The organism is Duganella qianjiadongensis (assembly GCF_009857915.1).
Classification (GTDB): Bacteria; Pseudomonadota; Gammaproteobacteria; order Burkholderiales; family Burkholderiaceae_D; genus Rugamonas; species Rugamonas qianjiadongensis.
Window position 1 is genome coordinate 55,881 of the sequence record NZ_WWCM01000013.1, and the last position, 57,088, is coordinate 112,968.

The 57,088-nt window shown below is 61.0% G+C and carries 51 protein-coding genes, 1 tRNA gene and 1 other RNA gene (2 of these 53 only partly in view); 37 read left to right on the forward strand and 16 right to left on the reverse strand.

Annotated features, from left to right (window positions below; all coding sequences use genetic code 11):
- The 10 genes from GTP27_RS17345 to GTP27_RS17390 all read left to right on the forward strand — a co-directional run.
- Positions 1-99, forward strand: the end of a protein-coding gene (locus tag GTP27_RS17345; RefSeq protein ID WP_161040423.1) for a pilus assembly protein. The gene continues 399 nt to the left of window position 1, outside the view; 99 of the gene's 498 nt are visible here — the last part of the coding sequence; the start codon falls outside the window, past its left edge; the stop codon is at positions 97-99.
- Between the two features lie 9 nt (positions 100-108).
- Positions 109-2,310 (forward strand): pilus assembly protein, encoded by a 2,202-nt coding sequence (locus GTP27_RS17350; RefSeq protein ID WP_161040424.1) that lies wholly within the window; start codon positions 109-111, stop codon positions 2,308-2,310.
- A gap of 2 nt (positions 2,311-2,312) precedes the next feature.
- Complete coding sequence (locus GTP27_RS17355; protein WP_161040484.1) at positions 2,313-2,780, forward strand: type IV pilin protein; 468 nt, start codon at positions 2,313-2,315, stop codon at positions 2,778-2,780.
- A 65-nt stretch (positions 2,781-2,845) separates the two neighbouring features.
- Positions 2,846-3,427 (forward strand): GspH/FimT family pseudopilin, encoded by a 582-nt coding sequence (locus GTP27_RS17360; protein ID WP_161040425.1) that lies wholly within the window; start codon positions 2,846-2,848, stop codon positions 3,425-3,427.
- Positions 3,428-3,433: 6 nt separating this feature from the next.
- A complete protein-coding gene (gene ribD / locus GTP27_RS17365; protein WP_161040426.1) occupies positions 3,434-4,525 on the forward strand; it encodes a bifunctional diaminohydroxyphosphoribosylaminopyrimidine deaminase/5-amino-6-(5-phosphoribosylamino)uracil reductase RibD in 1,092 nt (363 codons plus the stop codon).
- A 28-nt stretch (positions 4,526-4,553) separates the two neighbouring features.
- Positions 4,554-5,189 carry a riboflavin synthase gene (locus GTP27_RS17370; RefSeq protein ID WP_161040427.1) on the forward strand — a complete coding sequence of 212 codons (636 nt, stop codon included), beginning with the start codon at positions 4,554-4,556 and terminating at the stop codon, positions 5,187-5,189.
- A gap of 159 nt (positions 5,190-5,348) precedes the next feature.
- Entirely contained in the window at positions 5,349-6,458 is a 1,110-nt protein-coding gene (ribBA, locus tag GTP27_RS17375) for a bifunctional 3,4-dihydroxy-2-butanone-4-phosphate synthase/GTP cyclohydrolase II (RefSeq protein WP_161040428.1), read from the forward strand.
- A gap of 35 nt (positions 6,459-6,493) precedes the next feature.
- The gene (gene ribH, locus GTP27_RS17380) at positions 6,494-6,982 is read left to right on the forward strand and encodes a 6,7-dimethyl-8-ribityllumazine synthase (protein ID WP_155436514.1); all 489 of its coding nucleotides are present in this window, start codon (positions 6,494-6,496) and stop codon (positions 6,980-6,982) included.
- Between the two features lie 94 nt (positions 6,983-7,076).
- On the forward strand, positions 7,077-7,547 hold the full coding sequence (gene nusB, locus GTP27_RS17385) for a transcription antitermination factor NusB (protein ID WP_161040429.1): 471 nt from the start codon (positions 7,077-7,079) through the stop codon (positions 7,545-7,547).
- 263 nt (positions 7,548-7,810) lie between these two features.
- Positions 7,811-8,422 carry a hypothetical protein gene (locus tag GTP27_RS17390; RefSeq protein ID WP_371865944.1) on the forward strand — a complete coding sequence of 204 codons (612 nt, stop codon included), beginning with the start codon at positions 7,811-7,813 and terminating at the stop codon, positions 8,420-8,422.
- A 67-nt stretch (positions 8,423-8,489) separates the two neighbouring features.
- Here the strand turns inward: GTP27_RS17390 and GTP27_RS17395 are convergent, their stop codons facing one another.
- On the reverse strand, positions 8,490-9,380 hold the full coding sequence (locus GTP27_RS17395; protein WP_161040430.1) for a transglycosylase SLT domain-containing protein: 891 nt from the start codon (positions 9,378-9,380) through the stop codon (positions 8,490-8,492).
- Positions 9,381-9,880: 500 nt separating this feature from the next.
- Here GTP27_RS17395 and ubiD point away from each other — a divergent pair, with 500 nt between their 5' ends.
- A complete protein-coding gene (ubiD, locus tag GTP27_RS17400; RefSeq protein ID WP_161040431.1) occupies positions 9,881-11,365 on the forward strand; it encodes a 4-hydroxy-3-polyprenylbenzoate decarboxylase in 1,485 nt (494 codons plus the stop codon).
- Between the two features lie 15 nt (positions 11,366-11,380).
- An RNA gene (gene ffs / locus GTP27_RS17405) (signal recognition particle sRNA small type) lies at positions 11,381-11,479 on the forward strand.
- Positions 11,480-11,557: 78 nt separating this feature from the next.
- Here ffs and GTP27_RS17410 read toward each other — a convergent pair.
- The gene (locus tag GTP27_RS17410) at positions 11,558-12,211 is read right to left on the reverse strand and encodes a hypothetical protein (RefSeq protein ID WP_161040432.1); all 654 of its coding nucleotides are present in this window, start codon (positions 12,209-12,211) and stop codon (positions 11,558-11,560) included.
- A 155-nt stretch (positions 12,212-12,366) separates the two neighbouring features.
- Between GTP27_RS17410 and dnaX the strand changes: the two genes are divergently transcribed.
- Genes dnaX through GTP27_RS17430 form a run of 4 tightly spaced genes read left to right on the forward strand, consistent with a single transcriptional unit; the run spans position 12,367 to position 17,034 of the window.
- Positions 12,367-14,847 (forward strand): DNA polymerase III subunit gamma/tau, encoded by a 2,481-nt coding sequence (gene dnaX, locus GTP27_RS17415; protein ID WP_161040433.1) that lies wholly within the window; start codon positions 12,367-12,369, stop codon positions 14,845-14,847.
- 37 nt (positions 14,848-14,884) lie between these two features.
- Positions 14,885-15,211 carry a YbaB/EbfC family nucleoid-associated protein gene (locus GTP27_RS17420; protein WP_161040434.1) on the forward strand — a complete coding sequence of 109 codons (327 nt, stop codon included), beginning with the start codon at positions 14,885-14,887 and terminating at the stop codon, positions 15,209-15,211.
- Positions 15,212-15,229: 18 nt separating this feature from the next.
- Entirely contained in the window at positions 15,230-15,820 is a 591-nt protein-coding gene (recR, locus tag GTP27_RS17425; RefSeq protein ID WP_161040435.1) for a recombination mediator RecR, read from the forward strand.
- Positions 15,820-17,034, forward strand: a complete 1,215-nt coding sequence (locus GTP27_RS17430; protein ID WP_161040486.1) for a CaiB/BaiF CoA transferase family protein — start codon at positions 15,820-15,822, stop codon at positions 17,032-17,034. Before recR ends, GTP27_RS17430 begins: the two co-directional genes overlap by 1 nt.
- Here the strand turns inward: GTP27_RS17430 and GTP27_RS17435 are convergent.
- From GTP27_RS17435 to GTP27_RS17460, 6 genes are all read right to left on the reverse strand, one after another.
- On the reverse strand, positions 17,031-17,696 hold the full coding sequence (locus GTP27_RS17435; protein ID WP_161040436.1) for an FkbM family methyltransferase: 666 nt from the start codon (positions 17,694-17,696) through the stop codon (positions 17,031-17,033). The two genes, GTP27_RS17430 and GTP27_RS17435, sit on opposite strands and share 4 nt — an antisense overlap.
- 2 nt (positions 17,697-17,698) lie before the next feature.
- Positions 17,699-18,691: a hypothetical protein gene (locus GTP27_RS17440; protein ID WP_161040437.1), complete on the reverse strand. Its 993-nt coding sequence runs from the start codon at positions 18,689-18,691 to the stop codon at positions 17,699-17,701.
- A 7-nt stretch (positions 18,692-18,698) separates the two neighbouring features.
- A complete protein-coding gene (locus tag GTP27_RS17445) occupies positions 18,699-19,787 on the reverse strand; it encodes a radical SAM protein (protein WP_161040438.1) in 1,089 nt (362 codons plus the stop codon).
- Complete coding sequence (locus tag GTP27_RS23650) at positions 19,771-20,694, reverse strand: hypothetical protein (RefSeq protein WP_202416896.1); 924 nt, start codon at positions 20,692-20,694, stop codon at positions 19,771-19,773. Before GTP27_RS23650 ends, GTP27_RS17445 begins: the two co-directional genes overlap by 17 nt.
- 72 nt (positions 20,695-20,766) lie before the next feature.
- Positions 20,767-22,947 carry a putative bifunctional diguanylate cyclase/phosphodiesterase gene (locus GTP27_RS17455; protein ID WP_161040439.1) on the reverse strand — a complete coding sequence of 727 codons (2,181 nt, stop codon included), beginning with the start codon at positions 22,945-22,947 and terminating at the stop codon, positions 20,767-20,769.
- A 1-nt stretch (position 22,948) separates the two neighbouring features.
- The gene (locus GTP27_RS17460) at positions 22,949-25,732 is read right to left on the reverse strand and encodes a hybrid sensor histidine kinase/response regulator (RefSeq protein ID WP_308495298.1); all 2,784 of its coding nucleotides are present in this window, start codon (positions 25,730-25,732) and stop codon (positions 22,949-22,951) included.
- A gap of 291 nt (positions 25,733-26,023) precedes the next feature.
- Between GTP27_RS17460 and GTP27_RS17465 the strand changes: the two genes are divergently transcribed.
- On the forward strand, positions 26,024-27,208 hold the full coding sequence (locus GTP27_RS17465) for a glycosyltransferase (RefSeq protein ID WP_371865945.1): 1,185 nt from the start codon (positions 26,024-26,026) through the stop codon (positions 27,206-27,208).
- 117 nt (positions 27,209-27,325) lie between these two features.
- Here GTP27_RS17465 and GTP27_RS17470 read toward each other — a convergent pair whose 3' ends face one another.
- From GTP27_RS17470 to GTP27_RS17495, 6 genes are all read right to left on the reverse strand, one after another.
- Complete coding sequence (locus GTP27_RS17470; protein ID WP_161040442.1) at positions 27,326-28,264, reverse strand: PEP-CTERM sorting domain-containing protein; 939 nt, start codon at positions 28,262-28,264, stop codon at positions 27,326-27,328.
- A 152-nt stretch (positions 28,265-28,416) separates the two neighbouring features.
- A complete protein-coding gene (locus tag GTP27_RS17475; RefSeq protein WP_161040443.1) occupies positions 28,417-29,082 on the reverse strand; it encodes an acyltransferase in 666 nt (221 codons plus the stop codon).
- Positions 29,082-30,182, reverse strand: coding sequence for a nitroreductase family protein (locus tag GTP27_RS17480; protein ID WP_161040444.1), 1,101 nt, complete (start codon positions 30,180-30,182; stop codon positions 29,082-29,084). The genes GTP27_RS17475 and GTP27_RS17480 overlap by 1 nt, the downstream gene beginning before the upstream one ends.
- On the reverse strand, positions 30,179-31,045 hold the full coding sequence (locus GTP27_RS17485) for a ThiF family adenylyltransferase (protein WP_161040445.1): 867 nt from the start codon (positions 31,043-31,045) through the stop codon (positions 30,179-30,181). Before GTP27_RS17485 ends, GTP27_RS17480 begins: the two co-directional genes overlap by 4 nt.
- A 171-nt stretch (positions 31,046-31,216) precedes the next feature.
- Positions 31,217-31,417 carry a YbdD/YjiX family protein gene (locus tag GTP27_RS17490; protein ID WP_155436495.1) on the reverse strand — a complete coding sequence of 67 codons (201 nt, stop codon included), beginning with the start codon at positions 31,415-31,417 and terminating at the stop codon, positions 31,217-31,219.
- Complete coding sequence (locus GTP27_RS17495) at positions 31,417-33,501, reverse strand: carbon starvation CstA family protein (RefSeq protein ID WP_161040446.1); 2,085 nt, start codon at positions 33,499-33,501, stop codon at positions 31,417-31,419. Before GTP27_RS17495 ends, GTP27_RS17490 begins: the two co-directional genes overlap by 1 nt.
- Positions 33,502-33,684: 183 nt before the next feature.
- On the opposite strand from GTP27_RS17495, the gene GTP27_RS17500 reads away from it, so the two are divergent.
- From GTP27_RS17500 to GTP27_RS17520, 5 genes are all read left to right on the forward strand, one after another.
- Positions 33,685-35,046: a cache domain-containing protein gene (locus GTP27_RS17500; protein WP_161040447.1), complete on the forward strand. Its 1,362-nt coding sequence runs from the start codon at positions 33,685-33,687 to the stop codon at positions 35,044-35,046.
- Between the two features lie 22 nt (positions 35,047-35,068).
- Complete coding sequence (locus GTP27_RS17505; protein ID WP_161040448.1) at positions 35,069-35,683, forward strand: response regulator; 615 nt, start codon at positions 35,069-35,071, stop codon at positions 35,681-35,683.
- A 242-nt stretch (positions 35,684-35,925) separates the two neighbouring features.
- Positions 35,926-37,092: an EAL and HDOD domain-containing protein gene (locus GTP27_RS17510; protein ID WP_161040449.1), complete on the forward strand. Its 1,167-nt coding sequence runs from the start codon at positions 35,926-35,928 to the stop codon at positions 37,090-37,092.
- Between the two features lie 3 nt (positions 37,093-37,095).
- Entirely contained in the window at positions 37,096-39,180 is a 2,085-nt protein-coding gene (locus GTP27_RS17515; RefSeq protein WP_161040450.1) for a putative bifunctional diguanylate cyclase/phosphodiesterase, read from the forward strand.
- A 60-nt stretch (positions 39,181-39,240) separates the two neighbouring features.
- Positions 39,241-39,330 (forward strand) — tRNA-Ser (locus GTP27_RS17520).
- Between the two features lie 242 nt (positions 39,331-39,572).
- Here GTP27_RS17520 and GTP27_RS17525 read toward each other — a convergent pair.
- Together GTP27_RS17525 and GTP27_RS17530 are read right to left on the reverse strand one after the other, a co-directional pair.
- Positions 39,573-40,166: a coiled-coil domain-containing protein gene (locus tag GTP27_RS17525; RefSeq protein ID WP_161040451.1), complete on the reverse strand. Its 594-nt coding sequence runs from the start codon at positions 40,164-40,166 to the stop codon at positions 39,573-39,575.
- A gap of 173 nt (positions 40,167-40,339) precedes the next feature.
- Positions 40,340-41,020 (reverse strand): Bax inhibitor-1/YccA family protein, encoded by a 681-nt coding sequence (locus tag GTP27_RS17530; RefSeq protein WP_161040452.1) that lies wholly within the window; start codon positions 41,018-41,020, stop codon positions 40,340-40,342.
- Positions 41,021-41,271: 251 nt separating this feature from the next.
- Between GTP27_RS17530 and ndk the strand changes: the two genes are divergently transcribed.
- The 15 genes from ndk to GTP27_RS17605 all read left to right on the forward strand — a co-directional run.
- A complete protein-coding gene (gene ndk / locus GTP27_RS17535; protein WP_155434869.1) occupies positions 41,272-41,679 on the forward strand; it encodes a nucleoside-diphosphate kinase in 408 nt (135 codons plus the stop codon).
- Between the two features lie 101 nt (positions 41,680-41,780).
- Entirely contained in the window at positions 41,781-42,953 is a 1,173-nt protein-coding gene (rlmN, locus tag GTP27_RS17540; RefSeq protein ID WP_503826531.1) for a dual-specificity RNA methyltransferase RlmN, read from the forward strand.
- Entirely contained in the window at positions 42,953-43,774 is an 822-nt protein-coding gene (gene pilW, locus GTP27_RS17545; protein ID WP_161040454.1) for a type IV pilus biogenesis/stability protein PilW, read from the forward strand. The genes rlmN and pilW overlap by 1 nt, the downstream gene beginning before the upstream one ends.
- A gap of 13 nt (positions 43,775-43,787) precedes the next feature.
- Positions 43,788-44,855 (forward strand): helix-turn-helix domain-containing protein, encoded by a 1,068-nt coding sequence (locus GTP27_RS17550; RefSeq protein WP_161040455.1) that lies wholly within the window; start codon positions 43,788-43,790, stop codon positions 44,853-44,855.
- A gap of 30 nt (positions 44,856-44,885) precedes the next feature.
- Positions 44,886-46,154 carry a flavodoxin-dependent (E)-4-hydroxy-3-methylbut-2-enyl-diphosphate synthase gene (gene ispG / locus GTP27_RS17555; protein WP_161040456.1) on the forward strand — a complete coding sequence of 423 codons (1,269 nt, stop codon included), beginning with the start codon at positions 44,886-44,888 and terminating at the stop codon, positions 46,152-46,154.
- A 17-nt stretch (positions 46,155-46,171) separates the two neighbouring features.
- A complete protein-coding gene (gene hisS / locus GTP27_RS17560; protein WP_161040457.1) occupies positions 46,172-47,524 on the forward strand; it encodes a histidine--tRNA ligase in 1,353 nt (450 codons plus the stop codon).
- A 55-nt stretch (positions 47,525-47,579) separates the two neighbouring features.
- Positions 47,580-48,233: a YfgM family protein gene (locus GTP27_RS17565; protein WP_161040458.1), complete on the forward strand. Its 654-nt coding sequence runs from the start codon at positions 47,580-47,582 to the stop codon at positions 48,231-48,233.
- 46 nt (positions 48,234-48,279) lie between these two features.
- Complete coding sequence (gene bamB / locus GTP27_RS17570; RefSeq protein WP_161040459.1) at positions 48,280-49,416, forward strand: outer membrane protein assembly factor BamB; 1,137 nt, start codon at positions 48,280-48,282, stop codon at positions 49,414-49,416.
- Between the two features lie 3 nt (positions 49,417-49,419).
- Complete coding sequence (gene der / locus GTP27_RS17575) at positions 49,420-50,766, forward strand: ribosome biogenesis GTPase Der (RefSeq protein ID WP_161040460.1); 1,347 nt, start codon at positions 49,420-49,422, stop codon at positions 50,764-50,766.
- 194 nt (positions 50,767-50,960) lie between these two features.
- Positions 50,961-51,197: an RNA chaperone Hfq gene (hfq, locus tag GTP27_RS17580; protein ID WP_155434878.1), complete on the forward strand. Its 237-nt coding sequence runs from the start codon at positions 50,961-50,963 to the stop codon at positions 51,195-51,197.
- Positions 51,198-51,236: 39 nt separating this feature from the next.
- Positions 51,237-52,415, forward strand: a complete 1,179-nt coding sequence (gene hflX, locus GTP27_RS17585; RefSeq protein WP_161040461.1) for a GTPase HflX — start codon at positions 51,237-51,239, stop codon at positions 52,413-52,415.
- On the forward strand, positions 52,415-53,710 hold the full coding sequence (gene hflK, locus GTP27_RS17590; protein ID WP_161040462.1) for an FtsH protease activity modulator HflK: 1,296 nt from the start codon (positions 52,415-52,417) through the stop codon (positions 53,708-53,710). The genes hflX and hflK overlap by 1 nt, the downstream gene beginning before the upstream one ends.
- Positions 53,710-54,624, forward strand: coding sequence for a protease modulator HflC (gene hflC / locus GTP27_RS17595; RefSeq protein WP_161040463.1), 915 nt, complete (start codon positions 53,710-53,712; stop codon positions 54,622-54,624). The genes hflK and hflC overlap by 1 nt, the downstream gene beginning before the upstream one ends.
- Positions 54,625-54,806: 182 nt before the next feature.
- Positions 54,807-55,967, forward strand: coding sequence for an ATP phosphoribosyltransferase regulatory subunit (locus tag GTP27_RS17600; RefSeq protein ID WP_161040464.1), 1,161 nt, complete (start codon positions 54,807-54,809; stop codon positions 55,965-55,967).
- A 4-nt stretch (positions 55,968-55,971) separates the two neighbouring features.
- A protein-coding gene (locus GTP27_RS17605; protein WP_161040465.1) for an adenylosuccinate synthase crosses the window boundary here: on the forward strand, positions 55,972-57,088 show its 5' portion. 194 nt of this gene lie beyond the right edge of the window; only the first 1,117 of its 1,311 coding nucleotides appear in the window; it begins with the start codon at positions 55,972-55,974; its stop codon lies off the right edge, out of view.

Sequence of the window (57,088 nt, forward strand, 5' to 3'; positions counted from 1 at the left end):
GCCGCGGCACATTACTGCTACCGTGTCACGGCTATCGGTTTCGGACCGCAACCAGATACCGAGGTGGTGCTGCAGACCATCTACAGCCGCGGTGAATGAGGTGGCGCGATGAATAAGGGCGAAAACCGTTATCGCGCATTCTGGCAGCGCACGCTGGAAGCACGGGCTACCTTGCTCATTGCTGGCCTATTGATCTGCGCTTTGAAATCCGGCGCTGCCTATGCTGCGCCGCCGGTGGTACCGCTGGCTTCCGAGCCGCTGACTACAGCCTGCCGTGCGCGTGGAGACTCGGGCAATTCCGCTGCAGCGGATTCCGCCAGCCGAGTGACTGGCGCAGCGGGGTATTTTCCCTTGCACGAGCGGGCAACATCCGCTGGCACATGGCTGGCGGCCAGTGTCGACCTGCGCGACTGGAGCGGTTACTTCTCCCGATACGTGTTGCCGCCTGAAGCCGCAAATGCCGGCGCGACGATCACCAGCGTGGCCCCTCTGTGGGAGGCTGGACAGGTGTTGACAGGAGAGCGCAACCGTCCGCCCGTGCCGCTACCGGAAGCGCGGCGTATCTACACGGCGCAGACGGAGCCTGATGGCGTATTGCGGGGCATACCGCTGGTCTGGTCAGCTTTGTCCGCCACCCAGCAGCGCATGCTGGATAAGCCCAGCCCTTCGGCTGCAGCACCCGATGGGCTGGGAGCGCGGCGGCTGGCGTATCTGCGAGGTGTGCGTAGCGATGAAGGAGGCCCCTTTCGTCGCCGCCAGAGCTTGCTGGGCGACGCGCTACGTAGCACGCCGGTGCTGGTGGCCGCACCAGCGTCTGACCTGCAGGATGCGGCGTATGCAGCGTTCCGTCAGCGCTATGCGCAGCGTCGTGCTCTGGTTTATCTGGGGGCAAATGACGGTATGCTGCATGCGTTTGATATGGCCGACGGGGTGGAGCGCTATGCTTACGTGCCGAACGCGCTGATGCCCTACCTGAACCTGCTGACGGACCCTGAATATGTGCATCGCGCCTATGTCGATGGCCCCCTGGTGAGCGCGGATGTGCGTCTGTCGCGCGGCTGGCGTAGTGTGCTGCTGGGGGCGTTCGGGGCAGGGGCGCAGGGCCTGTTCGCGCTGGACGTAACGGACCCCGATGCGCTCGATGCCGATTCGGTGCTGTGGGAATTTACTGATGCCGACGACCCCATGGTGGGGAATGTGCTGACTGTGGCGCAACTGGCGCGCATACGCTTGCGCACCGGTGGCGAGTCTGCAGTGGCAGTATTCGCCAGCGGCATGAACAACTATAACGCAGACGGTCATGCCAGCAGCGCCGGCAAGGGCGCCTTATTTCTGCTGATGGTGGAAAAGCAGCGCACGGAAGGCTGGCGTCTTAACACGAATTATTTTCGCCTTATCACGCCGGTTTCGGACGCGCTGCTCGCCAATGGACTGAGCGCTCCCGCCTTGCTGACGGATCGCGACGGCATGCTGCGCTTTGCCTATGCCGGCGACTTGCAGGGTAATCTGTGGCGCTTCGATCTGCATGGTGGCGCGCCGTGGAGCGGCGGCGTTGAAAGATTGTTCACCGCCCGCGATGCACAGGGGCGCCGCCAGCCTATCACCCAGCAGCCCACCATCGTCTACGGAAGCGATGGTGACTACCTGATACTGTTCGGCACGGGGCGCCTGCTGAATCGCGATGACCTTGCTGCAGCGGGATTTGTGACGCAATCGTTGTATGCACTGCGCGATGATCTGGCGCGGCCTGTTTCCGTCATCAGCGGGCGACAGCAATTGACGCAACGGCAGTTGTGGCCGAATCACGCTGGTCTGTTTGATGTCACCGGCGCTGTCATGGAGACGGGTAGCCGCGGCTGGTTTATCGACTTCTGGCAGTCGGAGCGAACCGGTGAACGCAGCATAGCCAGCACGAGTGTGATAGATGGAACGCTGGTGTTCAATACAATGGTGCCCGGTGCTGAAATATGCAGTCCAGCACAAAGCCGTAGCTATACTTTGAATGCCTTGACGGGCTTGCCTGCAAGTAGTGCCCTTCTGGCCATGCCTGCCACTGCGATGGTCGGACTGCTGCAGGCCGAATACGAAGAAAGGTCCATGCTGCTGGCCTCTGCGCGTACTGCTGATAGGCCTATGCCTACTGGTGCGGTAAAGGTGCGGCAAGGGTTAAGCAAGGTTGTGATACGGCGCGATACGCAGGGCGCCATCAAGGTTGAAACGATAGCGCGCATATCTACCGTGCGCCGTGCTGGCCGCCTGAGTTGGCGCGAAGTGAGCAACTGGCGAGAGCTGCATGAGGCGAACCGATGATGATGCTTGGCGCTTTGAAGACGCAATCCACACAGGGATTCAGTTTGCTCGAACTGCTGGTGGTGCTCGCCATCAGTTCTATCCTGATGGCGCTGGCTCTGCCCGCGTACCAGCATGCCGTTATCCGCGCCCGGCGCACGGAAGGGCAGGTGGCCCTTTGGCAGTTGCTGCAGCAGCAGGAGCGTTTCTACACGCAAGCCAATTCCTATCAGGCGTTTTCGGCCAGCGCGACTGAGCCGGAAGCACGCCAGTTCAAATGGTGGAGCGGTAGCGGCGCTAGCAATAGCGCTTATGAAATCGAAGGCAAGGCCTGTGACGGCGAAGCGATCAATCAGTGTGTGCAGCTCATTGCCACACCCGGCACCAGCCGCGTTGACGGGCGTTTTCGCGATAAGGACTGCCAGCAGCTAATCCTGACCAGCCGTGGCAAGCAGTCGGCGACAGGGCGGGAGGAGCGTTGCTGGCCTTAGACGTCCGCCGGTTCAGCAGCCTCAGTGTAACCATATGTAACCATAGCGGCGCAGGAGAAAGTGCCATGGCTAAGTCTAAGTGCATCAACGCGGCAAGCAGGTGTCTGTATCCTGGCGGGCGGACGCTAGTGGAGACCATGGTGGTGCTGGCACTGCTGGCTATTCTCATGTGGCAGGCAGTGCCTGCATTCCACGGCATACTCCAGCGGCAGCAGATGCTGGTGGCGGTCAATGATATGCTGGCGGCGCTGCGGCTGGCACGCAGCCATGCCATGGCGAGGGGCGGGCCTGTCTTGCTGGTTCCGTTCGATGATGGGGGCGCGTGGCAGCATGGCTGGGTGGTGTTTGTCGACCGCAATGGCAACCGCAGCCCCGACGCAGGCGAACCGTTGCTGCTGCGGCACGCAGCCGTCGGCGCGGGCCTGAGCATACGTGGGGCTTTTTCGAGCGCAGCGGTGCCCGTTTATCTTGCTTATAATGCTGCTGGGCGTCCCTGCAACGCCAGCAACAGCCTGATTGCCCGCTGGGGTACGCTGACGCTGCGGCAGGGTGAAAATGTGCGCAATATCAAAATTAATATGCTGGGCCGGGTACGTGTCTGCGATCCGGCGCAGGAAGGGGCTAGTTGCACTAGCGCGAGTGAATAGGGATTTATGAAAATCAGCAACGATCTGCAAGGTATGACGCTGGCGCTGGAATGGGCGGCGCGGGGGCTGTACACCACCTCGCCCAATCCCCATATCGGCTGCGTGATCGTGCGCGACGGCGAGGTGCTGGGCGCTGGCGTTACCCAGCAGGCAGGCAGTGACCATGCCGAGATCCAGGCGCTCAAGGATGCGCAGGCGCGCGGCCACGATGTGCGCGGCGCTACGGCCTACGTTACGCTGGAGCCCTGCAATCACTATGGCCGCACGCCGCCGTGCTCCGATGCGCTGGTGCGCGCCGGTCTGGGCCGGGTGGTGGCAGCGATGGAAGACCCCAATCCGCTGGTCGCCGGGCAGGGTATGGCCAAGCTGGCTGCAGCGGGTATCGCCACCAGCGTTGGTCTGCTGGCTGAGCAGGCCTATGAACTGAATATCGGCTTCTTCTCGCGTATGACGCGCGGGCTGCCGTGGGTACGCATGAAGAGTGCCGCCAGTCTCGATGGGATGACCGCGCTGCACAATGGCCAGAGCCAGTGGATTACCGGGCCGGAAGCGCGCGCCGACGGCCACGCGTGGCGCGCCCGCGCCTGCGCGATTCTGACCGGCATAGGCACGGTCAAGGCCGACGATCCCCGGCTCAATGTGCGGGCTGTCGAAACGCCGCGCCAGCCGCGCCGCATTGTGGTCGATAGCCGGCTGGAGATTTCCCTGTCGGCCCAAGTTCTGCAGGGGGGCGGCACGTGGATCGCTGCGGCACAGCCGAATGCCGAAAAACAGGCGGCACTGGCCGATCTGGGAGCGGAAGTGATACTGCTGCCGAATGCGTCGGGCAAGGTCGATCTGGCTGAACTGATGCGCGAACTGGGGCGGCGCCAGATCAACGAGCTGCATGTGGAAGCGGGTGGCAAGCTCAATGGCTCGCTGATCCGTGCTGGCTGCGTCGATGAATTGCTGGTGTATCTGGCGCCCACCTTGCTCGGCGATGCGCAGGGCATGTTTGCCCTGCCAGCGCTGGAGCAGCTGGGCGAGCAGCGCCGCCTGAAGTTCCATGAGGTGCAGCAGATCGGCGCAGATCTGCGTATCCTTGCACGGTTTATTTAATCTCTCTCAACTTTAAGACTACAACGCTATGTTCACTGGAATTGTCGCCGCTATCGGCAAAATCGAATCCGTTACCCCGCTCGAAGGCGGCTCGTTTGCAGGCGTGCGCCTGAATGTCCACGCGGGCGGACTGCCGCTGGCCGATGTGGCACTGGGCGATTCGATCGCCATCAACGGCGCCTGCATGACCGTGGTGGAAAAGGATGACACCAGCTTCCGCGTCGACGTATCGCGCGAAAGCCTGAACTGCACCGTGGGCCTCGATACGCTGACGGAAGTGAATCTGGAAAAGGCGCTGACCCTGAACGAACGCCTGGGCGGCCATCTGGTATCCGGCCACGTCGATGGTCTGGGCGTGGTGCGCAAGTTCGAGCCTATCGGCGAATCGTGGGAGCTGGTCATCGAAGCGCCGCGCGAGCTGGCCAAGTTCCTCGCCTTCAAAGGCTCGATCGTGGTGAATGGCGTGTCGCTGACGGTGAACCGGGTTGAGGATATCGGCACCGGCGCGGAGCTGGTGTGCCAGTTCTCCATCAACCTGATTCCGCACACCATCGCCATGACCACGCTCAAGCATCTGGCGGCTGGCAAGCAGGTCAATCTCGAAATCGATCTGATCGCCCGCTACGTCGAGCGCATGGTTTCTGTTGGAGCTGCCGGGAAATAAGCTCAGGCACGGAGATTCCAGCCGTAAAAGATTGATATTATGACCAGATCGAACGGGTAAAACCGGGGATTTAGTCTATAAAATCAGCCTTTTGCGGTGGCGCTTGCGTAAATCCTTTAAAATAGCGGGCTGTTCTAGCTTCGCTACAAAGGATTTAACATGTCAATTTCCAGCACCGAAGAAATCGTCGCCGAATTGCGCGCTGGCCGCATGGTGATTCTGGTCGATGAGGAAGACCGGGAAAACGAAGGTGATCTGGTGCTCGCGGCGGACTTCGTCACGCCGGAAGCCATCAATTTCATGGTGACGCATGCGCGCGGTCTGGTCTGCCTGACGCTGACCGAAGAACGCTGCGACCAGCTGAATCTGTCGATGATGTCGGCCCGTAACGGCACCGCCTTCGGCACCAACTTCACGGTATCGATCGAAGCGGCCGAGGGTGTGACCACCGGTATTTCCGCCGCCGACCGCGCCCGCACCATCCAGGTAGCGGTAGACAAGAATACGGATCCAGCCGATCTGGTGCAGCCGGGTCACATCTTCCCGCTGAAAGCGCAAAAGGGCGGCGTGCTGATGCGCGCAGGCCATACCGAAGCCGGTTGCGACCTGACCGCCATGGCTGGTCTGACGCCCGCGTCGGTGATCTGCGAAATCATGAAAGCCGACGGCACCATGGCCCGCCTGCCGGACCTGATGGAGTTTGCCAAGGAACACAATCTGAAGATCGGCACCATTGCCGACCTGATCCAGTACCGCAGCCGCAATGAATCGCTGGTGGAAAAAGTGGGCGAGCGCACGCTGAAGACCGCACAGGGCGAGTTCCGCATGATCGCCTACCGCGACAAGCCTAGCGGTTCGGCCCACCTGGCGCTGGTGCATGGCGACATGGACAAGAGCAAGGAAACGCTGGTGCGCGTGCACCAGCCGGTGTCGATACTGGATGTGCTGGAATCGGAAGCGACCACTCACTCGTGGAATCTGTCGTCCTCGCTGGCTGCCGTGAAAGCGGCGGAGCGGGGCGTGATCGTGCTGCTCAACTGCGAAGAAACTGCCGAGCAGTTCTTCTCCCAGTTTGCCGCGCTGGATAAGCCCGAAGTCAAACCGAAAGGCCGCGCCGCCAGCATGGACCTGCGCAGCTACGGTATCGGCGCCCAGATTCTGCGCGAAGTGGGTGTCTGCAAGATGCAGTTGCTGGCCAGCCCGCGCAAAATGCCATCGATGACGGGCTTCGATCTGGAAGTGACCGGCTACATGGCCAAACCTAACTGATACACCCACCTTACCCACCTAAAAAGAGGCCTCACATGACCGTAGGTAGCTATGAAATCAATCTGTCCGGCGACGGACTGCGCGTCGGCATCGTTCAAGCCCGTTTTAACGAAGACGTTTGCCACGGCCTGCTGTCGGCTTGCCTGGCCGAGCTCAAGCATCTGGGCGTCGAAGACGAAGACGTTCTGCACGTGACCGTGCCGGGCGCGCTGGAAGTGCCGCTGGTACTGCAAAAAATGGCAGAATCGCAGCAGTTCGACGCCCTGATCGCACTGGGCGCCGTGATCCGCGGTGAAACCTACCACTTCGAACTGGTGTCGAACGAATCGGGCGCCGGCATCACCCGTATCGGCCTCGATTATGGTATTCCTATCGCTAACGCCATCCTGACCACGGAAAACGATGAGCAGGCGGAAGTGCGTATGGCCGAGAAGGGCGCGGATGCAGCGCGTGTAGCAGTTGAAATGGCTAACCTGACCATTGCTCTGGAAGAGCTGAATCAGGATCAGGGCGACGACGAGTAATTGCCCTGATAAAACGGCCGGAAATGCAGTGATGGGCCGGTATGCACCGGCGCATCAGGCCGGATTTTGTAAGAATTTTAGAATAGGTATAACCATGACAGATAAGACATTGCACGCCAACCCCAGTAAAAACCGCACGCCGCGCCACCGCGCGCGTGAGTTTGCGTTGCAGGGTTTGTATCAGTGGCTGCTGAATAACGAAGACGCTTCCACCGTGGTCAACAACATCCGTTCCGCGCATGGCTTCGACAAGGCTGATGGCGATCACTTCTCGGCCCTGCTGTACGGCGCCATCAAGGATTCCGTGGCCCTGCGCGATACCTTCGCGCCGCTGGTGGACCGCGGCGTGGCCGAACTGTCGCCCATCGAGCACGCCGTGCTGCTGATCGGTGCATACGAACTGAAGAACAATCTGGAAATCCCTTACCGCGTCGTCATCAACGAAGCGGTCGAACTGACCAAATCGTTCGGCGGCATCGATGGCCACAAATACGTCAATGGCGTGCTGGACAAGCTGGCTGCCAAACTGCGGCCGGAAGAAGTGGCCGCCGACAAAAAGCGCTAAGCCGCTCGCTGCCCACTATCAAGCCACCGCATGCGGTGGCTTTTTTCGTTTGGGGGCAGGCCGTGCATAGGGCTATGTACCGGCTGGCGCTACCGCCGGGCGCCTGCGGCAGGGCTGCGGTGTTTCGGTTTGACTTTATCCCGGGAGCCACAGAGAATCGCTTGTTATTTAATTAATGTCGAGGTGACATTATCTACCAGTTCTCTCAACCCGGAGCGCCTTGGCGCCGCCGTAGCTGGCTGGCGCTGATCGGCACGGCCCATGTGCTGGCCGTGTGGTGCTGGCATGTGCCGCCACGGCTGGCCACGCCCAGGATGGCTGCGCAGACTTCGCTCACCTATATACTGCCGCCGCGCATGGCTGAGCCGCCTGTCAGGCCTGTGCCAGCGCCTGTAGCGCCTGATCGGCGCACCGCACCGGCGCTGGCCACCCGGCCGCCGCTGGCGCCGCGACAGGCCGAACTGCCGCTTGCGCCTGTGCCGCCGCCTGCAGCGCCCGCGATGACCCTGATCACGCCGCCAGCGGATCCGTTTGCCTTGCCGTCCAAGACAGCGCAGGACGAGGATGCGCTGCAGCGCGCGCGGCGCAGCGCTGGTGCAGTGGATAAACAGTTGCGCAAAGAGGCCTGGAACCCGCGCGACAAGAAGATTGCCAATGAGCGTACTTTGCTGGCCGAAAAGCTGGCCAGTGCCTATACAGGTTCGGATGGCATGACGCAGGAGAGCGTGACGCTCGACGATGGCCGCGTCATGACGCGCATCCGTACCGGTGCCGGTACCACTTTCTGCGCCGTCAAGGAGAGCAATGGCCAGACGGGAGGGCGTGATCCGTTCCGCGATGGCATACGCACCAAGGTGACCACCTGCGGCCGCTAGGGCAGGGAGCGTGTAGCGGAAATAAAAAACCACCTCGCGAGGTGGTTTTTTATCGGGGAAGCAATGCTTACAGGCCGGCGATCTGGGTGCCGCTGATCGATTTCTCGGCGCTGGCCAGCGGCTGGGCCGGCTTAGCCGGGACGGCGGCCATCACGGGTGTAATGGTCGGCACTTTTTTGCCTGCCGATACCATTTTCAAACGCTGATATTCGGCCAGCACTTTCGAGCCGTAGCCATCATCGTGTTCGAAGGCAGCGGCGCCTACGTAGCTTTTCAGGCCGGCTTCAACGGAGCCGCCACGGGTGACGTAGTCTTTCAGAATCAGCGAGCCAACGCGGATGTTGGCGACCGGATTAAGCGCAGCCTGGGTGCCGCCCATGTCCTGGAATTTGTCGTGGTGTACTTTCGACATCACCTGCATCAGACCTTGCGCGCCGACCGGGCTTTCCGCGAACGGATTGAAGCCCGATTCGATCGCCATCACAGCCAGTATCAGCAGCGGATCGAGTTTGATTTCACGTGCCGTCAGATAGGCGGTGGACACCAGCATATTGGCGGCGTCGCCCGCCACGCGGTAGCGCTTGGACAGCCACGAGGTCACCCATTGCTGCTGTTTCTTGGTGCCCAGCAGGGCACGTTCTTCGGCCGTCAGCGGCTCGGCACTGGCGACCGGAGCGCTCGATGGGGCTTCCATCAGTTCCGACAGCGGTGGAACGACGACCGGCTCGGTTTCGGCTTCCGGCGCGCGATTGAGCAGGTTGCTCAGGTCTTTGGCCAGTTCCGGGCGGACAAACAATACTGCCATCATAATCAGTGCGCTCACGCCAACGATGGTCAGCGTATGCTGGGCGGTGGCGAGTACACCTTTGGCCGATACGCGCGTGTTAGACAACCACGCAGCTGGCTGGCGAGCCATGTTGTGGGCAAACTGGGTTGCACCGGTGATACGATTAATCATAGACTTCCCCTGAAATGTCCGTAAAAGCGCTTCCCCGCCAGCGTTGTACGCAGCTAACCGGGTGCTAATGCCGTGCATCAGAAATATCATCGTTTTATGCCGCTGGGAGCGCACATAAAACGCCATCATTGCTTGCCTGAGCTGATGCTTCCTTTGGTACGCCTGGTACTCATTCGGACCGCTATCAGTCGCAATACAACTGCTTTCGGGGGTAAGGCAGACGCCTTTGGCAAACACTCCTTAAAATGTCATGTGGAGCCCCGACTCCGTGAATGAATGAGCAACAACTTATGTGGTTCGCATATCGAGCAGCACCGTGTTCTCTTCAAGTAGGGCAGATTCTATGGGCTGTTTTATATCAAGTCAATGATAACAAACGATGAAGCTATAACTTATAAATCTTACTTTTTTGCTTGCATTGCGCGTAAAACCAATAAAATCAACCACTTGACCTGTCTTTTTAAACAGTATGCTGATTTGAAAGAAAAAGTAAAAAACCGATGAAATATTCCGATCTACGCGATTTCATTTCCCAGTTACAACGAATGGGCGAACTTAAGCCCATTTTGACGCCAGTTTCACCGCACTTGGAGATGACCGAGGTTTGCGACCGTACTTTGCGTGCGGGCGGACCGGCTTTGCTGTTCCAGCATCCCACCGGCCACTGCATGCCGGTGCTCGGTAATCTGTTCGGCACGGAGCGCCGCGTGGCGCTGGGCATGGGGGCGGACAGCGTGAGCGAATTGCGCAAGATAGGCCATGTGCTGGCGCGCCTGAAAGAGCCGGAACCGCCCAAGGGTTTCAAGGACATCATGGGCATGGGCAGTCTGGTGAAAGCCGTATGGGATATGGCGCCGAAAGAGCTGCGCGGTGCGCCATGTCAGGAAATCGTGTGGGAAGGGGCGGATGTGGACCTCGGCAAGCTGCCCATCCAGCATTGCTGGCCCGGCGATATCGCGCCGCTGATTACGTGGGGGCTGGTGATTACCAAAGGCCCTAATAAGAAGCGGCAGAATCTGGGCATCTACCGCCAGCAGGTGCTGGGACCGAACAAGGTGATCATGCGCTGGCTGGCCCATCGCGGCGGTGCGCTGGATTTCCGCGAGCACGCCATCCAGAACAAGGGCCAGCCTTATCCGATCTGCGTAGCGCTCGGGGCTGACCCCGCTACTATATTAGGTGCAGTCACGCCAGTGCCCGATAGCCTGTCGGAATACCAGTTCGCCGGCCTGCTGCGCGGCAGCCGTACCGAACTGGTTAAAGCCATCGGCAGCGAACTGCGGGTGCCTGCATCGGCCGAAATCGTGCTGGAAGGGCATATCTATGCTGATCCGGATCACCCGAGCGGCTACGAGCACGCGCTGGAAGGGCCGTATGGCGATCACACCGGCTATTACAACGAGCAGGACAGCTTCCCTGTGTTCACCATCGATCGCATCACCATGCGGCGCGATCCGATTTATCACTCGACCTATACGGGCAAGCCGCCGGACGAGCCGGCCATACTGGGGCTGGCGCTGAATGAAGTGTTCGTGCCGCTGCTGCAGAAGCAGTTCTCTGAAATTACCGATTTCCACCTGCCGGCTGAAGGCTGCAGCTACCGCATGGCCGTGGTGCAGATTAAGAAGCAGTATGCGGGCCACGCCAAGCGCGTGATGTTCGGCGTGTGGAGCTTCCTGCGCCAGTTCATGTACACCAAGTTCATCGTGGTGGTGGATGAGGACGTGAATATCCGCGACTGGAACGAGGTGATCTGGGCGATTACCACCCGCGTCGATCCGACCCGCGATACCACGCTGGTCGATAACACGCCGATCGATTATCTGGACTTTGCCTCGCCTGTGAGCGGTCTGGGCAGTAAGATGGGTATCGATGCCACCAACAAGTGGCCCGGTGAAACCACGCGCGAATGGGGCACGACCATCACCATGTCGCCCGAGGTAAAGCGCCGCGTCGATCAGATTTGGCAGGAACTGGGGCTGTAAGGTATAATCATCACGGACGGGCCCCTGCGCATTGTGGCATGGCCAACCTGGTCAGGTCGGGAACGAAGCAGCCACAGCTATTCACCATAAGTGCCGCAGATCAGGCTCGTCTCCTTCGGGATATTAAAAAAGCTGCCATAGGCAGCTTTTTTGTTTTGGGCGCCAGTTCAGGCCGCCTGATACGACTGCGTCTTACTCGGAATCGAGTTCGGCTTCCAGCGGATGCTCCGAGGCCAGCATGACAGGGTTTTCCTTCATCCACGCCGATTCGGGCTTGAGGCGGATCTGGTGCCTGGCATCGGTGTTATAGACCGTGCTACCCACCTTGAGCTGGGCCGGCTTGCCGAACTTGAACACCACCACTTTAATCGTCGGCACGAACAGGCTGAAAGCGCCTGCCATCTTCTTGATCGCCTGATTAGTCTGCTCTACGCTGCTCATGATAGGCGTGTAGTTCCACTGATTGCCCGGTGGTAGCGGGGTGGTAACTTCGTAGCCGGTGCTGGATTTCTCCTCTTTTGGCAGGCTGGTCAGGATTTTGGTGTCATCCGTCAGCCATTTCGGGTTGGGGATCAGATTCAGCCGGTAGTCCGCCGTGAGAGCTGGCAGAGGGTGGCGCTCCGCGCCTTGTACTACGGTCAGCACTACATCCTCCGGCTTGTAGGCCTTGTTCTTGGGCTTGACGACGAGGAACAGGTTGATTTTGTCGCGTTCGGCAGGCGGGATGGCGTAGAACTTGTCCAGGCGCATCTGCTCAACCAGTTTTTTATAGGGCACCCATTCGCGTTCTTCTGCGTGGGCGGCGAGGGACAGCAACAGCAGGGGGAGTAGGGCCAGTTTTTTCATTTATTCAATAAGTTAAAAGAAAAACAAATTGTAGGGCTGTCTTTGCCAATTACCAATTCCCATCACGCCTTGTTACAATGTTTTTTTTGGCAGCGCGACGCTGGCGGTTCTGCAGCGGCTCCCTCGGCCAGTGCTATCTACGGTAAAATCCCAGCATGTCCTATCAAGTCCTCGCCCGTAAATACCGCCCCCGCAACTTCGACACGCTCGTCGGTCAGGAGCACGTAGTCCGTGCACTGACCCATGCCCTGCATAGCGGCCGTCTGCACCATGCCTATCTGTTCACGGGTACGCGCGGGGTGGGCAAGACCACGCTCTCGCGGATACTGGCTAAATCGCTCAATTGCGTGGGGCCGGACGGACAGGGAGGCATCACCGCTACCCCGTGCGGCGTGTGCGAAGCCTGCAGCGCGATCGATGCGGGCCGCTTTGTCGACTATATAGAGATGGATGCAGCGTCCAACCGTGGTGTGGACGAAATGGCGCAGCTGCTGGAACAGGCGGTGTACGCTCCCAGCAATGCGCGCTTCAAGGTCTACATGATCGACGAGGTGCACATGCTGACCAACCACGCCTTCAACGCCATGCTGAAGACGCTGGAAGAGCCGCCCGAGCACGTGAAATTCATCCTGGCGACTACCGATCCGCAAAAGATACCCGTGACGGTGCTGTCGCGCTGCCTGCAGTTCAATCTGAAGCAGATGCCGCCCGGTCACATCATCGGCCACCTCGATCATATCCTGGGGCAGGAAGGCATCAGCTTCGAAGCGCCTGCGCTGCGCTTGCTGGCAGCCGGTGCGCATGGTTCGATGCGCGATGCGCTGTCGCTGACCGATCAGGCGATTGCCTATGCGGCGGGCGCGGTGACGCTGGACGCCGTGCAAGGCATGCTGGGCGCGCTCGACCAGTCGTATCTGATCCGTCTGCTCGATGCGCTGGCCGCCAGGGATGGCGCCGATCTGCTGGCGGTGGCCGATGAAATGGCCAGCCGCAGCCTGTCGTACAACGGCGCCTTGCAGGACCTCGGCACGCTGCTGCACCGGATCGCACTGGCGCAGACGGTGCCGACGGCGCTGCCCGAAGATCTGCCCGAGTATGCCGATGTGGTGCGCCTTGCCGCTGCCTTTGATGCGGAAGAAGTGCAGCTGTATTACCAGATCGCCGTGCATGGCCGCAATGAACTGGGTCTGGCCCCGGACGAATATGCGGGCTTCTCGATGACGCTGCTGCGCATGCTGGCCTTTCGCCCCGGCGTCGGTGGCGCCGAAGGACAAGCACCTGCCGCACCGGCGATGACGCGGCAGGCTGCCGTGGCCGCTGTGCGTGCTGCGGCCGCACCGGCCACGCGTGCCGCTGCCCATGTGCAAGCCAGCCATGCCAGCGTGACGCCGCCTTCCGTGGTGGCTGGCGCTGCGGCGGCACTGGCAGTGGCCGAATCAGCTCCCGCTCCCGCTCCCGCTCCCATATCGCGCCCTGTGCCGCCGCCGGCAGCAGCAACGGCAGGCGGTATTAATATTGCGCCCGCTGCAGCGGCGCAGCATCAGACCGCTCAAGTTCCGGCTGTACCGGCACAGCAGCAGACTGCCCAAGCGCCGGCAGCAGCACCCGCCGCTGCGGTGGCAGCGGCGCCTATGACCCCAGCGCGGGCAGCGATCAATGCTGCGCTCGAAGCAGCGCGGGCGGCATCGCGTCCCGGCGCACGTTCGGGGGCCGCATCCAGTCCGGCACCGGCAGCACCAGCAGTTGCTGCGGCAGTTGCACCCGCTGCGCCTGTAGCGCCCGCGATGGCGGCAGCGCCGCTGCCCGCGGCACCAGTGCCGCAGCCGCAGGCGGTAGCACCGGCGCTGGCAGCAGCAACGGCCCCGGCATCGGCTCCGCAGCCGCAGGCAGTAGTGCCAGCATCATCGCCTGCACGTCCGGCGCCCTGGGAAGACATGCCTAGTGGCGCAGTGCAAGCCGCTGTAGCGGTGGCGCCGCCTCAGGCGCCCGCGTTTGCGCAGGCGGTGCCTGCAGCCCGGCCAGCCGATGACGAAGACGATCTGCCGCCATGGGTCACCGAATTTTCCGACGACAGTGCCGTCGCCCCGGCGGGCATGCCGGCCTATATGAACGAGCCGTCGCCAGCCCATGGCTATGCGGATGAAGCGCAAGCCGTGGTGATGCCTGCGCGTGCCGCGCCAGCTCCCGCCCAGGCACCATATGCCTATGTGATAACGCCGGTGCCGGAACTGAACTGGGACGGCAACTGGCCTGCGGTGGCAGCCACGCTGCCGCTGCGCGGGGTGGCCCAGCAGCTGGCCATGCAGGCCGAACTGATTTCCTGCAGCATGGACGGCAATGCGGTCGTATTCAAGCTGCGCGTGCCGATCGAAACCTGGCGCACGCCGGGCAACGTCGAGAAGCTCAACGCGGCGCTCAACGAACGCTTCGCCCGCAGCGTGCGGGTCGAAACGGAGCTCGGTCCTGTGTGGTACACGGCCAGCGCCGAAGCGCAGGCACACCGTGCTGCCTGCCAGAAGGCGGCCGAAGAGACGGTGGCTAAGGACCCGTTTATCAATGCCATGATCCGTGAGTTCGATGCCTGGGTAGTACCGGGCACCATCGTGCCGCCGCCCAGTTCGGCGACACTGCACTGATCGCTATTTACCCTTTTAATCCACGGAGTATTCCAACATGATGAAGAACCAACTGGCTGGCCTGATGAAGCAGGCACAAGCAATGCAGGACAATATGAAAAAGGCCCAGGACGCACTGGCGCTGGTGGAAGTGGAAGGCCAGTCCGGTGCCGGTCTGGTGAAGGTGGTGATGACCTGCAAAAACGACGTGAAGCGTGTTTCCATCGACCCGTCGCTGCTGGCAGACGACAAGGATATGCTGGAAGATCTGGTGGCGGCAGCTTTCAACGACGCCGTGCGCAAAGCCGAAGCGACTTCCGCCGAAAAAATGAGCGGCCTGACCGCCGGCCTGAATCTGCCTGCCGGCTTCAAGATGCCTTTCTAATCCGCTGCGCGCCGGCCCATGTCCAAATCGCTGGAGTTTCTGACGGAAGCTTTGCGCCGTCTGCCCGGCGTCGGCCCCAAGTCGGCGCAACGGATGGCATTTCATTTGCTGCAGCATGACCGCGAAGGTGCGGACATGCTGTCGCGCGCCTTGCAGCAGGCGGTGAACGCGGTGCACCACTGCGCGCTATGCAATACCTTCACCGAAGAAGAAGTCTGCGATACCTGCAGCGATGAGCAGCGCGAGCGCCATCTGCTGTGTGTGGTCGAGACGCCTGCCGATCAGCTCATGATCGAACAGACCCTGACCTACAAGGGCCTGTATTTTGTCCTGATGGGACGCCTGTCGCCGCTGGACGGCATAGGCCCCAAGGACATCCATCTGGAAAAACTGCTGGCCCGCGCCGCCGATGGTCTGGTGACGGAAGTGGTACTGGCCACCAATTTCACCAACGAAGGCGAAGCGACGGCGCACTACATCAGCGAGATGCTGAAAGCGCGCGGCCTGCGCGTGAGCCGTCTGGCGCGTGGCGTGCCCGTTGGTGGCGAACTCGAATATGTGGATGCGGGTACTATCGCCCGCGCCATGCTGGACCGAAGGGCTACGTGATGACGTCGAAGCAGGCCATGCCGCTGGCTGGCATCAAGGTACTGGAACTGGGCACGCTGATTGCGGGCCCTTTTTGTGCGCGCATGCTGGGTGAATTCGGCGCCGAAGTGATCAAGGTGGAGTCGCCGCAGGGCGGCGATCCGATCCGCACGTGGCGCGTGCTCAAGGATGGCACTTCGCTATGGTGGTCGGTGCAGTCGCGTAACAAGAAATCGCTGACGCTCAACCTGAAGAGCGAGCAGGGCCGCGCGATTGCGCGCCAGCTGGCGCTGGAAGCCGACATCATTGTCGAGAATTACCGCCCCGGTGTGCTGGAGAAGTGGGGCATGGGCTACGAGCAGCTCAAGGCCATCAATCCGGCCACCATCATGGTGCGCCTGTCGGGCTTTGGCCAGACCGGGCCGATGAAGGATTTGCCCGGCTTTGGCGCGATCGGCGAATCGATGGGCGGGCTGCGTTATGTGTCCGGTCATGCTGACCGTCCGCCGGTGCGGGTGGGCGTTTCGATCGGCGATTCGGTGGCGGCGCTGCATGGCGTGATCGGCGCGATGATGGCGCTGCGTCATCGCGATGTGACGGGCGGCCGTCTGAAAGGCGAAGGCCAGATGGTGGATGTGGCGCTGTACGAATCCGTGTTCAATCTGATGGAATCGCTGGTGCCGGAATACGACCATGCCGGTGTGGTGCGCGAGCGCACGGGCGGCGCCTTGCCCGGCATCGTACCGTCGAATACCTACACCACGCGCGATGGCGAGAATATCGTCATTGCCGGTAATGGCGACGCGATCTTCAAGCGCCTGATGCTGGCCATAGGCCGCATCGATATGGCGGGCGATCCTCAGCTGGAACGCAATGATGGCCGCGTCCAGCGCACGGCGGAAATCGATGGCGCGATACAGGCATGGTGCGACACCATGGATATCGATAGCGCGCTGACGGTGCTGAAGGCGGCCGATGTACCGGCAGGGAAAATCTATTCGGTGCGCGACATGATGACGGACCCGCAGTTCCTTGCGCGCCAGATGTTCGAGCAGCACCAGTTTGCTGATGGTACACCGGTCAAGCTGCCGGCGATTTCGCCCAAGCTGTCGGCTACGCCGGGGCAGACCCGCTGGATAGGTCCTGCGCTGGGCCAGCACAACGAAGAAGTGCTGCAGAGTCTCGGTTATAGCGGCGAGCAGATCGCCGCATTGAAGCGCGACGGCGTGCTTTAACGCTTTCGCAGGGCCGCGCTGCGCCATGCAGTGCTGTGGCAGGCGGGCAGGGTGACGTCCGGGCCCAGATAGGCATCGTCGATGCCGAAGTCATGCACGTGGCGATAGCCATGCCGGTTCAGCATGCGTTCGATATCGTAGCGTACCGGCTGGCGGTTGTGCTCCACTGTCAGGACCCGGATGCGGTAGGCATCGAAGGGGAAGCCGCGCAGGATGGCGAGTTCCGACCCTTCCGTGTCCAGACTCCAGTAATCGATGATGGCCGGTGCTGCATAGGCCTGCAGGATGTCGGCAATGCTGCGCGTGCTTTTGCGTATGCTGGCAGGCCGGGCACCATAACAGCGCTGCACATAGCGCCACATCATGCCGGGGTAGTGCTGGCGTATGCCGCCCAGCATGCCGGCGCCTTCCACAAACTCTACCTCGCCATCAGTTTCATCCAGACAGTCGGGCAGGCACAGGCAGCGCCGGTTCCTTAGTAATGCAGCGTAGTAGCGCGCATTGGGTTCGATGCAGATGCCGTTCCAGCCGTATTCGCGCTCCAGCAGCAGGGTATTGCTGGAAGTGACGCCGTCGGCTGCGCCGCTGTCGAGAAAGTAGCCACCGCGTAGACCGGCCAGCACCTGCAGCACGAAATAATCCTGTCCCAGTTGCGAGGCCATGGCTAGACCTTACGCAGGCGGCGCAGCGCGACCGAACGCCAGTGGCTGTGCTGCTGTTCCGGCGCAGGCAGCGCCATGTCTGCATGGCGCTGTCCGTATAGCAGGGTGATGTTGATGCGGCGGCTAGCGTAGTCGTCGCGGAAGTGGCAGCGTGCCGTGCCGTGAAACAGATCGGAATCGAAAATGATGGCGCGGTTCTGCCGGTAGGGTATGTAGCGTGCCTGTGCACCCATCGCGCTCAGATAGCGTCTGATCTTGTCAGGGCGGCGGTTGTATTCTTCAAATTGCCAGTCTGGTGGCGCCGCAATATCGTAGATATGCATGCCGCCGCTGGCGGGATCGAGGTTGGCCTGATCGGGCGTGATCCAGAAGTTGACATTGATAGCAGCGAAGTCGGCATGCACATCATCGCCCGGCATCCGGGCCGGATATTTGTAGGCCCACAGCTGTGTCAGACGGTGGCGCTGTCCGATTAAGACGGGCAGTGCCTCGCGCAGGCTGGCGGCCAGTTGATCGAGCAAGGGGCAGCGCAGACCTTGATGATAGAGCGCCCCTAGCCGGCCGTGCGAATAGCGCAGGGAATTCCATATCATGGATTCCAGACAGTAGGCGCGCAGGCTTTCCAGTGCTGGCGCGGACAGAAAATCGTCGATGACAGCGATGCTGGGCCGCTGCGCAAGATAGGTCTGTTCCACCGCACTGCCACACCAGTTCTGGCCCAGCACCTGAGCTATGGCTGGCGCGGCGCGGCGGTACAGCATGCGGTTGTAGAGGCTGCCGATGGCTCGCCGTTCCGTGGCGCGCCACTGCTGGCGCTTGCTGATGCCTTCCGCTTTGAGTTGGCGTGCAAGCTGGCGATAGCTTGCCGCTACTGCGCGATAGTCCTCGCCGAGCAGCCCGCGGGCGAGCAGGTATTCGAACTGCTCAGCATCGTGGCGCAATTTGGCGACGGTAAGCGGGGCGGCTGGCCGGTCAGGCGTGGGCAGGGCGGACATGGTGCGCTCAATCCTGTTCCTGCCGCAGTTGCGACAGGCTGGCGGGAATGTGTACGTCGTCCAGCCATGCTGCCTGAATTACCTCGGCGATCATTTCCTGCCAGTGGCTGGCGATGACGCTGCGTATGGCCTCGTCGTGATAAAGACGCTGGCACATCTGGCACTGGTGAGCATACATGCCTTCCCAGCGTATGGACGGGTCATGGCTGGCCGCCCACGCTACGACTCTGGCGGGACCCTGATAGTGTATCCACAGCTTGAGAAAGTCCTGCTCCGCTTCGCTGATGGCGCGCCGCAGGCAATGTGCTGCGCTGGTAGTACTGACATTGAGTTCGGGGATAGTACGCAGGCCCAGACCACAGCAGGCGCCAACGCGGCCATCGGCCTGCACGGTGTAGGTTTTCAGTACACTGGTGCAGCCACCGCGCATGGCCGCAACCTGCACATCGCAGGCGACGCCTTCCGGATACTGGTACACCGTGCTGTGATTGAGTGGCATCCATGGGCTGCTGAGGATGGTGAGATAGCCACGCTGCGCCGTTGTCAGACCTTGTAGCAGCGGGTGATTCTGCAGACATTCCGGGGTGATGGTGCGTGCCTCTTTTAGCTCCATCATGACGTGGGTGCGCAGATGGCGCTCGCAGGCGGCCACGCAGGCGTGCGCTACCCGCTCCAGCGGAACAAAGCGGATATGCTCGTCGCCGGTGCTGTAGTTGATTTCAGATAGGCCAGCGTCCATCAGGGCAGCCAGTTTGTTGTGTGCCACCGCGGCGCTGGTGGCCCAGTGGGCATTGGTGACCAGACGGACCGGCAGGCGATGGCTGGCCGCACGCTCGATGCCGCGCAGCAGCGTGTTCCATTCCAGCGTGGCTTCACCACCGGTGAAGACGACGTTGCAGAAGCCCAGTTCGCGCGCTTCGTCGATGGCAGCCAGTACCGTCGCCAGATCGAGGTGGCTCCGTTCTTGCGGGCTGGAGAGCGTACCGCAATCCGTGCAGGCTGCCGGACAGGTAAAGGTCGGCATGATGGAGAGGGTGCGGCTGCGTCGCTTTTGCTGCACCACATCAGCGCCTGCGGGCTTATTGGCCGGCTTCATACAGCTGTACTTCGCGCAGATCGAGCAGGCCGCGGGTCTCCAGTGTGATGGCATATTGGACCAGCGCTTCGATGGTGACGCGGACATATTCCTGTCCACGGTAGGGGTCATATTCCGAATTGTCGGTCCCGGTATCAGTGCCCTCGTCGGTGCCCGTATCCGTGCCGGTGTTCGTTCCCGTATCGGTGCCCGTATCTGTTCCGGTATCGGTACCCGTATCTGTTCCGGTATCGGTACCCGTGTCGGTTCCCGTATCGGTGCCATTGTCCGTGCCTGTGTGCGTTCCGCTCTGGGTGCCGGTATCGGTACCGACTTCAGTTCCTTCGTCCGTGCCGGGGCCGGTGCCTATGGTGGCCGAGCTGTGCTCGAAATTCTGCGTACTGTTGGAGTCGTTGATGGTGCGGTGATCGGTGGAAACGAGAAAGCCTGATGCGAAGATGGGGCTGCTGGTAAATAGCATGGCCTGCTCCATGCCTCCCAGCGCAAACGGGGAGGCGCGCTCGATGCTGGCGCGGATCAGGGCGATGATGGCATGCTCGTCGCCGTATTTGATGATGGCATTGCCGAACGCCGTCATGAACTCGCTGCGCGAGGGCGTGCGATGCTGGTTGGCGCCGGCGTAGTGGCGCAACCAGCGCCGCATGTCGCGGTTGGCGAGTACGGCATACACCAGCTGATTGCTGACCGATGCGCGTTGCGGCGGCAATTCCATACCCTCGGCATAGTCCGCCAGTACCTGTGCCGGATCGGTAATGAACTGCTCGCGCAGCAGATAATCGTGCGCCATGGCTTTGAACAGCGCCTCTACCCGGCGCGAGATGGCCGCCGCGTGCAGGACCAGCGGTTTGCGGCAGACTGGCCGCTCAGGTGTATACACCAGCCGGAAAGAATGTTCTTGCGGATCCATAGCGCCTCCAGTACAGAGCAGATTTGAATCTGTTCAGCATAGGATGACAGTAAAAACAATCTGCGATGGCGCTCAATCCTGTTCGGGGAACTTGCCTGCTCTGGCGCTGTCGCTGCCATCGAGCACAGGACGGTTAGCCAGCATCAGGGCGATGTTCTCCGGCGGTGAAGGGTGGCCCAGATAATAGCCCTGCACCATGTCGCAGCCATACTGTTCCAGCATCTGCAACTGCTCGCCGGTTTCCACGCCTTCCGCCACCACGTTCAGTTTCAGGCCGTGTGCCATGGCGATGATGGCGCGGGTGATGGCAGCGTTCTCGCTATCCTGCGGCAGGCCGGTGATGAAGCTTCGGTCTATCTTCAGCGCGCTCACATTAAAACGCTTCAGGTAGTTCATGGACGAATAGCCGGTGCCGAAATCATCAATCGACAGATAGACCCCGATGCTGCGCAGCCGTTCCAGCGTCTGCATGGTGGCCCGTGCATCGTCCATCAGCGTGCCTTCGGTCAGTTCCAGTTCCAGCAATCCGGCGGGCATGCCGCTGTCCTGCAGGGCTGATTGCACGATCTGGCTCAGATTCTCATCCTTGAACTGTTTAGCCGACAGATTGACGGCGATGCGTAGCGGCCGGTCGTCGCCATGCTGCCATAGGCGGGCCTGCTGGCAGGCTGTGCGCAGCACCCATTCGCCGATCGGGACGATCAGGCCGGTCTCCTCTGCCAGCGGAATGAATTCGGTGGGCGAGATGATGCCGCGTTCCGGATGGCGCCAGCGCACCAGCGCTTCGACGCTGACGATGGTGGCGCTGCCGACATCGATCTGCGGCTGGTAGAGCAGATACAGTTCGCCGTTCTGCAAAGCTTTGCGCAGGCCTACCTCCAGCTGGACGTGGCTCATGATCTGCATGGTCAGCGAGGAGCTGTATAGTTTGGCGTTGTTCTTGCCGCAGTTCTTGGCGTGGTACATGGCCGTATCGGCAAATTTGAGCAGACTGCTGCAGTCTTCGCCGTCTTCCGGATACAGCGCAATGCCGATGCTGGCGGTGACGAAGATTTCATGGCTGTCCAGCTGGAAGGGGCGGCACATGGCATCTTTGACGCGCTGAGCTACAGCCAGCGCATCGTCCACCCGTTCCAGATCGGGAATCAGGATGGTGAACTCATCGCCGCCCAGACGGGCCAGATTGCTGTCGTCCGCCTCGGTACGCGATACCAGGTCGCTAGGGCGTATGGTTTCGCGCAGGCGCTCCGAGACGGCTTTGAGCAGGTGGTCGCCCACATCGTGGCCCAGCGTGTCGTTGATGCGCTTGAAAGCATCGAGATCCATGAACAGCACGGCGAACTTGTGCTTGTCTTTGCGCGAACGGCGCAGTTCTGCTTCCAGCGTTTCGAGGAAGGCCTGCCGGTTGGGTATGCCGGTCAGGCTGTCGCAATAGGCCAGGCGGCGAATCTGCTCTTCGTTGCGTTTGCGTTCGCTGATGTCGCGCACCAGACCCAGTACTTCATTCGGGCCGGTTGCCACCAGCCGCGCTTCGAAATGGCGCACTGGCGCTGGCATGGCGTGTTCGCCCGCGCGCGCGCGCACAGGACTGCTTTGCGGCAGGGAATAATCGAGCGAGCCGACATGCTGGCTAGCGAGCACGCTCTGCACCTGCGCCAGCATCAGCTTTGCAACCGGTTCCGGCAGCACCTGCTGCAGATGCTGACCAACCCAGCCTTCGCTGGCGTAGCCGCAGCTGGCCTGGTGGCCCTGTTCGTAGTCCAGATAATAGCCATCGCGGTTGATGCGGAAGAAAGTGTCGGGGATGGCTGCCATCACGGCGCGGTGCTGGGCGTCGGCCAGACGCAGACGGGTGATGGCGTCGCTGGCGCGCAGTACGTACAGCACCCGATGGCCCAGTATCGGCCAGTTGATGGGCTTGGAGACAAAGTCGGTGGCGCCGGCCTCGTAGGCGCTGGTCACCGAGGCCAGTTCGTCGGCACCCGTCACCATGATGATGGGCACGCTGGCATGCTGTTCCTGCTGGCGGATGGCGCGGCACACGGACAGTCCGTCCATGCCCGGCATTTCCACGTCCAGCATCACCAGATCGGGCTGTTTGTGCTGGAAGCAGGCCAGTGCCCGCGTGCCATCTTCGGCTTCTACCGTATCGAGGCCCACCTGGCCCAGCATTTCCAGCATCAGCATGCGCATCACCGGGTCGTCATCGGCGACCAGCACCAGACCGCGTCGTGTCATGGGGGCAGCAGCCATATCAGGCTTCCTTTTCCAGTATCGCTTCCAGTACCTGCCGCGCGGACTGGAATTGCCGCTCTATGGTGGCTAGCAGCGGGGCGGCAGTGGCGCTGCTGTGCTGGCGGGCCAGCTGTTCCAGTTGCTTGCAGCTGGCGGCCAGCGCCAGTGCGCCGACATTGGCGCTGCCGGATTTGAGACGGTGGGCCAGGGCGCGCAGGGAATCGTCATCGTGGCGCTGCAGCGCCTGCGCCAGCGCCTGCAACTGTTCCGGCGTATCGCGCAGATAGGTCTGCAGGATTTTTTCGAGCAGGGCTTCGCCGTTGGCCGGACTTAGTGCGCGGATATTTTCCAGCGCCTCGCGCTGGATGGTGGCCGCTGTGCCGCTGGCACCGGTTTCCGCTTGGGCGGCGCTGTCTGGCTCCAGCCGGGCATGCGTGACGACGCCGTCGTCCTGATTCTGGCGCGGCAGATTGATCCAGCGCGACAGCGTGTGGCCCAGAGCCTGACGGGTGAAGGGCTTGCTCAGATAGTCATCCATACCCGCAGCGAGGCAGGATTCGCGGTCGCCCTGCAGCGCATTGGCCGTGATGGCAATGATGGGCAGTTTCTGGCCTTGTCCCTGCTGCTGTTCGTGGCGCCGTATGGCATTGGTGGCGGCAAAGCCATCCATGATGGGCATCTGGCAATCCATCAGCACCAGATCGTAGGCATCGTTCTGCACCGATTGCAGCGCCTGTTCACCGTTTTCGGCGCGGCTGACATCGAGCCCCATGCTTTCCAGCATGGCGCTGGCGACTTCCACATTGACCGGATTATCTTCTGCCAGCAACACCCGTCGCCCCTTGCGCTGGCGCGCCGGGCCGGTGCTGCTCTGGCTCAGAGGCGTGAGGCTGGTAACGGGCGGCGCCAGCCCAGGCAGTTCGCTGCTACTAGCCGTAGGCGTGACGCTGCCGAGCAGACATTCATAGAGATCGCTTGCGCGGATGGGCTTGATGAGCTGGTAGGCAACTCCCGCTGCTCGTTGCTGCTGTACGTCTGCAGCGTACCGGGCGCTGCTCAGCAGTATTAGGCGCAGGCTACTCAGGCGCGGTTCAGCATGGAGCGCAGCGGCCAGGGCCAGCCCGCTGGTGCGGGGCAGGTCCATTTCCAGTAGCGCCACATGGTAGGCGCTAGCATCGGCCTGCGCCTGCAGCAGGGTAGCGATGGCGGCGCTGGCGCTGCTGCTGGCGTGGGTAATCTGCCAGCGACTCAGCAACTGGGGCAGCAGATCCTGGCTGGAGTACTTGTCATCGACTATCAAAGCGCGGCACTCCCCGTTAGCGTGGCTATGTGACTGGTCGGCATCGATGCGACGCTTATCGAAATTTACCGTGAACCAGAACAGTGAGCCTTGCGCAAGCGCATGGTCTACGCCTATGCGCCCGCCCATCAGTTCGACGAGCTGTTTGGAAATAGCCAGCCCTAGTCCGGTGCCGCCGTGCTTGCGGGTGGTGGAGCCATCGGCTTGCGAGAATGAGTCGAAGATGTGGGCCCGTGCTTCGCTGGAGATGCCGATGCCGGTATCGCGTACCTCGAAGCGCAGGCCTATGCTCTGCTCATCTTCGGCGGTCACACTGACGGCGACGGTGATCTGCCCGCTGTCGGTAAACTTTACAGCGTTGCCAAGCAAGTTGTAGATGACCTGACGCAGACGGTTAGGGTCGCCACAGACGGCGATGGGAATGTCGGGCGCCAGCGCCAGTTCCAGCTGTAGTTGCTTGCTCTGTGCCTGTGGCGCGAACACATGCTCGATTTCCTCCAGCAGTGCGCGGAAATTGAAGTGGATGTATTCGACCGATAGTTTGCCGGCTTCGATCTTGGAGAAGTCCAGAATATCGTTGATGATGACCAGCAGATGTTCGCCCGAGCGCTGTACCATGCTGGTGTAGTGGCGCTGCTGTTCGCTCAGCGGAGTCGCCAGCAGAAGTTCCGTCATCCCCAGCACGCCATTCATGGGCGTGCGGATTTCATGGCTCATGGTGGCGAGAAAGGCACTTTTGGCCTGGCTTGCGGCTTCGGCCGCGTTCTTGGCTTTTTCCAGCTGCTCGGTGCGCACGCAGACCTGACGTTCGAGCTGGTCGCGATACTGTTGCAGCGCACAATCACGTGCCGCGACCTGCGCCAGCATATCGTTGAAACTATCGATCAGGTCGCCGATTTCATCCTTGCGCTGGTGCCGTATCGCGCCGCTGTGCTGGCCTAGACTGACTTGCCTCGCTGCGCTGATCAGGCCGGCCAGGGCGCCGGTCATGCTGTTCCTGAGGCGGGCTGCCATCAGCAGGGCCAGCAGGCATGCCAGCAGAGCGGCGCCTGCACAGGCAGCAAGATTGCGCAGCAGATCCTGCCACATGCGCGACTGGCTGGCCTCCAGCATGACGCTGCCGATATGCTGCTCGTTGCGTAGCACGGGGAGATACAGTTGCATTACCGGTAGTAGCTGCTGCTCCGGATAGACCCGCCGCAGCAATCGTGTGCCGCGCGCTTCGACGGGAATGCGCTCGGGCAGCCCGGTTGCGTTGCTTGCTGCTTCATTGCGATACTGCGCCAGCAGCTGTCCTTTGCCGGTGTATAGTGCCGCGCGCAGGATACGGCCATCGGCCGACAGGGCTGCGAGCGTGCTGCGGGCCTGTCGCTCATCGGCATATAGCAGGGCAAGTTCGCTGTTATTGCCTATCACGCCGGCGAGTGAAGCAAGCTGCTGGCGTTCCTCCTCGCTGCGGCTGAGGATGGAAAGGCTGGCGAAGGCGATAAACACGAGCAGCATGGCGCTGCCGGTAGAGAGCAGGGCAATTCTGGTCAGCTTACGGCTTAGGCCTGAACGTTCATTTTGGAACATTGCACGCAGTATCAGCAAGTGGTGGTGCTGCGTGGTGCGGCAGCGGGAGCGACATTCGGCCTGAAAGCGAAATGCCAATTGGAAAAATATAGCGTCCAACTGTCATCAGTATTGATCTGGATCGAAGTAGGGCACTATTGAGCTAGCGCAAAGGTCGTTCGACCTGGCGTTCCATGCTGGGACATGGCGCGGAAAAAGATATTATTTGTGGCGGAAGCCGTGACGCTGGCTCATGTAGGCCGGCCGCTGGCATTGGCACGCATGCTGTCGCCTTTACACTACGAATTACACTTTGCATGTGCCTCCGGCTACGAGGCCTTTCTGCCTGCCGGTAACATGGAATACTGGCCCATCCGTAGTATTTCAAGTGCGCAGTTCCTGGCAGCATTGGCTGCCGGCAAGCCTGTGTATGATGTGGCAACGCTGCAAACCTATGTGGAAGACGACCGGCGTTTGCTTGAGCAGTTGCGGCCCGCTGCCGTGATCGGCGACTTCCGCCTGTCACTGGCGGTCAGCGCAAGGCTGGTGGGTGTGCCGTATATCGGGCTGATTAATGCTTACTGGAGCCCGTATATTCCGCAGCAATATACGGTGCCCTCACTGGCCTTGTCACGCATATTACCCATTGCGCTGGCCAATGCGCTGTTTCGCGCCGGGCGGCCACTGGCGTTTGCCTTGCATAGCGTGCCGCTCAACCAGCTAAGGCGACGCTTTGGCTTGCCCGCCTTGCGCTACGATTTGCGTAGTCTGTATGCCGATGCGGATCAGGTGCTATACCCCGATGTGGCGGAGATGTTTGCGGCCACCAATTTGCCCGCTAATCATGCTTATCTGGGGCCGGTCACGTGGTCACCAGCAACGCCCGAACCTGCATGGTGGCACGGTCTGCCGCAAGACTTGCCGCTGGTATATGTGACGCTAGGTAGCTCGGGGCAGGGCGAATTGCTACCGCTGATATTGCAGGCGCTAGCCGAGTTACCGCTACGCCTGATGGTGGCCACGGCAGGGCAGGATATGCCGGATACCATACCGGAGAATGCCTATGTGGCGCGTTATCTGCCCGGCGAACTGGCAGCGCAACGTGCACAGCTGGTGATCTGCAATGGCGGCAGCCCCAGTACCCAGCAGGCGCTGGCTGCGGGCGTGCCGGTGCTGGGTATCGCCGGAAATCTTGATCAGTATCTGAATATGCAAGGCGTGCAGGCGGTGGGGGCGGGCCGGTGTCTGCGCTCGGATCGGCTACAGGCGCGGGTGCTGCGTGAGAGCGTGACACAGATGCTGGTGCATCCGGGTTTGCGTGCGGCGGCGTTGCATATGGCCCAGGTATTCCAGCAATATGATGTGGCTCAGCGTCTGCTTGCAGCACTGGACAGAGTGGGGGTGCGGGCGCTCGGCGCTAGATAAGGCGGGAATCGCTGCGTTGCGTGAGGCAAAGTGAGAAGCACGCTCATCCCGCCTGGATGGAAGCAGATGAGCGTTGCTGAGACGTATGGCCTTGCCTTGTGGGCCGAGCCAGTCAGGTCACGCCGCCATGGCAGGGCCCGTGGACGGGGCGCGGCGGCGATTACTCAGTGCCAGACCGGCGAAGCCGAGTCCAACCAGAGCCAGTGTGGCGGGCTCAGGCACCGCAGCGAAGCTCTGCGATGAATCCACCTTCAGGAAGGGAACGGTGGAGGGGACGGCACCATCCCACATGCTGGTGGGCGTGAAGAAGGACGGTACATTGGTCGTGCCCGTGAGTTTGTCGTTGAAGATGGACCCGGTGACGATGTCGAGGAAGGCAGGATCGACATAGTCGATCATGAAGCGCGAATCGAAGGAGCCGGTACCGACGGGACCCGTTGCCGTAAAGCTGGCATCGTTAAACACCAGATGGCCAGACAGGATCATGATGCCATCGCCATCAGGATCGCCGAGGCCGCCGCAACCGGCCGAGGTGATGCCTTCGCCATAGCAGCGCACGGTGTTGGTGCCATTGCCGGGGACAGCTTTACTGGCAGCGCCGGGGCCGATCTGGTCAAGGAAGATAGCGAGATTCTGTACACCGGCGCGCAGCGGGTCGACATCCATGGCAGCCGATTGCGAGGCGGGCATCGTGAAGTGGGCAGTTGTCGGTGTCTGGGCATCGACCAGTTCCTGGAAGCGCACCACTTTGCTGATTTCGAACGTGGTGTTCAGACCGGCGGGCGTGACCAGTGCCGGAATATTGCTGTTGGACATGGTACCGATGACCATTTGCGAACGCAGTTCCGTCAAATACGGCGCGGCGCCGCCGGGGCCGACCGTCAGGCCGGGGATGAAGCCCGTTGCCAGCGCGGTATCGGTCACGTTGGTCCACAGGTCGGCATAGGTGGTGTAGGTGCCGGTACCGGTGGGGTCCAGTCCTACAGTGGGGCCGGCATGTGCGGCCATGCTGCTGGCCAGCAGCGCACTGCCTAAGGCCAATTTGAGCTGTTTCATAAAGACTCCTGATCGGTGAGAACCCGGGAATCGGGCTCGCAACTCTGATAGAGCAAAAGCCCTGCCATAGTCTGGCGTCCCTTTGAAATCAATGGCTTGGCATCGGTAGATGGCGGGGGAATGGGCTGAGTGTCAAAAAAACCGACAGTGGTTCAGCCGTTCAGACTTTTAAGTTTGCGTGCCGGAATGCCGCCCCAGACTTCCCCCGCGCCTATCCGGCTATCCTTGGTGACGACGGCACCGGCGGAAATGATGCTGCCGTCGCCTATCTGTACGCCGGCCATGATGACGGCGGTAGCGCCTATGGTGACGTTGCTGCCGATTCTTACCGCCCGCAGTTCGAGTCGCTCGCCTTCGATCACATGGGAAAAGATCACGGCATCATGGCCCACGATGCTGTTGCTGCCGATTTCGGTGAGCGGCGGGTCGAGTATCACGCCGGCGCAGTAGGTATTGCTGCCTAATCTGGCACCCAGCGCCAGATAGAGCAGGCGCAGCAGCGGCACGGGTAGGAAATGGGTGCGGATGAGCGAGTTAAACAGCAGCAGATAGAACAGGATGTTGAGATTGGCGATGGTTTCTTCCGGCGTATGTTCGGCGACGCTACCTTCTTTGAGCGGCAGCACGAACAGTAGTGCACGGTAAATCAGAATGGCGTAGAGATAGACCAGCAGCAGCGCGCACAACACCAGCAGCACGCCGCGGAAGTCGCCTAGCGCAGGGGTGTCCAGCAGTGCCGTGGTGAGCAGGGCCAGTACCATGATCAGCAGTAGCAGGAGCAGGAACAGGGCTATCTGCCGGCCTTTGATGGCGCGCATTACGGACTCCCGTGCGGATCGTACAGCAGCTGCTGGAGCGGCAGCCGCAGCGAGCGCGCCCGTGCGGCCGGACCGGCGCCGATACGGCCCATGAAGATGGCCTGATCCCATGCGCTATCGCCAACCAGCGCTGCGCCACGGCGCGAGAGACTGGCGGCACGTTCCTGCATGCCTGCCGTGGCAGAAAAGATGCGGCCATCGCGCACATAGCGCGCGAAGATCAGCGGGGTCAGTTCCGGCTGTAGCTGCAGGCCCAGACTGGTAGCAGTCAGCCAGAAACGCTGCACGGCCCGGCCCGCCTCGACAAAATCATCGATGCGTTGCGGCCGGCGTGGCGCTGTCAGCACGAAGTGGGCGGCGCAGGCCAGACCCGGTAACAGGTCCATCTGCAGACGTGGCGCCAGCGTGCCAGCCAGCCAGCGGTTGAAAAAGGCAACGCGCTCCCAGCGCTGCATAATCCACTGCATCAGCCTGGCCGTGATGGCATCCACCCCTAGTGCTTGCGACGGAATGCGGGCGATGCTGTAGCGCGCATTCCAGTCGATCACGCTGCGATGCACCTGCCACGCTTCGGGCATGGTGAGGCGCAGGGCGGCGTTATCGAACATCAGCCAGGCCGCCTGACGCCGGGCCGCTCCTTCCAGCCAGTAGACGTGATAGCCGCCGGGCAGTGCAGTGTCCAAGGTGATCCGCTCGGTGGAGCTCAGTGCGCGCCGGCTCAGTGCACGGCGCTGGACGCTGCGGGTGCGGATGAAATCTGCCAGCGGACTGGCCTCCAGCAGCGGCGCGGGCAGCAGGTCGATGCTGAAGCGTGGGTGCTGCTCAGGCGCTTCCGGCTGGCGACTGGCGTGTAGCTGCAGGCGGAAGCGGCTGGCGGCAATGGCCATGGTTTCCAGTAGTGCGCCGAGCGACAGCTGGCTGGGGTGGCCATCGAGGTCGTACACGCAATGCTCGCGCGTATCGTGGCCGTGCACGATCAGACGGCGCGGGCCGAGGATCTCGAAGCGCCATGGCTGGGTGTTGTCGCCGCTGGGCGCCCAGCGTGCCAGGTCGAGGATCTGCTCCAGCGTAGGGTCCAGCGCGGAGTCAGGCCGATTCATGGATGTACTCCGCGCCGCCGCCGGATAAGCCACATGGACAGTTGCTGCAAAGGGTTGCGGTAGCCGCCCGGTCGCCAGGTGCGTACCATGCGGTGATGGTAGGCATCGAACTGGTAGCCGGATGGAGCGCCAGCAACCGGCCCCCGCTGCAGCAGTATCTTGAGCGCTTCCGTTGCGGCCACACCGGCGCATAGTTCGCAGCCCATGATGGTGGACGGACCGCGCTGGGCCTCCAGATCGATGCTGGCCGGATCGACCAGATAGCTGCCATGCAGCCCCGCCGGCGCCAGCCCCACCAGAAAGCGCAGTGCTTTTTCGGTATCGGGCAGATCTCCCCAGCCGAAATAGTCGTCGAAACTCATGCCGCCGGGGAGGAAATTCAGCAGTGCCGTGCCCATGCCTAGCGGCGCCGCGGTAATTGCGGGGATGCTCCGTTCGGCACAGGCTGCGAATACCGCTTGTCGTGCGCCGAAAGCGAAAAAATCCAGCCCGTCGACATACAGATCGACGCCATCGAGGAAGGCGCCTAAGTTACCGTGATGGACACCATCGCGGAACAGGGCCAGTTGCAGTTCGGGGTTGATATCGCGCGCCAGCGTGGCCAGTACCTCCACCTTGGGCAAGCCCAGCGTGGTGACGGTCGCGCCTACCTGACGATTGAAGTTGGCCAGATCGAAGCGGTCGAAATCGGCAATATGGAAAGCGCCTATGCCCAGCCGTGTCAGCGTGAGCAAATGCACGCCGCCCACCCCGCCCATGCCGGCGATGGCGATCCGCTTGCTGCGCAATATTGCCTGCTCGGCAGGCGTGACCCAGCCAAGGTTGCGGACAAAGGCGAGTGGATAGGAAAAGGCGGGCGGCATCAGCATCCTCCGCGCGGCGGACCGTGCCGCGCCTGAAGATAAGACCGCTGCCACCCGCTCGAGGTTCCCTGATCGGAAAAAAATGAGGGCAGGCCGGACATCCGTGCAGACGCTGCACCTATGTCCGACCTGCCCCTTTGCTACGTTTTGCTACGCCTTGCTGCCGCCAGCCTAGCAGCAGCCGCCGCGCTTGCCGGCACCGCCGTAGCGGGCTTCCTGGCGTTCGCGGAAAAATTCCTCGTACGTCATGATGGGCTCGCCCGGATGGGTGGCTTCGCGGTGGCTCACATAGGTATCGTATTCGGGCAGGCCCATCATCAGCCTTACGCTCTGGCCCAGATAGCGCCCTGCCTGAACGATTTCGCCCAGCATTACCGGGCTCCGCTCGCCAGTACCAGCGGGCTTTCCTGCGCCGTCGGGCCACTGGCTGCCTGGGCCTTGAGCACGGTGCGGATGCCGAACACCAGGATGCTCAGTACCACGATGACGAAGAAGCCTGCCAGCGAGGCATCGAGATAATCGTTGAAAATTACCTGCTGCATCTGTGCCATGGACTTGGCCGGCGCCAGCAATTTACCCTCGGCATAGGCGGCCTGATATTTGGCAGCGTGGGCGAGGAAACCGACTTTAGGATTGGCCGCAAAGATCTTCTGGATGCCGGCGGTCAGCGTGCACATCAGCAGCCACACGGTCGGTACCATGGTGACCCAGGCGTAGCGGGCGCGTTTCATCTTGAACAGCACGCAGGTGCCGAGGATCAGCGCAATCGCGGCCAGCATCTGGTTGGCGATGCCGAACAGCGGCCACAGGGTGTTGATGCCGCCCAGCGGATCGACCACGCCCTGATACAGGAAGTAACCCCACGCGGCCACGCACAGGCCGGTGGCGGTCAGGTTGGCGACCACGTTTTCGGTCTGTTTCATGGCGGGCACGAAAGCGCCCAGCAAGTCCTGCAGCATGAAGCGGCCGGCACGGGTACCGGCATCGACGGCGGTGAGGATGAACAGCGCTTCGAACAGAATCGCGAAGTGGTACCAGAACGCCATCATGGTCTGGCCGCCGATCACGTTCGACAGGATGTGGGCCATGCCCACGGCCAGCGTCGGTGCGCCACCGGCACGCGAGATGATGGTGTGCTCGCCGACATCTTTGGCGGTCTGGGCCAGCATTTCCGGTGTCACGTAGAAGCCCCACTGCGTGATGGCCGCGGCGGCGGAGTCCACCGTGGTGCCGATGAGGGCAGCCGGGCTATTCATGGCGAAGTAGACGCCCGGTTCGATGGTCGATGCGGCCACCAGTGCCATGATGGCGACGAACGATTCCATCAGCATGGCGCCGTAGCCGATGAAGCGGGCATGGGTTTCGTTCTCGATCATCTTGGGCGTGGTGCCGGACGAGATCAGCGCGTGGAAGCCGGACACGGCGCCGCAGGCGATGGTGATGAACAGGAAGGGGAACAGCGAGCCTGCCCAGACCGGGCCGGTACCGTCGATGAACTTGGTCATGGCCGGCATTTTCAGGTAAGGCGCAACGATGATGATGCCGATGGCCAGACCGACGATGGTGCCGATCTTCAGGAAGGTGGACAGGTAGTCGCGTGGCGCCAGCAGCAGCCACACCGGCAGTACGGAGGCGACGAAGCCGTAGCCTATCAGCATCCAGGTCAGCTCGGTGCCGGTGTAGGTGAACATTGGTGCCAGTGCCGGATTTTCCTGCACGATCTGGCCGCCGAAGATGGCAGCGATGAGCAGCACGAAGCCGATAACCGACACTTCGCCGATGCGGCCAACCCGGATGTAGCGGGTGTACACGCCCATGAACAGGGCGATAGGGATGGTGGCCATCACGGTGAAGCTGCCCCATGGCGAACCGGCCAGCGCTTTCACCACGATTAGTGCCAGCACGGCCAGAATGATCACCATGATCATGAAGGTGCCCAGCAGGGCGATCAGGCCCGGTACCTGGCCCAGTTCGGACTTGATCAGGTCGCCCAGCGAGCGGCCGTCACGGCGGGTCGAGATGAACAGCACGATGAAATCCTGTACCGCGCCGGCGAAGACTACGCCGGCCAGTATCCACAGCATGCCGGGCAGATAGCCCATCTGCGCTGCCAGCACGGGGCCGACCAGCGGGCCGGCGCCGGCAATGGCGGCGAAGTGGTGGCCGAACAGCACATATTTATTGGTCGGCACGTGGTCCAGACCGTCGTTCAGACGCTGGGCCGGGGTCAGGCGGCGCGCATCGAGGCCCAGTACCTTGTCGGCAATGTACAGGCTGTAGAAACGGTAGGCGATCAGATACACGCAGACGGCGGCGATAACGATCCAGATGGCGCTGATCGATTCGCCGCGCTTGAGCGCGACAACGCCCAGCGCTGCCGCGCCGCACAGGGCGAGGGCAGCCCAGCCTAGCCGCGAAGCCAGGGTGGTGGGCGCACGAGGGGTGATAGTTTGCATACTTCCTCCAAGGATAGTGTTGCTGCTCCGTAAAAACTGGAATGCTGGCAGCTTATGAACAGTATTCAGGAATCGCATATCGCTCACAAGCGCAGCAATACGCAAATGCGCTGCGTATAACTACGTAGTGGGAAGTGGCCGCCTGCGCGTAAAATCGCATCATTTCAACGGAGCAGGATCGCTATGCGTCTGCGGCAAAAAGTACTGTTTCTGGCGATTACGCCGCTGATTCTTGCCCTGTGCGCCATCGCGCTGGCAGTGTGGCACCAGTCGGAATTACTGGCCCAGCAGCAACGCAGCACCATCCAGCAAGCCTATCTGAGCAGCAAGGAAGCCGAGCTCAAGCACTACGTCACGCTGGCCCAGCATTCGATTGCGCATCTGTACGATGCCGGGCGGGATGATCAGGCGGCGCGCGAAGAAGCCAAACGCATCCTGTCCAGTCTCAGCTACGGCGACGACGGCTATTTCTTTGTCTACGATATGCAGGGCAATTCGCTGATGCACCCGCGCCAGCCCGAGCTGGTGGGGCGCAATCTGTACGACCTGCGCGACGAACAGGGCCAGCCCACCATCCAGAAACTGCTGCAGCGTGCGCGCGAGGGCGGCGGGCTGCAGCGCTATATGTGGGTGAAACCGTCCACCCATAAGCCGGTTGCCAAGCTCGGCTACGTGGTGCCGCTGCCGCGCTGGGGCTGGATGCTGGGCACCGGCATCTATCTCGACGATGTGGATCAGGCGCTGGCCAAGGTCGATGTCCAGCAGTCGGGCAACATCCATAACACCATGCTGTGGATAGCCCTGATCGCGATTGCGGCGGCGGTGGTGGTGGCCAGTTCGGGCGTGGCGCTCAATATCAGCGAACTGCGCGTGGCCGATGCCAAGCTCAAGGTGCTGGCCCAGCGCGTGGTGGAATCGCAGGAAGAGGAGCGTGCCCGCCTGTCGCGCGATCTGCACGACGGCATCAGCCAGTGGCTGGTATCGATCAAGCTGCAGATCGAGGCGGGCATGATACGGCTGTCCTCCGGCCAGCCGGGCCAGAGCGACGCGGCGCAGGCTGTCTTCGAGCATGCGGCAGATCAATTGAGCAATGTGATGGGGGAAGTGCGGCGGATTTCCCATAATTTGCGTCCCGCCATCCTCGACGATCTGGGGCTGGCTGCGGCGCTCAAACATCTGGGGCAGGAATATACCCATAGCAGTGGCACCCCTGTGCAGTTCGAGGCCAGCGGCGCCACCGACGGGCTGTCCGATGTGGCCAATACCGTGCTGTTCCGGCTGGCGCAGGAGGCGCTGACCAATATCGGCCGCCATGCCGCAGCACAGCACATCGGGATTACGCTGCGCGGCGATGCCGAAGGCGTCAATCTCTGCATCCGCGACGATGGCAAGGGCTTCGATGCCGAGGGCATCGCACTGCACCCTCAGCGCGGAATCGGATTGCGCAATATGATGGAGCGTATGGATGCCATAGGCGGGCGCTTCGCTATCGAATCGGGCGCTGGCGGCACCGTGCTGACGGCGTTTGCCGCCAACGACAGTTAAATCAGAACGAGGAAAGCGTGATATGACGGGGACGATCAAAATTCAGCTGGTGGACGATCATCCGCTGGTGCGCGACGGCTTGCGCGCACGGCTGGAAGCGATGCCGCAGTTCCAGGTGGTGGCCGAGGCGGGCGGGGCGGCCGAAGCGCTGGAACAGGCAGCCCAGATCGACATCGATCTGGTGCTGATGGATATCAATATGCGTGATACCAATGGCATCGAAGCGACCGCCCAGTTCCGTGTCGCCTTCCCCTGTATCGCCGTGCTGATTCTGTCCATGCATGACAAGCTCGAATATGTCTCGCAGGCAATCCGGGCGGGGGCGCGCGGCTATGTGCTTAAAGATGCTCCCGGGAAAGATATCGTGGTCGCCATCGAAACGGTGATGTCCGGCGGGATTTACTACAGCACCGCACTGGCGCGCCAGCTGGCGCAGCCGCAGATGCCGGATATGCAGCTCACCACCCGCGAACAGGAAGTGCTGCGCCATCTGGCAAGGGGCGAATCGAACAAGCAGATTGCCCGTGCGCTCGATCTGAGCGTGCGTACCGTGGAAACCCACCGTCTCAACATCAAGCGCAAGCTGGGTATAGAAGGGCAGGCTGAACTGATCCGCTTCGCGGTGCAGCATGGCTAGCCCAGGCATTGTTGCAGAGAAAGCAGAGTCTTACTTCTAATTCCGTTGAGCAATTTTTAACTGTGCCTGTTTGCCGGAAAAACTCTGTTATATTGCTGCTCGGTTATTTTTTACCCCGTGTTCGTGGCTTTTCTGGTCCTAGATTGGTCTTATTTACAAATGCAATCCTTCCAGATGGTAATTGATTGCTTTATGTTAATTCTTCCACTAAGATTGTGAGCTCAACTATCCAAGAGAATCTGATGTCTGCGTCTGAAACGAGCTTATTCCCGCTGGTAGCTTTGCATGCGGTGTCCAATGCGCACAACGAGTGGGTAGCCCTCACCGTAGAGCCCTCCGCAGACGCAGGCGATGTCTGGCAGAATGCCTTGGCTTTGCTGAAGACCAGCGACGTGCTCGATGCCCTGATGCCGCTCGATTGCATCCTGCCTGTGCCGCAGCCAGCCCAGCTGGAACTGTCGCAGCTGGAAGGTTTGCCGCCTAACCGCCTGATCCTGCGTGTGCCGGCCGCTGCCGTGGCCGAGGTGCCCGTGCAGAAGAAGCTGGCCAGCTACACGGAAGCAGGCTACCGCATCATGATCGACGGTCTGGCCGGCATGGCGGCCACGCTGAGCGGCGCCAAATCGCTGATGTACGACGCTTCGACTTCGCTGCCGCCCGTGCTGGCGCTGATCGGCCAGCCCGGCCCCCATCTGGCCAGCAATATACAGAGCGAACAGCGCATTGCCGAATGCGCCAAAGCTGGCTTTTCGTGGTTCAGCGGCGATTTTGCCCTGCATCCGCCGCGCGACCTGAATGCCAACGACGGCACTTCGCGCAAGCGCCTGCTGGCGCTGCTGGGCTTGCTGGCACGCGATGCCGATTCGCGCGAACTGGAAGTGCTGCTCAAGCAGGATCCGGCGCTGTCCTACCATCTGCTGAAACTGGTGAACTCGGCGGCGTTCGCGCTCAGTTCGCCTATCCACAGCTTCGGCCAGGCCATCAATGTGCTGGGCCGGCGCCAGCTGCAGCGCTGGCTGCAGCTGCTGCTGTATGCGCGCCAGCAGGATGACGGCAAGGCTAATCCGCTGTTGCCGCTGGCTGCAGTGCGGGCCGCGCAGATGGAAGCGCTGGGCAAGGCGCTGGAGTGGGAGCGCGACCAGCTCGACATGGCGTTTGTGACGGGCGTGTTCTCGCTGCTCGACGTGCTGCTCGATATGCCGATGACGGAAATCGTCGCCGCCCTGAGCCTCGATCTCGATGTGGTGATGGCGCTGCTGGATCGTGGCGGCGCATTGGGCGAGCTACTCAAGCTGGTGGAGCAGCCGGACCGTGCTGCACTGGAGCAGGCGGGGATAGAACCGGCCACCTACTGGGCCACGCAGCTGCAAGCCTACCAGTGGGCCATTCAGGTGAGCCGGAACATATAAGCGATGCTCGCGCCTCCATCCTCCGATTTTCTGAGTTACAGCGCGGCACTTTGTGACGCGGTGCTGCGCTTGCGCGGCACAGCACTCAGCGAGGAGTTAGGGCGCATCGTACGGGCGGTGATGCACAGCCCGCTGGGCGAATTCATCCCCGTCGACGAGCAGGCGTTGCTGCTGGAGCCGCCGGTGATCGAAGTGCTGGCGGCGAATGATGCAGCGGTGCCCAGCCTGACGCAGGAGATTAGCTACGAGGCGCAGATTTTCGGCCGTTTCGTGGTGTCGGGGCGGGCCGAGTACACGGATCTCGACCGTTCTCATCTGACTGCGCTGGCCCATCTGGCCGCCGGTGTGCTGCATACCCAGTCGCTGGCCCAGCGTTCCACCCATGCCTTTGCGCAGGTGGAGAACCAGCTTCAGCATCAGGCCCAGATACTCGATCACATCCACGAGTCCGTGCTGACCATGGACATGAACGGCTTCATCATCAGCTGGAACAAGGGCGCCGAACGGCTGTTCGGCTATAGCTCGGTGGAAGCGGTTGGACGCAATATTCTGTTCCTCTATGAAGACGAGGACGAGAGCATCGACGATACCTTCCTCGAACAGGGCGGACGGCTGATGGAGGTACGGCGCAAAAAGAAATCTGGCGAAGTATTCTGGGCCAGCCTGTCGCTGTCGCCGCTGCGCGATCCTAAGGGTCGGCCTATCGGCCTGATTGCCTATCTGACCGATATCACCGAGCGCAAGCTGGCGGAAGAACGCATCCACCATCTGGCGTATTACGATGCGCTGACCAATCTGCCTAACCGCACCTTGCTGACCAAGCTGGTCGATCAGGCGCTGACGGTGGCCCAGCGCAGCAAACTGCATGGCTGCGTGCTGTTTATCGACCTCAACCGCTTCAAGCTGATCAACGACACACTGGGGCGGGAGATAGGTGACGGACTGTTGTGCGAGGTGGCGCGGCGTTTTCGTGCCGTGCTGCGCGATCAGGATCTGGTGGCGCGACTGGGCGGCGACGAGTTTGCCATCGGCCTGTTCGATATCGGCCAGCACTTCGAGGCGAGTATGGTGGCACAGAAGCTGCTCGCAACATTGAATACGCCTTTCCTGATCGACGGCCATGATCTGCGCGTAGGCGGCAGCATAGGTATCAGCGTGTATCCGCAGGATGGCAGCGATGCCGAGACCCTGCTGCGGCTGGCCGATATTGCCATGTACCGCGCCAAGCAGGAGGGCGGTGCGGAAGGCGACCAAGTGGCCTTCTACAGTCAGGACATGAATCAGGGCATGCAGGAACGCATGCGGATCGAAACGGGGCTGCGGCAGGCGCTTAGCAACGGCGAACTGCTGCTGCATTACCAGCCTAAATTCGACATCGCCAGCGGCCGCATCATCGGCGCCGAAGCGCTGGTGCGCTGGCGCCATCCGCAGCGCGGGCTGGTGCCGCCGGCCGAGTTCATTCCGCTGGCCGAAGCTACAGGGCTGGTGGTGCAGGTAGGCGAGTGGGTGCTGGAGCAGGCCTGTGCGCAGGCGCAGCGCTGGCAGCTGGCGGGGCTGGCGCCGGTGCGGCTGGCAGTGAATGTGTCGGCGCGCGAGTTTACGGCCAGCCTGCCGGGGCGGGTGCAGACGACATTGCAGCGCTATGGTCTGGCGCCTGAATGGCTGGAACTGGAAATTACCGAGAGCACGCTGATGAGTAATATCGAGCGTGTCATCGGCATCATGGATCAGATCACCGCGCTCGGAGTGACGCTGTCGCTGGACGACTTTGGCACCGGCTATTCCAGCCTGTCCTATCTCAAGCGCTTCCCCATCGATACGTTGAAGATCGACCGCTCGTTCACCATCGGCATACCGGAAGATACTAATGACTGCGCTATTGCCAATACCATCATCAGCATCGCTCAGCAGCTCAGGCACAAGGTGATCGCTGAAGGCGTGGAGACGGCCGAGCAGCTGGAATTCCTGCGCCAGTCCGGCTGCAACGAGGTGCAGGGCTATCTGTTTTCGCGTCCGCTGGAGGCTGATGCGTTTGAGCTTGCCATGCGGCAGAATCTGGCAGGCGGGCAGGCTAGCCGCGCAGCCTGAGCTTGTAGCGGCGGAAAGCGCCCCAATTGCGGGTGAAGAATGTATAATGTTGCACGTTCAGGAAACGTGGCCGAGTGGTTGAAGGCAGCAGTCTTGAAAACTGCCGACGGTTTGCGCCGTTCGTGAGTTCGAATCTCACCGTTTCCGCCAGATACACATTTAAGCCGCTGATTTTAAGCGGCTTTTTTGTTTCTTGCGGATGCCGATATCTTGGATTGCAAACTACCATATCTTAAGAATTTAACGACTTGCGGAACGACGTTGCGCAACTTTGCTATTTCGCAGGCTTCACAAGCTCGCCAGTTCGACGATCAACGCGCTTGGTTATCCGCGCTACTGGCACTAGCGTAGGTGTTGAGGCGCGGCGCCGTAGAAGAAGGGCAGGTGCAGGGTTAAGAGACTAGTTGCTTAAGCAAAGTCGGAATTAGCTGGGCGAACAGAACCGTGGTTACCACCCAGAGGATAATCGCGGTTTTGGCTTCCAGTATCTGTGCTTTGGTATCTGTGCGCAGCAGGTCAAATTTGAGGTCTATTTGTAGGCCGAGATTTACGAAATCGCCTCGCAGTTGATTGAATTCTGCCCGTAGTAGATTGAAATCTGCTCGCAGTTGATTGAAATCCTCCCGAAGTAGATTGAAATCGCCTCGCAGTTGATCGAAATCTACTTTAAGTGTGCCGTAGCCTGCTTGCAGTTCATTTAACTTGCTCTGAAAGTGCTCGAACTTTGCGTACATTTCACTGCGCAATGTCGCAATCTCTGCACTGATCTCGGCTTTCACCTGCGCGAGGTCCGCTTTGGTTGCGTAGAGGGATTTGATCGTCGCCAGATCGGCTTTGATCACCTCGAGATCCGTTTCCAGTTTTGCAAAGGTCTGCTCCATGGCTTTATCCTCGGCCGTTTTTACATCATCGTCAATCGAATTACGTGGTCGCGCCGTTTCTTTCGACAGGGCGGCCTGCAGATGTGAGGTTACGGGCTTGCTCATTTGGATACTCGCAGACGCGTTGGGTTAAGAATACCTCGGGTGCCGCGGGGGGAGGGTATGGCTTATCCTGATGCTGAAACTGTCTGTGGCGTTTGTGGAGGCGCAAAGGTGTGTGGGCTGCGGAATAAAAAAAGCCGGCGCGAGGCCGGCTTTCTGTTGAGGTGCGAACTGGCTTAATCGCGGCTACCGCCGAAGATGCCCAGCAGCGACAGCAGGTGGGTGAAGATGTTGTAGATGTCCAGATAGATGCTCAGGGTGGCGCGGATGTAATTGGTTTCACCGCCGTTCACGATCTGCTGCACGTCGTACAGGATGTAGGCCGAGAAGATGGCGATGGCGATCACCGAGATCACGATGGCCAGTGCCGGAATGCCAAGGAAAATATTGGCAATCGAAGCGAGCAGGATCACGATCAGGCCGGCAAAGGCCCAGCTCGCTACGCCCGAGAAATCACGCTTGGACACGGTGGCGATGCTGGCCAGTACGGCAAATACCGATGCCGTACCGCCGAAGGCCGTCATGATCAGGAAAGGGCCATTCGCGTAGCCCAGGATGCGCGACAGCAGCGGAGTCAGCATCAACCCCATAAAGAAGGTGAAGCCCAGCAGCAGGGCGACGCCCATGCCGGAATCCTTGTTTTTCTCGATGCCCCAGATAAAGCCGAAGGCTATGCCGAGGAACAGTAGGGCCATCAGACCACCGCCCAGCGGCAGCTGCAGCGACACGCCTAGCGCGGCGCCAAAGATGGTCGGCACCATGGACAAGGCCAGCAACCAGTAGGTATTGCGCAGCACTTTGTGCTGGACGAGTTGACGGCCAGACGACAGATCGTAAGTATTTTGCATATTATTCATGAGCTTATCTCCCTCTTGGTGATTCGGGTACTGCTTGCCAAAAGCATAGCATGTCTGTGCAAAATTGCGCAAAGATCAGGGCTTTGGGCGCTTAGACTAGCCTTAAACTAGCCGCTTCGGAGTTAAAATTGCCGCTAATGCAAGCTTATCTGACCCCGATACTCGGTAGTTGGGGTGTTCTATGGTAAAATTAAAGGTTGATTGAGTTATCAATTTTGTTTTAAACCTTTCTTTTTATTGGAGTTTTTCAAATGGCAATCGAACGCACCCTGTCGATCATCAAACCAGACGCAGTTGCAAAAAACGTCATCGGCCAAATCTACAGCCGCTTTGAAAGCAATGGTCTGAAGATCGTTGCTGCTCAAATGAAGCAACTGTCGCGTGCAGATGCCGAAGGTTTCTACGCTGCTCACAAAGAGCGCGGCTTCTTCAAAGATCTGGTGGACTTCATGGTTTCGGGTCCAGTCATGATCCAGGTTCTGGAAGGCGAAAACGCCGTTCTGAAAAACCGCGAACTGATGGGCGCTACCGATCCTAAGAAAGCCGACAAGGGCACCATCCGCGCTGACTTCGCTGATTCGATCGACGCGAACGCCGTGCACGGTTCGGACGCTGTTGAAGCTGCTAAAGTAGAAATCGCCTACTTCTTCGGCGCTTAATACTGGCTGTACCACCGTTTCTGCCGCGCTGCCTTTGCGCGGCGCGCAGAAACGGTTTTTCATTTGTAGTCGAGTTTGTTTTACATAGAATGGGCAACACCGTGAACGCACCTCTGACCAACTTGCTGGACTTCGATCCCGCGCAGCTCACCGCTTATTGCGCCGAGTTGGGGGAGAAACCGTTTCGTGCCAAACAATTGCAGCGCTGGATACACCAGTTCGGAGCCTCGGACTTCGACAGCATGACCGATCTGGCCAAATCGCTGCGCGACAAACTCAAGACCCGCGCCTACGTCAGAGCGCCAGCCATCATCAGCGATCATACTTCCAGTGATGGCACGCGCAAATGGCTGGTCGACGTGGGCAACGGCAATGCCGTGGAAACCGTGTACATTCCGGAAGAAACCCGCGGCACCCTGTGTATTTCCACCCAGGCCGGCTGCGCCGTGAACTGCCGCTTCTGCTCCACGGGCAAGCAGGGCTTTTCGCGCAATCTGACGGTGGGTGAAATCATCGGCCAGCTGTGGATGGCCGAATTCGAACTGCGCCGCACCAAGGGCATAGAGCCCGGCCCCAAAGGCGAACGCCAGATCACCAACGTGGTGATGATGGGTATGGGCGAGCCGCTGCTGAACTTCGAGCCGACCGCCACGGCACTCAAACTGATGCTGGACGATAACGCCTACGGCCTGTCGCGCCGCCGCGTCACCCTGTCCACCTCGGGCGTGGTGCCGATGATAGACAAGCTGTCGCAGGAAGTGCCGGTGGCGCTGGCCGTCTCGCTGCACGCGTCCAACGATGCGCTGCGCGATGGCCTGATTCCGCTGAACAAAAAGTACCCGCTGAAAGAACTGATGGCGGCCTGCAAGCGCTATCTGGAATTTGCGCCGCGCGATTTCATCACCTTCGAATACTGCATGCTCGACGGCGTCAACGATAGTGACGAGCATGCCCGCGAACTGGTGGCGCTGGTGCAGGATCGCCAGACCGGTGTGAACTGCAAATTCAACCTGATTCCGTTTAATCCCTTCCCGGAATCGGGCCTGCTGCGCTCCAGGAATCCCCGTATCAAGGCGTTCGCGCAGATTCTGCTCGATGCCGGCATCGTCACCACCATCCGCAAGACCCGTGGCGACGATATCGATGCCGCCTGCGGCCAGCTGGCCGGCGAAGTGCAGGACCGCACGCGCGTGCAGGAGCGCATGGAAAAGATGAGCGAATACCAGCAGAAGTTCGGTGCCAATTTCGGCAAGATCGTGGAGATCCGTTCCTGATGATCGCCCTGGCGCAGCGTTGCCAGTCCAGCCTAGTCGCCCTGTGTGCGGGTGCGCTGCTGGCTGCCTGCGCCTCCTCCGGTTCGCAGCCCGGCCATAGCGGTCAGGCCGAACTGAGCACGGTGTCCGATCAGACGGCCATCCAGCGCAAAGTCGATATCCGCATGCAGCTGGCGGTCGGGTATTACGAGCAGGGCCAGTATCTGGTGGCGCTCGACGAAGTCAAGCTGGCGCTGGCGGCCGATCCCCAGTATGCCGATGGCTATGGCATGCGCGGGCTGATCTACCAGCAGCTGGGCGAGCAGGCACTGGCCGAAGATAATTTTGTACGGGCCCGCAAACTGGCGCCGAACAATCCTGATCTGGCCAATAACTACGGGTCTTTCCTGTGCCAGTCGGGACGCGTGAAGGAAGCCATGCCGCTGTTCGATGCCGCGCTGGCCAACCGCGCTTACCGCGCGCCTGCCAGTGCCGCTAACAACGCCGGCTCGTGCGCATTGAAGGTGAAGGATTACGCCAGCGCGGAGCGTTATCTGCTGCAAGCCTTGCAGCTGACCCCCGATCTGCCGGCGACCAACGCCAATCTGGCGAAGGTGTATTTTGAAAAGCGCGATGTGGTACGCGCCAATTTTTTCATTACGCGCCTGAACAAGGTAGCGAAGATGGAGAGTCTGACGGCCGATGTGCTTTGGCTAGCGATTAAAGTGCAGCACCAGCTCGGCGATGCCGGTGCCGAAGTAGCGTGGGCGACGCAACTGCGTCGCCATCACGCCGGCTCGGCCGAGTATGCTGCTTATCAACGTGGGGCGTTTGATGAGTGATACAGAGGAATCGATGAATTCAGAGTGGGTTGATACGCCGCAGGAACAGGCAGTACCCAGCGCGGCCACGCCCGGCGCGCAACTGGCAGCACAGCGTGAAGCGCTGGGGTTGACGGTAGAGCAGATCGCGGATCAACTGAAACTGGCAACGCGCCAGGTACGCGCACTGGAAGCCGGTGATTACGATGCACTGCCGAATATGGCCGTGGTGCGCGGATTCGTGCGCGCCTATGCCAAAGTGGTCAAGCTCGATGCCACGCCGCTGGTCGCGATGATAGAAGTCGTTTCGCCGACCAGCTATGAAGCGGCACCGCCGCGCAAGGAAGCCGCGCCCAAGTTCACCGAGTCGCGTTTTCCTTCGATGACGCCGCGTCCTACCAGCTCGGTGGGCTGGCTGGCCGGTGCAGCCGTCGCGGTAGTGCTGGTGGCGGGTGGCGTGTACGCCTACCAGAGCGGCATGATTCCGCTGTCGATGTTCCAGCGTAGCGATGCCGATGGCGCCAGCGCCGTGGCCGATGCGGCCAAAGCAGCAGAGGCGGCCGTGACGCCGATTGAAACCACGCTGGTCAAGCAGGGCGAAGAAAGCGCGCCCGTGCAGAACAACAATGTGCCGCTGGTATCCGTGCCTGCGCAGGGCAGCGAAACTGCTGCGCCAGCACCTGCCGCCAATGCTGCGGCGCCTGCGGCGGTAGCGCCTGCGCCTGCCGCGCCGGTTGCTGCGCCGGCCGCAGGCGGCGTTGCACCTGCGGGCACACCACCAGCGACCGCAGCAGCCAAGCCGCAGACGGCAGCGGCGGCACCTGTAGCGCCGGCAGCAGCACCTGCGGCCGCACCAGCGCCTGCCGGCACCCAGCTGGTGCTGAAAGTGAACGAGGATTCGTGGGTCGAAATCCGCCGTCCCGGCGCCGCTCCGCTGATTTCGCGCACCGTGAAAGCGGGCAGCACCGAGACCTTCGATATCAAGGAACCAGCGCTGCTGATCGTGGGCAAACCGGGCGGGGTGGAAGCCACGCTGGGCGGAGCAGCCTTGCCGCTGCCGCCAGTTGCGGGCGGCACGATTTCGCGTGTGAACATCAAGTAAAAGATACGCTGTATAACCAAGCTGAAATTTATGTCTTCTAGCCTTACTGCCATTCCATCGGGCCCTGCGCCGCGCCGCGCCAGCCGCAGCGTGCTGATAGCGCACGGCCAGCGCAAGATCTGGGTGGGCGGCGCCGCGCCTGTCGTGGTGCAGTCGATGACCAATACCGATACTGCCAATGCGGTGGAAACGGCAATCCAGATTAAGGAACTGGCGCGCGCCGGTTCCGAGCTGGTGCGCCTGACGGTGGACCGTCCCGAGTCGGCTGCGGCGATACCCTACATCCGCGAACAGCTGGACAAGATGGATATCGACGTGCCGCTGGTGGGCGATTTCCATTACAACGGCCACACCCTGCTGACCGACTATCCCGAGTGCGCCAAGGCGCTGTCGAAGTACCGCATCAACCCAGGCAATGTGGGCAAGGGCGCCAAGCGCGACACCCAGTTTGCCCAGATGATCGAAGTGGCGGCACGCTACGATAAGCCGGTGCGTATCGGCGTCAACTGGGGCAGTCTGGATCAGGCGCTGCTGGCCCGTATCATGGACGAAAACGCTGCACGCGCCGAGCCATGGCCGGCGCAATCGGTGATGTACGAAGCGCTGATTACCTCGGCTATCGAGAATGCCGTGCGTGCCGAAGAACTGGGGCTGGGGCGCGACAAGATCATCCTGTCCTGCAAAGTCTCCGGCGTACAGGACCTGATCGCCGTGTACCGCGAACTGGCGCGCCGCTGCGACTATCCGCTGCATCTGGGCCTGACGGAAGCGGGCATGGGCAGCAAAGGTATCGTGGCCTCGACGGCGGCGCTGTCGGTGCTGCTGCAGGAAGGCATAGGCGATACCATCCGCATTTCGCTCACCCCAGAACCGGGCGGTGATCGTAGCCGTGAAGTGGTGGTGGGGCAGGAGATCCTGCAAACCATGGGTCTGCGCAAATTCACCCCGATGGTGATTGCCTGTCCGGGTTGCGGCCGCACCACCTCGACCACTTTCCAGGAACTGGCGGACAACATCCAGACCTTCCTGCGCGAGCAGATGCCGGAGTGGAAAAAGATCTATCCGGGCGTGGAAGCGATGAACGTGGCCGTGATGGGCTGCATCGTCAACGGTCCCGGCGAATCCAAGCATGCCAACATCGGTATCAGTCTGCCGGGTACGGGCGAATCGCCTGCTGCACCGGTGTTCGTCGATGGCGCCAAGGTGGCAACGCTGCGCGGCGAGCGCATCGTGGAAGAGTTCCAGGACATCGTCCTGAACTACGTGAAGAATAATTATGGCAAGCCGCAGGCTGCCTGAAGCTGAAAAGAACTGATATGTCCGAAATGAAGAAAGCTGAAAAAATCACTGCCATCAAAGGCATGAACGACATCCTGCCGGCTGATAGCCATCTGTGGCAGCTGTTCGAGAACACCGCCCAGTCGGTAGTGCAGAGCTATGGCTTCCAGCAGATCCGCACGCCCATCGTGGAAAACACTGCGCTGTTCGCGCGCGCCATCGGCGCCGTGACCGACATCGTGGAAAAGGAAATGTATTCCTTCACCGATTCCATGAACGGTGACCAGCTGACTTTGCGTCCGGAAGGTACGGCCGGTGCCGTGCGCGCCGTGATCGAGCACAATCTGGTGTACGAAGGCCCGAAACGCCTGTGGTACACGGGCCCCATGTTCCGCCACGAGCGTCCGCAGCGCGGCCGCTACCGCCAGTTCTACCAGTTCGGCTGCGAAGCAGTGGGCTTTACCGGTCCGGACGTGGACGCGGAAATGATCATGATGTGCCGCCGCCTGTGGGACGATCTGGGACTGGAGAACATCCGTCTGGAACTCAATTCCATCGGTGATGCGGAAGAGCGTGCGCGCCATCGCGTCGACCTGATCGCCTATCTGGAAAAGCACGAAGACATCCTCGATGCGGAAGCCAAGCGCCGCCTGCATACCAATCCGCTGCGGATTCTGGACACCAAGAACCCTGCCATGCAGGAGATGGTCAATCAGGCACCCAAGCTGCTCGATTATCTGGGCGAAGAATCGCTGGCCCACTTCAACGGCGTGCGCAAGATCCTCGACCACAACAATATTCCTTACGTGATCAACACCCGTCTGGTGCGCGGTCTGGATTATTACAACCGCACCGTGTTCGAGTGGGTGACGGACTCGCTGGGTTCGCAGGGCACGGTCTGCGCCGGTGGCCGTTACGATCCGCTGATTGCTTCTTTCGGCGGGAAGCCTACGCCGGCAGTCGGTTTCGCCATGGGCATCGAGCGTCTGCTGGAGCTGCTGAAAGCTGCCGGCGAACCGGAACAGCCTAACCAGTGCGACGTGTATCTGGTGCATCAGGGCGAAGCGGCCCAGCTGCAAGCCTTCGTGCTGGGCGAGCGCCTGCGCGATGCCGGTCTGGACGTGATCATGCACGGCTCTACGCCAGCCGGTGCTGGCAGCTTCAAATCGCAGATGAAGAAAGCCGACGGCGCTGGCGCCGCCTTTGCCGTGATCATCGGCGAAGACGAAGTGCAGAACAATACTGCCGCCGTGAAAGCCATGCGCGCAGCCGAAGGCGAGCAGCAGCAAAGCACCGTGGCGTTCGACCAGGTGGTTGATTTCGTAGTGGACCAGATCACCGAAAGCGGCGATCATCACCACCACGTACACGACGAGAACTGCGAGCACTGATAGTGCGATGGCAGCCTCATTTTGAATAACTCTTACAACTAGCAGACACACTGACATGGCATACGATCTCGAAGAACAAGAACAAATTGCGTCCCTTAAAGCATGGTGGGAAAAGTACGGCAATCTGACCTCGTGGGTGGTGATCGCCGGTCTGGCAGCGTATTCCGGCTACAACGGCTGGAACTACTACCAGCGCAATCAGGCTACGCAGGCTGCCGCCCTGTACGACGAGCTGACCTCGGCCGTGGATGCCAAGGACAATGCCAAAGTGCTGCGCGCTGCGGGCGATATGGAGAGCAAATTCGGCAACACCACCTACGCGCCCATGAGCGCACTGGTGGCAGCCAAGAGCAGCTTCGACGCCAATGACGTGAAATCGGCCAAGGGCCAGCTGCAATGGGCTATCGAACACGGCGGCGATGAATTCAAGGCGGTGGCCAAGGTGCGCCTGGCCGGTGTGCTGCTCGATGAAAAAGCCTACGACGAAGCGCTGAAAGTGCTGGCGGGCGAGGTGCCGGCCGAATTTTCCGCTGCCGTGGCCGACCGCAAGGGCGACATACTGGTGGCCCAGAACAAGCTGGCCGAAGCCCGTGCCGCTTATCAGGCTGCGCTGGACGCCAGCGACAAGAAATCGCCTGGCCGCCAGCTGATCCAGCTGAAATTCGAAGCCATCGGCGGCTCCGTACCTGCCGCTAAAGACGCCGCTTAATGTTTTGGCGCCGCACGCTGCGGCGCTTTCCGATCAAGGTTGAAATATGCGTATTACCGAAAAAGTTATTACTGCAAGCTTGCTGGCAATGTTGGCCGGTTGTTCCTTGTTCTCGTCGAAAGATACCAAGATCCAGCCAGCGGCGCTGGTGGAACTGAAGGGCGGCGTGACGCCGCGCACCGTGTGGAAGTATTCGCTCGGTAAAGCCGGCAATGCCGTGTTCACGCCAGCACTGGTAGGCGACAGCCTGTTCGTGGCAGACGGCGACGGCGTGCTGGCACGCCTGAGTGCCGCCACCGGCAAGGAGCAGTGGCGCGTCAAGACCGGCAGCGATCTGACGGCCGGCGTGGGCAGTGATGGCGAGGTCGTTGCGGTGGGCGGCACCAAGGGTGTTATCCTTGCCTATGACGGCAGCGGAAAGCAGCTGTGGAAAGCCCAGGCTACCAGCGAGGTACTGTCCTCGCCGGTGGTAGGCGGCGGTCTGGTGGTGGTGCGCAGTGTCGATAACCAGATCACGGCGTTCGATGCCAAGAGCGGCGCCAAGCGCTGGAGCGTGGCCCGTACTACGCCGGCGCTGACGCTGCGTAATGCGCCCGGCATGGTGATCAACGGTGCCAACGTGTATGTGGCCCAGCCGGGCGGCAAGCTGCTGGTGCTGGTGCTGGCCACCGGCCTGCAGCGCTACGAAGTGGTGGTGGGCGAGCCGCGCGGCGCCACCGAGCTGGAACGTGTGACCGATATCGCCGGTACGCCGGTGGTCTTCGAAAAAGATGTGTGTGCTGTATCGTATCAGGGCCGCGTGGCCTGTTTTGATGCGCTGACGGGCGCTCCGCACTGGAGCAAACCGGCATCGTCCGATGTGGGCGTGACGGTCGATCAGCGTTTCGTTTTCGTCTCCGACGACAAAGGTGAAGTTGCAGCCTATAGCCGTGAAAACGGCAGCAACGCCTGGAAGAACGACAAACTGTCCTATCGCCGCCTGTCGACCCCTGTGTCGTATGGCCGTGCCGTGGCAGTGGGGGACTTCCAGGGTTATGTCCATCTGCTCTCGCGGGAAGATGGCGCATTTATAGGTCGCGCCGCGACCGATGGCAGCCCGATTCAAGCGGACCCTGTCATCGCTGGCGCGAATTTGATTTTCCAAACCCAATCAGGGACAGTGACTGCACTTGCAGTCGAATAAAAAATGAAGCCGGTAATCGCACTAGTGGGTCGACCCAATGTAGGGAAATCGACCTTGTTTAATCGTCTGACCCGCTCGCGCGACGCGCTGGTGGCGGACTTGCCTGGGTTGACGCGCGATCGTCACTATGGCGAGGGCCGTGTCGGCGAACGTCCCTTCCTCGTTATCGACACGGGTGGTTTCGAACCCGTGGCCAAGGAAGGCATCATGTATCAGATGGCGCTGCAGACCAAGCAGGCCGTGGCCGAAGCCGACGTGGTCGTGTTTCTGGTCGACGGCCGCCAGGGCCTGACACCGCACGATAAAACCATTACCGACTTCCTGCGCAAGAGCGGCCGTCCGGTAATGCTGGTGGTGAATAAATCGGAAGGCATGCGCTATACCAGCGTGGTAGCCGACTTCTACGAACTGGGTCTGGGCGAGCCCTATTCGATCTCCTCGGCGCACGGCGACGGCGTGGCCGATCTGGTGCAGGAAGCGCTGGATCTGGCATTTGCCCAGCGTCCGGAAGATCCGGAAGAACTGGAAAAAGACGAACGCGGTATCAAGATCGCGCTGGTCGGTCGTCCCAACGTGGGCAAGTCCACCCTGATCAATACGCTGGTGGGCGAGGAGCGCGTGATCGCTTTCGACATGCCCGGTACCACGCGCGACTCGATCGAGATTCCGTTCGAGCGCGACGGCAAGCAGTACACCCTGATCGACACGGCCGGTATCCGCCGCCGCGGCAAGGTGTTCGAAGCCATCGAGAAGTTCTCGGTGGTGAAAACCCTGCAGTCGATTTCGGAAGCCAACGTCGTGGTGCTGCTGCTGGACGCCCAGCAGGACATCTCCGAACAGGATGCCCATATCGCCGGCTTCGTGCTGGAGACGGGCCGCGCGCTGGTGGTCGCTGTCAACAAGTGGGACGGTCTGCGCAGCGATGAGCGCGATGAAATCAAGATCGACATCGACCGCAAGCTGGACTTCCTGTCCTTCGCCAAGACCCATTTCATTTCGGCCTTGCGCGCGCAGGGCATAGGCCCGCTGATGAAGTCGGTCGATGCGGCCTATGCCGCAGCGATGTCGGACCTGTCTACGCCTAAGCTGACCCGTGCGCTGATCGAAGCGGTAGAGAAGCAGGAACCGCGCCGCAAGGGCGGCATCCGTCCCAAGCTGCGCTATGCCCACCAGGGCGGCATGAATCCGCCGGTAATCGTGATTCACGGCAATGCACTCGACGCCGTCGGCGAGCCTTACAAGCGCTATCTGGAAAAGCATTTCCGCGATACTTTCTCGCTGGTAGGCACGCCGCTGCGCATCGAACTGCGTACCGGTAAGAACCCGTTTGCCAAGACGGCAGCAAAATAAGGCGTTTTTAAGGACTTTTTTTGCAGTACACAAAGCAAAAAAAGTCAAAACAGGTTACAGTGGCTTAGAAGCACCATTCTTCCTTGGGCGAGCGGTGTTTCAGCGAAAATCATTTGACTTTCGTTGAGCCACGTACTTGAAATTAAGCGTTTCGCCTCCAAATCCGAACACAACAACACAAAAATGGAGCTGTTATGAGCAACAAAGGGCAACTGTTACAAGACCCATTCCTCAACGCCTTGCGTAAAGAGCACGTGCCTGTCTCGATCTATCTGGTCAACGGCATCAAGCTGCAAGGCCACATCGAGTCTTTCGACCAATACGTTGTGCTGCTGCGCAATACCGTGACGCAGATGGTGTACAAGCACGCCATTTCGACCGTGGTGCCAGCCCGCGCCGTCAACCTCAGCGTTGATGCCGACGCGGAATAAGCGTTTGCCTTACCGCGACTATCTTTCTAGCCTGACCGTATGCGAGCAGCTTTAGTCGGTATCGATTTCGGTCAGGGCGACTTTGGCGCCAGCGTCGAGGAACTGCAATTACTGGTCCGTTCGGCCGGTGCAGAGCCGATTACGACCATCACAGCCAAGCGGGCGGCGCCCGATGCCGCCTATTTCGTCGGCAGCGGCAAGGCCGACGAAATCGCCATGGCGGTGCAGGATCACCGCATCGAAATCGTCATCTTCAATCACGCGCTGTCGCCTGCCCAGCAGCGCAATCTGGAAAAGCGCCTGAATATCCGGGTGCTGGACCGCACCAGCCTGATTCTCGATATTTTTGCCCAGCGGGCTGCTTCCCACGAAGGCAAGCTGCAGGTGGAGCTGGCCCAGCTTCAGCATCTGGCCACGCGCCTGATCCGCGGCTGGACCCACCTGGAACGGCAGAAGGGCGGTATCGGTCTGCGCGGTCCCGGCGAAACCCAGCTGGAAACCGACCGCCGTCTGATCGGCGAGCGGGTCAAGGCTCTGCGCGCCCGTCTGGGCAAGCTGCGCAAGCAGCATGAAACCCAGCGCCGTTCGCGTGGGCGCAGCCAGACTTTTTCCGTCTCGCTGGTGGGCTATACCAATGCCGGCAAATCTACCCTGTTCAACGCTGTCACCAAGGCCGGCGTGTATGTGGCCGACCAGCTGTTCGCCACGCTGGATACCACTTCGCGCCGCGTCTACATGGGACAGGAAGTGGGCAATGTGGTGATTTCCGATACGGTAGGTTTCGTGCGCGAACTGCCGCACCAGCTGGTGGCAGCATTCCGCGCCACGCTGGAAGAGACTATCCACGCCGATCTGCTGCTGCATGTGGTCGATGCTTCGTCGCCGGTACGGATGGAGCAGATCGAGCAGGTCAATCTGGTGCTCAAGGAAATTGGTGCCGACCATATTCCGCAGATTCTGGTGTGGAACAAGATCGATGCTGCCGGTCTGGAGCCGGCGGTGGAGCGCGATGAATATGATAAGATTTCCCGCGTTTTCCTCAGCGCCCGCACGGGTGCTGGTCTGGACCTGCTGCGCAGTGCCATCGTCGAATGGGCCATGAGTGCGCCCGGCGCACGCCTGAACCAGTCTTACGCGGTCGATGAAGAAGAGCTGGCGGAGGATGATGCCGAAGCCGCCGAAAGCAGTCCCACCCTCACTCAAGTTGGATCACACTGATGCGTGTCTCCTCGATATTCAAACGTCTAGGCCTGAAAGCCAATCTGAACGACCCGCGCTGGGGTTCGGATCAGCAGGATGGCAAGCCGCAAGCCAATGAAGGCAAAAAGCCGGGCGAAGGCCCGCCCGATATGGAACAGCTGTGGCGCGATTTCAATCAGCGCCTGAACGGCATGTTCGGCCAAAAGAACCGTCCTGATGGCGGCAATAATGGCGGCGGCATGCCGTCCGGCCGTCCTGACGCAGGCGGTCTGCGCGCCACGGCCGGTGCGGTGGTGGTAGTCGCTGGCCTGATCTGGCTGGCTAGCGGTTCTTTCATCGTGCAGGAAGGCCAGACTGGCGTGGTCTACACCTTCGGCAAAATCAGCCACACCACCGGCGCCGGTTTCAACTGGCGCTGGCCATATCCGTTCCAGAGCGACGAAGTGGTGAAAGTGTCGCAGATGCGCGTGGTGGAAATCGGCTATCGCGGCAATATCAAGAACAAGCAGGCGCGCGAATCGCTGATGCTGACGGACGATGAAAACATCATCGATATCCAGTTCGCCGTGCAGTTCAAGCTGAAAGATCCGGTAGCCTGGCTGCTCAACAACCGCGACGAAGAAGATACCGTGCGTCAGGTGGCAGAAACCTCGATCCGCGAAATCGTCGGCAAGAACAAGATGGACTTCGTACTGTACGAAGGGCGCGACAAGGTGGCGCTGGAAACCCAGCAGCTGATGCAGCAGATCCTCGATCGCTACGCTTCCGGCGTGCTGATCTCCAACGTTACGCTGCAGGCCGTGCAGCCGCCCGAGCAGGTGCAGGTGGCCTTCGATGACGCCGTGCGCGCAGGGCAGGACCGCGAGCGCCAGAAGAACGAAGGCCAGGCCTACGCCAACGACGTGATTCCCAAAGCCCACGGCACAGCTTCGCGCCTGCTGCAGGAAGCCGAAGGCTATCGCTCGATGGTAGTGGAAAACGCTACCGGTAATGCGTCCCGCTTCAAGCAGGTACTGGCCGAATATCAGAAGGCACCTGCCGTGACGCGCGACCGCATGTATCTGGACACCATGCAGCAGATTTATTCCAGCACCAGCAAGGTGATGGTCGATGCCAAGTCGGGCAGCAATCTGCTGTATCTGCCACTCGATAAGCTGATCGCCCAGGCCGCAGCGACTGATGCCGCAGCCAGTGCCGCCAGCGCAGCCAAACCGGTTGCCGGCACTAGCAGCGACACCATGCAGACGGTGGAAGTGAACCGTCCGCGCGATCCGCGTTCGCGCGAAGCCTTACGTGACCGGGAGAGCCGTTAATGAATCGTATAGCCAGTACCCTAGTCGCGGCCTTCGTCGCTTTCCTGCTGCTGTCGTCCACCGTGTTCGTGGTCGATCAGCGCAAGTATGCGATCGTGTTCGCGCTGGGCCAGATCAAGGAAGTGATCCGCGAGCCGGGCCTGCATTTCAAGCTGCCGCCGCCGTTCCAGAATGTGCTGTTCCTCGATAACCGCATCATGACCATCGAGTCGCCGGACGCCGAGCGTTTCATCACGGCCGAGAAGATGAATATTCTGGTCGACAGCTTCGTCAAATGGCGTATCGGCCGCGCCGATGGCCAGCCCAAGCTGTACTACGTGACCTTCAATGGCGACGAGAACCGCGCGCGCGACCGTATGTCGCAGATCATCAAGGCGGCCCTGAACGAAGAAATCACCAAGCGCACTGTGGGCGAAGTGATCTCCGGCCAGCGCGGCAAGGTGATGGAAGGCATACGCACCAAGGTGGTGGCGGAAGCGGCCCAGATCGGTGTGGAAATCATCGACGTCCGTCTCAAGCGGGTTGAATATGTCGAGCAGATTAACAACTCGGTGTATGACCGCATGAAGGCCGAGCGTCTGCGCGTGGCCAATGAACTGCGTTCCACCGGTTCGGCCGATTCGGAAAAAATCCGCGCCGATGCCGAGCGCCAGCGCTCGGTGATACTGGCGGAAGCCTATCGTGATGCCGAGCAGATCAAAGGGGAGGGCGATGCCAAGGCGTCCGCCATCTATGCCGAAGCATTCGGCAAGAACCCCGAGTTCTACAAGTTCTACCGTAGTCTGGAAGCCTACCGCGCCACCTTCAAGAATCACAGCGACGTGATGGTGATGGATAGCAGCTCGGACTTCTTCAAGTACTTCAAAGGCACGGGCGCTGCACCGGCTGGCGCGCCAGCCGGCGGCAAGAAGTAAAGTCCGCACCCTGCCGGGCTGCCTGATGGCAGTCCGGCAGCGGCGTTTCTAGGTGCTTTTGCGCATCTTTTCTCGTCTTAAAATCCATTTTCGCGTAAAATATCAGGTTCGGCCTACCGCTTGTCGGTCGCCTTGCGCCTGACGCATTGTTCATTACTTAATTAATTCCGTACCAGTTTCCCATGCCAAATTGGCTTTTGCCCGAGAATATCGCCGACGTATTGCCGTCGGAAGCACGCAAGATCGAAGAGTTGCGTCGTCTGATGCTGGATAACTTCCGTCTGTACGGTTACGAGCTGGTGATGCCGCCTATGCTCGAATATCTGGAGTCCTTGCTGACGGGCGCGGGTGAGGATACCGATTTGCGCACCTTCAAGCTGGTGGACCAGCTGTCGGGCCGCATGCTGGGCCTGCGCGCCGACATGACGACCCAGGTGGCCCGTATCGATGCCCACCTGCTCAACCGCGCCTCCGTTACCCGTTTGTGCTATGCCGGCAGTGTGCTGCACACCCGTCCGTCGGGCCTGCACGCTACCCGCGAACCGCTGCAGATCGGCGCCGAAATCTACGGCCATGCCGGACTGGAAGCCGATGCCGAAATTCAGGAACTGGCGCTGGCTTCGCTGGCACTGGCCGGTTTCACCAGCGCCCGGCTCGATCTGAGCCACGTGGGCGTGCTGCGCGCCATTACCGACAGTGATGCTGCCGCCAGCCGTGACGCTGCCCAGATCGTGCAACTGCTGCGCGCCAAGGATGTGCCGGGCCTGCAGGCGCTGACGCGCGACTACACGCCGGTGGTGCGCGACGCGCTGCTGGCATTGCCTAGCCTGTACGGCAGTGTGGAAGTGCTGGGGCGCGCGCGCGAACTGCTGCCCGATCTGCCGGGCATCAGCAAGGCGCTGGCCGAACTGGCCGCGCTGGCTGCCTCGGCGCTGGGACGGGCCGAAGTGGCCATCGATCTGGCCGACCTGCGCGGTTATCAGTATGAAAGCGGCGCGATGTTTGCGCTCTACGTGCCCGGTCTGCCGAATGCGGTGGCGCGCGGTGGCCGTTATGATCACGTCGGCGAGGCCTTTGGCCGGGCACGTCCCGCCACCGGCTTCTCGCTGGATTTGCGCGAACTGGCGCGCCTGTTGCCCACGGCGGAGCGTAAGCATTCGATCCGTGCGCCATGGGGCAATGCGCCGGAGTTGAAAGAAAAAATCGCCGAGCTGCGCAAGTCCGGCGAAGTGGTGATCCAGAGTTTGCCGGGTCACAGCAACGAACTGGACGAGTTCGAGTGCGATCGTGCGCTGGTCCTCGACGATAATGGTAGTAACTGGATTCTTAAAAACTTAGGTTAGTGTGATGTCAAAGAAAAACGCAAAAAACGTCGTCGTCATCGGTACCCAATGGGGCGATGAAGGTAAAGGCAAGATCGTCGACTGGTTGACCGATCATGCACAGGGTGTGGTCCGCTTCCAGGGCGGTCACAACGCCGGCCATACGCTGGTCATCGGCGGCGTCAAAACTGCGCTGCAGCTGATCCCTTCGGGCATCATGCGTCCGGGCGTGGCCTGCTACATCGGTAACGGTGTGGTGGTGTCGGTGCCGGATGTGCTGCGCGAAATCGACAAGCTGGAAAAAGTCGGCGTGGAAGTGGCATCGCGTCTGAAAGTATCGGATGCAGCGCCGGTCATCCTGCCTTACCACTCGGCACTGGATCTGGCCCGTGAAGCAGCCCGCGGCGCGGCCAAGATCGGCACTACCGGCAAGGGCATCGGCCCGGCCTATGAAGATAAAGTCGCCCGTCGCGCCATCCGCGTGGCCGACCTGCTGAACGAAAAACGCTTCGCTGAAAAGCTGGCGGAAAATCTGGACTACCACAACTTCGTGCTGGAAAACTATCTGAAAGCACCGAAGGTCGAGTACCAGAAAACGCTGGACGACGCGCTGGCCTACGTGCCGCGTCTGCGTCCTATGGTGACCGACGTGTCGAGCGCCCTGTACGCTGCACACAAAGCCGGTGCCAACCTGCTGTTCGAAGGCGCCCAGGGTTCGCTGCTGGACGTCGACCACGGCACCTATCCGTTCGTGACCTCGTCCAACTGCGTGGCAGGTAATGCTGCTGCCGGTGCCGGCGTGGGCCCGAACATGCTGCACTACATCATGGGCATCACCAAGGCCTACACCACCCGCGTGGGTTCCGGTCCGTTCCCTTCGGAACTGCCGACCGATGCCGGCGTGGGCCACCATCTGGCGCAAGTGGGCCACGAGTTCGGCACCGTGACGGGCCGTGCCCGCCGCTGCGGCTGGTTCGATGCTGCACTGCTGCGCCGCTCGGTGCAGATCAACGGCGTGACGGGCATGTGCCTGACCAAGCTGGACGTGCTGGACGGTCTGGAAACCCTGAAGCTGTGCACCGGCTACACCATCGACGGCGTGGTCGTGGATATCTTCCCGTCCGGCGCGGAAGAGGCAGCGC

Excerpts from the sequence above, each read along its gene's own strand:
- GTP27_RS17460 (WP_308495298.1), bottom strand. The coding sequence starts at position 25,732 with ATGCTGCTCGTGTTTATCGCCTTCGCCAGCCTTTCCATCCTCAGCCGC.
- dnaX (WP_161040433.1), top strand. The coding sequence starts at position 12,367 with ATGTCCTATCAAGTCCTCGCCCGTAAATACCGCCCCCGCAACTTCGAC.
- recR (WP_161040435.1), top strand. The coding sequence starts at position 15,230 with ATGTCCAAATCGCTGGAGTTTCTGACGGAAGCTTTGCGCCGTCTGCCC.
- GTP27_RS17510 (WP_161040449.1), top strand. The coding sequence starts at position 35,926 with ATGTCTGCGTCTGAAACGAGCTTATTCCCGCTGGTAGCTTTGCATGCG.
- nusB (WP_161040429.1), top strand. The coding sequence starts at position 7,077 with ATGACAGATAAGACATTGCACGCCAACCCCAGTAAAAACCGCACGCCG.
- GTP27_RS17500 (WP_161040447.1), top strand. The coding sequence starts at position 33,685 with ATGCGTCTGCGGCAAAAAGTACTGTTTCTGGCGATTACGCCGCTGATT.
- GTP27_RS17410 (WP_161040432.1), bottom strand. The coding sequence starts at position 12,211 with ATGAAAAAACTGGCCCTACTCCCCCTGCTGTTGCTGTCCCTCGCCGCC.
- GTP27_RS17395 (WP_161040430.1), bottom strand. The coding sequence starts at position 9,380 with ATGATTAATCGTATCACCGGTGCAACCCAGTTTGCCCACAACATGGCT.
- pilW (WP_161040454.1), top strand. The coding sequence starts at position 42,953 with ATGATCGCCCTGGCGCAGCGTTGCCAGTCCAGCCTAGTCGCCCTGTGT.
- GTP27_RS17360 (WP_161040425.1), top strand. The coding sequence starts at position 2,846 with ATGGCTAAGTCTAAGTGCATCAACGCGGCAAGCAGGTGTCTGTATCCT.
- hflX (WP_161040461.1), top strand. The coding sequence starts at position 51,237 with ATGCGAGCAGCTTTAGTCGGTATCGATTTCGGTCAGGGCGACTTTGGC.
- GTP27_RS17480 (WP_161040444.1), bottom strand. The coding sequence starts at position 30,182 with ATGAATCGGCCTGACTCCGCGCTGGACCCTACGCTGGAGCAGATCCTC.
- hfq (WP_155434878.1), top strand. The coding sequence starts at position 50,961 with ATGAGCAACAAAGGGCAACTGTTACAAGACCCATTCCTCAACGCCTTG.
- GTP27_RS17485 (WP_161040445.1), bottom strand. The coding sequence starts at position 31,045 with ATGCCGCCCGCCTTTTCCTATCCACTCGCCTTTGTCCGCAACCTTGGC.
- GTP27_RS17475 (WP_161040443.1), bottom strand. The coding sequence starts at position 29,082 with ATGCGCGCCATCAAAGGCCGGCAGATAGCCCTGTTCCTGCTCCTGCTA.
- GTP27_RS17350 (WP_161040424.1), top strand. The coding sequence starts at position 109 with ATGAATAAGGGCGAAAACCGTTATCGCGCATTCTGGCAGCGCACGCTG.
- ribD (WP_161040426.1), top strand. The coding sequence starts at position 3,434 with ATGAAAATCAGCAACGATCTGCAAGGTATGACGCTGGCGCTGGAATGG.
- GTP27_RS23650 (WP_202416896.1), bottom strand. The coding sequence starts at position 20,694 with ATGGATCCGCAAGAACATTCTTTCCGGCTGGTGTATACACCTGAGCGG.
- GTP27_RS17550 (WP_161040455.1), top strand. The coding sequence starts at position 43,788 with ATGAATTCAGAGTGGGTTGATACGCCGCAGGAACAGGCAGTACCCAGC.
- GTP27_RS17370 (WP_161040427.1), top strand. The coding sequence starts at position 4,554 with ATGTTCACTGGAATTGTCGCCGCTATCGGCAAAATCGAATCCGTTACC.
- GTP27_RS17355 (WP_161040484.1), top strand. The coding sequence starts at position 2,313 with ATGCTTGGCGCTTTGAAGACGCAATCCACACAGGGATTCAGTTTGCTC.
- GTP27_RS17490 (WP_155436495.1), bottom strand. The coding sequence starts at position 31,417 with ATGCTGGGCGAAATCGTTCAGGCAGGGCGCTATCTGGGCCAGAGCGTA.
- GTP27_RS17525 (WP_161040451.1), bottom strand. The coding sequence starts at position 40,166 with ATGAGCAAGCCCGTAACCTCACATCTGCAGGCCGCCCTGTCGAAAGAA.
- GTP27_RS17435 (WP_161040436.1), bottom strand. The coding sequence starts at position 17,696 with ATGGCCTCGCAACTGGGACAGGATTATTTCGTGCTGCAGGTGCTGGCC.
- GTP27_RS17505 (WP_161040448.1), top strand. The coding sequence starts at position 35,069 with ATGACGGGGACGATCAAAATTCAGCTGGTGGACGATCATCCGCTGGTG.
- GTP27_RS17530 (WP_161040452.1), bottom strand. The coding sequence starts at position 41,020 with ATGAATAATATGCAAAATACTTACGATCTGTCGTCTGGCCGTCAACTC.
- GTP27_RS17470 (WP_161040442.1), bottom strand. The coding sequence starts at position 28,264 with ATGAAACAGCTCAAATTGGCCTTAGGCAGTGCGCTGCTGGCCAGCAGC.
- ispG (WP_161040456.1), top strand. The coding sequence starts at position 44,886 with ATGTCTTCTAGCCTTACTGCCATTCCATCGGGCCCTGCGCCGCGCCGC.
- ndk (WP_155434869.1), top strand. The coding sequence starts at position 41,272 with ATGGCAATCGAACGCACCCTGTCGATCATCAAACCAGACGCAGTTGCA.
- der (WP_161040460.1), top strand. The coding sequence starts at position 49,420 with ATGAAGCCGGTAATCGCACTAGTGGGTCGACCCAATGTAGGGAAATCG.
- hflK (WP_161040462.1), top strand. The coding sequence starts at position 52,415 with ATGCGTGTCTCCTCGATATTCAAACGTCTAGGCCTGAAAGCCAATCTG.
- hisS (WP_161040457.1), top strand. The coding sequence starts at position 46,172 with ATGTCCGAAATGAAGAAAGCTGAAAAAATCACTGCCATCAAAGGCATG.
- ubiD (WP_161040431.1), top strand. The coding sequence starts at position 9,881 with ATGAAATATTCCGATCTACGCGATTTCATTTCCCAGTTACAACGAATG.
- GTP27_RS17440 (WP_161040437.1), bottom strand. The coding sequence starts at position 18,691 with ATGTCCGCCCTGCCCACGCCTGACCGGCCAGCCGCCCCGCTTACCGTC.
- GTP27_RS17455 (WP_161040439.1), bottom strand. The coding sequence starts at position 22,947 with ATGGCTGCTGCCCCCATGACACGACGCGGTCTGGTGCTGGTCGCCGAT.
- GTP27_RS17565 (WP_161040458.1), top strand. The coding sequence starts at position 47,580 with ATGGCATACGATCTCGAAGAACAAGAACAAATTGCGTCCCTTAAAGCA.
- GTP27_RS17430 (WP_161040486.1), top strand. The coding sequence starts at position 15,820 with ATGACGTCGAAGCAGGCCATGCCGCTGGCTGGCATCAAGGTACTGGAA.
- GTP27_RS17600 (WP_161040464.1), top strand. The coding sequence starts at position 54,807 with ATGCCAAATTGGCTTTTGCCCGAGAATATCGCCGACGTATTGCCGTCG.
- hflC (WP_161040463.1), top strand. The coding sequence starts at position 53,710 with ATGAATCGTATAGCCAGTACCCTAGTCGCGGCCTTCGTCGCTTTCCTG.
- bamB (WP_161040459.1), top strand. The coding sequence starts at position 48,280 with ATGCGTATTACCGAAAAAGTTATTACTGCAAGCTTGCTGGCAATGTTG.
- ribH (WP_155436514.1), top strand. The coding sequence starts at position 6,494 with ATGACCGTAGGTAGCTATGAAATCAATCTGTCCGGCGACGGACTGCGC.
- GTP27_RS17445 (WP_161040438.1), bottom strand. The coding sequence starts at position 19,787 with ATGAAGCCGGCCAATAAGCCCGCAGGCGCTGATGTGGTGCAGCAAAAG.
- GTP27_RS17420 (WP_161040434.1), top strand. The coding sequence starts at position 14,885 with ATGATGAAGAACCAACTGGCTGGCCTGATGAAGCAGGCACAAGCAATG.
- ribBA (WP_161040428.1), top strand. The coding sequence starts at position 5,349 with ATGTCAATTTCCAGCACCGAAGAAATCGTCGCCGAATTGCGCGCTGGC.
- GTP27_RS17495 (WP_161040446.1), bottom strand. The coding sequence starts at position 33,501 with ATGCAAACTATCACCCCTCGTGCGCCCACCACCCTGGCTTCGCGGCTA.
- GTP27_RS17515 (WP_161040450.1), top strand. The coding sequence starts at position 37,096 with ATGCTCGCGCCTCCATCCTCCGATTTTCTGAGTTACAGCGCGGCACTT.